Genomic DNA, 54703 nt, shown 5'->3' on the forward strand with positions numbered 1-54703 from the left:
GGTCACGTGTCGCCTCCTCGCGCAATAGACCGACGAACCGCACCGGGGCCCGGGAACGCTGGGGAGCGGGGGCCAGTCGTCGGTGCTGAACGGCACAACGAGTCTGCGCGTCGGGGGTTACTGGCGGGTCGGCGGGGTCGCCGATCGGTGACCATGCCGTAATCTACGTTATGGTTACCGTAGGTTACAGATCTCCGTGCAATGTTGCGGACCGTGGGTAACGGTGCTCCCGGCCGGGTAGCAGGGCTGGTCCGAACGGCCCGATTGCCGCGGTACGACCGGATCGGCGACCACGCCCCCACCCGCTCGGAGGATCACCCGATCGGCGGCGTCACGTGCGGGGCGTGCGACAGGATGAGGCGCTGGTAGTCGTCGAACAGGGCACGCAGGAGGTCCCGGTCGCGGGGGTCGCAGGTCTGCTGGTAGCCGGCCATCAGCGAGATGCCGAACACGGCGAGCCTGCGGGCGTCGTCCGGGTCGGGCACGACGTCGGCCACCACCTGCTCCAGCGCGATCCGGCGCTGCACGTCCACCCGCGCCTGGGCGCGGCCGACCTCGGGGTCGATCTGTGCCCACGCGCGGATCGCGGCCTCGGCGTCGTGCCGCAGGGCCACCGTGAGCTGCTTGACCACGTCGATCCGCTCGACCGGGTCCGCGGTCGCCCGGGCCAGCTCGACGATCCGGTCGGTCTGCTCGGCCTCCCAGTAGCGCAGCAGGCCACGGACGAAGCCCGCCCAGCCGCCGAAGTGGTGGTAGAACGACCCGCTGGTCACGCCGAGCGACCGGCACAACGGACCGATCTTGAGCCCGGCCGCGCCCTCGCGCGCGAGGATCGACATCGCGGCGTCGTAGTACTGCTCGGCAGCGATCTGCCGACCCGCTCTCCTGGCCACCCGCCCGCCCCCTCTCCACGACCCGTGCCGACCCACCAGGGTGCCACGCCGGACGCGTGTCCGATCAGAAGATCCTGCGCAGCAGGCGTTCGGTCCGCCCGTCGTAGGGCGGGTAGACGATGCCGGGATCGGGCCGGGCCGGCTTGCGCAGCACCGCCCGCCGGTGCGAGAAGGTCTCGAACCCGAACCGCCCGTGGTAGGCGCCGGAGCCGCTGCGCCCCACTCCCCCGAAGGGCAGCCGGGGCACCAGCACGTGGAACATCAGGTGGTTGACGACGGTCGCCCCGGCGGGGACCTCGCGGGTGATCCGCTCCGCGGTGCGCGACGAGCCGGTGAACACGTAGGCGGCCAGGGGCTTCGGGCCGGCGTTGACGTGCGCGATCGCGGCGTCGACACCGTCGACGGTCAGCACCGGCAGGATCGGGCCGAAGATCTCCTCGGTCAGCAGCCGGGACCCCGGCCGCGGGTCGAGCACGACCGTCGGCTCCCCGGTGCGGGCCTCCGGGTCGATCGTGCCGCCGGCCACCACGGTGCCCCCGTGGTCGTCGGCGAGCAGGCCCGCGAGCCGCGCCGCCTGCCGGGCGTCGACGATCCGCACACCCCCGCCCGCGCCGCCGCGCATCCGCGCGGTCTCGGCGACGAGCCGCTCGACCAGCTCGTCGCGGACGGCGGAGTCGACGAGCAGGTAGTCCGGGGCGACGCAGGTCTGGCCGGAGTTCATGAGCTTGGTCCAGGCGATCCGGCGCGCGGCGACCTCGACGTCGGCGTCCGCGGCGACGATCACCGGGCTCTTCCCGCCCAGCTCGAGTGTGACCGGGGTCAGGTGCGGCGCCGCGGCGGCCATCACCTTCGCCCCGACCTCCGGGCTACCGGTGAAGAACGCGTGGTCCAGGCCCTGCGCGAGCAGCTCCTGGGTCTCCCCCGGCCCCCCGGTGACGACGGCGACGGCGTCCGGATCGGTGTAGCGCGGCAGCAGCCGGGCGAGCACCTCGGCGGTCGCGGGCGCGTACTCCGACGGCTTCACCACGGCGCAGTTCCCGGCCGCGAACGCGGCGACCAGCGGCGCGAGCGTGAGGTATGCCGGGTAGTTCCACGGCCCGATGACCAGCACGACCCCGAGCGGCTCGTGCACCCAGCGCGCCGACCCCGGTTGCACCGACAGCGGCAGACCGACCCGGTGCGGGCGCATCCAGCGGCGCAGGTGCCTCCGGGCGTGGCGGGACTCCGCGACGGTCGGGGCCAGGTCGGCCATCCATGCCTCGACGCGGGGACGGCCGAGGTCCGCGGCCAGGGCCGCGACGAAGTCGTCCTCGGCCTCGGTGAGCATCCGCTCCAGACCGCCCAGCTGGTGCAGCCGCCAGCTCCGGTCACGGGTCCGGCCACCACGGAACGTGGCGCGCAGCCGGGCCACCTGCTCGGCGACGGACGGCCCGCCGGCGTCCGCTCCCACGGCCCCGGTGGGCCCACCGGTCTCGGTCACGCTCATCGGCGGCTCTCCCACGTCGTCGGGGTCGGGTACTTCCCCAGTAACATAATCTACGTTACGTTCCGGGTACAAGGTCACACACTCACGACGACGTGGAGGAACCGTGCCCGGATTCGCCGACGAGGACGAGCTGTACCGCTACATCGGTGGCATCTTCGAGGCCGCACTGGCCGACCCCGAACTGGAGCCCAAGCTCCGCGGCACCGGACTGGTCCTGCGCCAGCAGTGCACCGATCCCGACTCCGCGCTGATCATCGACCTGCCCGGCGCGAAGGTCTGGAAGGGCTCCGACGCCGGCGCCCCCGAGCCGCAGGCCACGATGACCATGTCCACCGAGACCGCGAACGCCTACTGGCAGGGCACCGTCAACCTGACCTTCGCCATGGCCAAGGGCAAGGTGAAGGTCGACGGCACCGTCACCAAGCTCCTGCAGCTCGCGCCGCTGTCGAAGCGCCTGTTCCCGACCTACGTCGAGCGCCTCAAGGCCGACGGCCGCGAGGACCTCCTGGTCACCACGTGAGCCGCCGGGTACTGGTGACCGGTGCCGCGTCCGGGATCGGCGCCGAGGTCGCACGCCGGTTCGTCGACGCCGGCGACGAGGTCGTCTCGCTGGACCTGAAGGACACCTCCGTCGGCGTCGCGCGGCACGTGCACTGCGACCTGTCCGACGTCGCGTCGATCGACGCCGCCGTCGCCGCCCTGGACGGGGAGTTCGACGCCCTCTGCAACGTGGCCGGGGTCCCCGGCACCGCGCCCGCGGAGCTCGTGCTGCGGGTGAACCTGCTCGGGCTCCGTCACCTCACCGAGTCGGTCGTCGAACGGATCCGCCCCGGTGGCGCGATCGTGAACGTCGCCTCCATCGCCGGCTACGGCTGGGCCGACCGGCTGGCGGCGCTGCGCGAGCTGCTGGCCACCGACACCGTCGACGAGGGGCTCGCCTGGTTCGCCGAGCACCCGCAGGCGGGCAACACCTACAACTTCTCGAAGGAGGCCCTGATCGTCTACACAATGCTCATGGCCCCCGTGTTCGGCGAGAACGGGGTGCGGATGAACGCCGTCTGCCCCGGACCGGTCGAGACGCCCATCCTCGGCGACTTCGAGCAGTCCATGGGCAAGGAGAACCTCGACGCGCTCGCCGCGTTCCTCGGCAGGCACGCGGCCCCCGCCGACATCGCCGGACCGGTGCTGTTCCTGGCCGGCCCGGAGTCCGCCTGGATCAACGGGCACGCGCTCGTCGCCGACGGCGGCATCAGCGGTGCCGTGCTGACGGGCATGATCCCCCCACCCGAGATCTGATCCGGTTCCGACGACGCAACCGCGAGGAGGCAACCCCGTGACCACCACGGAGAAGCGCCCGTACGACCCGCTCGACATCTCCACCCAGGCGTTCTGGGCACAGACCCCGGACGCCCGCGAGGAGCGGTTCGCCGAGCTGCGCCGCGAGCGCCCGCTGTCCTGGCACCCGCCGGCCGAGACCGATCTGCTGCCCGACCCGGACGCCCCCGGGTTCTGGGCGCTGGTCACCCACGCCGACATCCAGGCCGTCAGCCGCGACGCCGAGACCTTCGCGTCCGGCCAGCAGTACGGCGGCGTGATGCTGGAGGACGTGCCCGAGGACATGCTGGAGGCCGCGCACTCCATCCTCGCGATGGACGCACCGCGCCACCACCGCCAGCGCAAGGTCATCAGCTCGGTGTTCACCCCGCGCCGGGTCCGGCAGATCGAGGAGCAGATCGCCGAGCAGGCCCGGCTCATCGTCGACGACCTGCTCGCCGGCGACGGCTCGGCGGACTTCGTGACCGCGGTCGCGGCGCGGCTGCCGATGTGGACGATCTCGCAGATGATCGGCATCCCGCCGGAGAAGCGGCAGGAGGTCGCCGACGCCGCCAACGCCATGGTCGGCTGGAACGACCCGGACTACATCGGCGAGGGCGACCCGATGGCGGTGCTGCTCAACGGGCTGATGACGCTGCACACGGCGTCGTTCGAGCTGTCCGCGCTGCGTCGCGAGTCCCCCGCGGACGACCTGATGACCGCCCTGGTGCAGGCCGAGGTCGACGGCGACGCGCTGACCGACGAGGAGATCGCGGCGTTCTTCGTCCTGCTCTGCGTCGCGGGCAACGACACCACCCGGCAGACCTCCAGCCACGCGATCCTCGCGCTGGACCGCAACCCCGGGCAGAAGCGGCTGCTGACCGAGGAGTTCGACGACCGGATCAAGCCGGCCGTCGAGGAGTTCATCCGCTGGGCCAGCCCCGTGCTGACCTTCCGGCGCACCGCGACCCGGGACACCGAGATCCGCGGGCAGAGGATCGCCGAGGGCGAGCGGGTCGTGATGTTCTACCACTCCGGCAACCGCGACGACGCCGTGTTCGCCGACCCGCACGTCTTCGACATCACCCGCGCCGAGAACCCGCACGTCGGCTTCGGCGGCGGTGGCCCGCACTTCTGCCTGGGCCACCACCTGGCCAAGACCCAGCTGCGGGCGCTGTTCCACCAGCTGCTCACCCGCGTCCCGGACCTGTCGGTCGGCGAGCCGGAGTGGCTGACCGGCAACTTCATCAACGGCATCAAGCGGCTGCCGGTGACCTTCGGGACGGGCACGTGAAGCTCGGTCTGGCACTCGGCTACTGGGGTGCCGGGCCGCCGCCGGGGACCGTGGAGAAGGTCGCCGCCGCCGAGGACCTCGGCTTCGACTCGATGTGGACGGCCGAGGCCTACGGCTCGGACGCGTTCACCCCGCTGTCCTGGCTCGGTTCCCGGACCACGCGGATGCGCCTGGGCACCTCGGTCGTGCAGATGTCCGCGCGCACCCCGACCGCGACGGCGATGGCCGCCATGACCCTGGACCACCTGTCCGGCGGCCGGATGGTGCTGGGCATCGGCGCGTCCGGGCCGCAGGTCGTCGAGGGGTGGTACGGGCAGCCGTACCCGAGGCCGCTGGCCCGCACCCGGGAGTACGTGCGGGTCCTGCGGGACACGATCGCCCGGGAGAAGGTCGGCTCCGACGGGCCGCACTACCCGATCCCGTACCCGGGCGGCACCGGGCTGGGCAAGCCGCTGCGCTCGACGCTGCACCCGTACCGGACCGACCTGCCGATCCTGCTCGCGGCCGAGGGCCCGAGGAACGTGGCACTGGCCGCCGAGATCGCCGACGGCTGGCAGCCGCTGTTCTACGCGCCCCGGCACGACGCGCACTACCGTGAGTCCCTCGACGCCGGGTTCGCCGCCCGCGGCGGGCGCCCGGACGGCTTCGAGGTCGTCTGCATGGTGCAGGTCGTCGTCGACGACGTCGTCGAGGCCGCCGCGGACCGGATCCGCCCGTTCCTCGCGCTCTACATCGGCGGGATGGGCGCCAAGGGCGCGAACTTCCACTACGAGGTCTTCGCCCGCATGGGCTACGACGACGAGTGCGCCCGCATCCAGGAGCTCTACCTGGGCGGGGACAAGGACGCGGCCGCGAAGGCCGTCCCGACCTCGATGGTCGAGCAGGTGGCCCTGATCGGTCCGAAGGCGAAGATCGCCGAGGAGCTGCCGGTGTTCCGCGACTCGCTGGTCACGACGATGGTCGTCGACGGCAGCCCGGAGCAGCTGCGCACCGTGCGCGAGCTCGTCGACGGCTGACCCGCTCCCCCACGCCGACGGCCCCGGTCCCGCTCGTGCGGGCCGGGGCCGTCGGTGCGCGCCGGGGGCGGTCAGTAGCGGATCAGTCCGCGGATGTTGCGTCCGGAACGCATGTCCTCGTAGCCCTCGTTGACCTGGTCGAGGGTGTACTCCTTGGTGATCAGCTCACGGAGCTTGAGGTGGCCGAGGTTGTGCATCTCCAGCAGCCGCGGGATGTCGAACTGGGCCGCGGAGCTGCCGAACAGCGCGCCGCGGATCTGCTTCTCGTAGAGCGTGAGGTCGAGCAGCGACAGCGACGCTGTCTCCTCCTCGGCCCGGGCCAGCGCGGTGACGACGACCCGGCCGCGCTTGCCGACCAGCTGCAGCGCGGGCTGCAGGTCCTCGCCCATCGCGACGCCCGTGCACAGGACCGCCGCCTCGGCCATCTGCCCGCGGGTCACCTCGCTGACGATCTCCCAGGCCTCGTCGATGCTCGCCGCGACGTGCGTGGCGCCCAGCTCGCGGGAGCGCTCCCGCTTGTGCTCGACCGGGTCGACGGCCACGACGTACCGGCAGCCCGCCGCCCGGGCGCCCTGCACCGCGTTCGCGCCGATGCCGCCGATCCCGATGACCACGGCGGTGTCCCCGGCCCGCAGGTCCGCGGTGCGCACCGACGAGCCGAAGCCGGTGGTGACGCCGCAGCCGACCAGCGCGGCCAGGTCCAGCGGGAAGCCCTCGTCGATCTTCACGGCGGACTTCACCGGGACCACGGTGTCCCGGGCGAACGTGCCGAGCAGGCACATCTGGCCCAGGTCCTCGCCACGGGCGTGGAACCGGTAGGTGCCGTCGAGCTGCGGGCCGAGGGTGGCGCCGGCGCCGTCGTTGCAGAGGTTCGGCTGGCCCTTGGAGCAGTACGGGCAGCGCCCGCAGGAGGGCAGGAAGGTCATGACGACCGGGTCGCCGACCTCGAGCTCGGTGACGCCCGGGCCGACCTCGATGACCCGGCCCGCGCCCTCGTGGCCGCCGACCATCGGCAGGACCGCGGGCAGGTCACCGGTGACGAGGTGCTCGTCGGAGTGGCACAGCCCCGATGCGGTCAGCTCGACCATCACCTCCCCGGCGTTCGGGGAGTCGAGCTCGACCTCCTCGATCTCCCACTTGCCACCGGGTTCCCACAGCACCGCTGCCGTCGTACGCATGGCGGTCGATCCTGGCCGTGCGGAGACCTCCGGCACAGCCGTCGCCCGCGCCAGCGCTGGCCCCCGGGTGCCAGGGGAGGTCCTCAGGCGCCGGCGAGCGGCAGGGTGAGCCGGGCGACCAGCCCGCCGCCCTCACGCGGGAGCAGGCTCAGCTCACCGTCCATCGCGGACGCGAGTGCCTCGGCGATCCACAGGCCCAGCCCGGCGGTACCGCGGCGCTCTCCCAGCGCGACGCCCTTGGCCGTCACGACGCCCTCCTGACCCGCGGGCAGCCCGGGCCCGCGGTCGCGGACCTCGGCGGTGAGCACGGCGCCGTCGTGGGCCAGGTGCAGCTCCACGACCTCGTCACCGGAGTGCCGGGCGGCGTTCTCGGCCAGGTTGGTGAGCATCCGGCGCAGCCGCTGCGGGTCGCAGTGGACCGCGGCCCCGGCCGGTTCGACGACCGGGTGCCGCCGGTGCGCGGCGATCCCGGCGGCGTCGAGCACGGCGTCGGCCAGCTCGGCGAGCGCGACGCGGCGGGGCCGGTCGCGCCCGAGCGGGCTGCCGTCGGCGACGGCCAGGTCGGCCAGCCCGTCGAGCATGTCCTGGAGGTGGGCGGCGTGGTCGGCGAGCAGCCGCGACGCCCGCCGGGCGGCGTCCCCGCCCAGCCTGCCCGCGGCGAGGTCGGCCGACAGCGCGGTCAGCGAGGCGACCGGGGTCCGGAACTCGTGCAGCACGACGCGGGCCCCGTCGAGCCGGGCCCGGCTCTGGGACACGATCCGGTCCCGCAGCGCGCGCTCGGACAGGTAACGCTCGTGCTCGCTCTCGGCCCGGGCCCGGGTGGTGGCGATGTCGGCGAGCTGGCGTTCCAGCAGGCGCACGAGCACCCCGGTGAGCACCGCCGTCGCGAACAGGAAACCGGTCCACCACAGTCCCGCGACGACCGCGGCGCCGAGCGTGACCCCCGGGGCGGAGCCGAGCAGCGCCGCCGCGGTGTAGCCGAAGCCGAGACCGAGCGCGACGAGCTGCCCGAGCCGGTGCCCGCCGCGCAGCGCGATCGCGATGACGACCAGCGGCAGCGCGGCCACCATCGGGCTCGCCACCCCGCCGGTGAGTCCGCAGGCGAGCAGGGCGAGCAGACCGTCGATCCCGGTCAGCACGGCCGGCGGGACGGGCAGCCGCCCGCGGAGCACGGAGACGACGCCGAGCGCGGCAGCGTAGACCGCGCTCAGGCCGATCAGGACGGCGGCCACGACCGGCCGGCCCCCGGCGAGGTCCGGCCGGGCCACCAGCAGGCCGACCGCACCGAGCACGACGCAGATCCTCAGGACGACGGCCTGGCGCTCCTCCCGGGTGCGTTCGGGCAGTTCACCGGCGGGCGCGGTCACGGTCGGGGCCTCTCGGGAGCGGGCGGGGTCGGCGGCCACACTAGGCTCACCGACCATGCCGCCGCCCGTGCCGACAGCGCCGCACGTGGTCGTCATCGTCGACGACCACGCCCTGTTCGCACAGGGCCTCGCCCTGCTGCTGGAGTCCCGCGCCGGGGACACCTTCCGGGTCGCGGGCTCGACCACCGCCGGGGAGGACGCCGTCGCGCTGGTCGGGAGGCACCGGGCCGGGATCGCGATCGTCGACCTCGCGCTACCCCCGCTGGGCGGGGTGGAGACGATCCGCCGGGTCAAGGCCGCCTACCCCGGCACGCGGGTGCTGGCGCTGTCGGGCACCGAGGACCTCGACCTCGCCGCCGCCGCGATGCGCGCCGGCGCCGACGGCTACCTGGGCAAGTCCGCCGACCCGGAGGTGCTGGTCGCGCCGCTGCTGTCGATCGCGGCCGGGGTGCGGGTACTGCGTGCGGAGCTGCTCGACGCGCTGCTCGTCGCGGCCGACCGCACCGCCGACGGCCTGCTCGACCGGCTCGGTGAGCGCGACATCGAGCTGTGGACGCTGCTGGCACGGGGCCTGGAGACCGCCGACATCGCCCGCCCGATGCTGGTCAGCGAGCGCACCGCCAAGCGCATGATCGCCTCGCTGCTGCACAAGCTGGGCGCGGCGAACCGGATCGAGGCGGCCGCGCTGGCGGGGCGCTGCGGCCTGCTCGACGAGCACCCGGCCGGTCGCTGAGGTCCGCGCCGGCACGCCGCACGGCCCGGACGGGCCAAGCCTGGCCCGGTGATCGGCTGCGCGCCCCGGACGGCGCGGGACAGACTCGCCGCGACGTGCCGGGCGGCATCCTGCCCGGCCACATCTCGCAAGGAGGCGCTGATGGCCGTGTTCGCCGACGAGGCCGAGGTCTACGAGTACCTGGGCGGGGTGTTCCGGATCGGGATGGCCGACCCGGACCTGGTGGCGAAGCTGCAGCCGTCCGGGGTCGTCCTGCGGATCACGTACACGAACCCGGACGCCGTCCTGACCGTGGACATGCCGAACTCCGAGATCCACACCGGCGCCGGGCAGGGCCCCGACCCGAACATCGAGCTGTTCATGTCCGCCGACACCGGCAACCGGTTCTGGCTGGGCAAGGTCATCCTCCCGGTCGCGATGGCCAAGGGCGACGTCCGCGCCAAGGGCCCGGTCTCGAAGGTCCTCAAGCTGCTGCCGATCGCCAAGCAGCTCTTCGGCCCGTACAAGGCGAAGCTCGAGGCCGAGGGCCGCGAGGACCTGCTGAAGGCCTGACCACGATCGGGTGAAGACCCCCGGCCGTCGGGCCCGCCACGACGGCGCCCGGCGAGACTGGGGGTCGACCCCACCCGACGGAGGCGCCGGCGATGGACAACATCTGGCTGGACGTGCACGCCTGGCAGCCCCTGCGGGGCGTGCTGCACCGGATGACCGAGATCGAGTGCGACGCACCCGACCCGCTGCCCCGAGACTTCGACGAGTGGCACGGCTGGGCCGAGGCCTGCCTGCTGGAGGTCGCGACGCGCGACGGCTGGCAGCACGGCCGCTACGCCTACACGATCCAGGAACGGGACACGACCGACCATCCCGTCCGTGAGATCGGCAAGGACATCTGGGACTACGAGGAGCCGGCTCGCGAGTCGACCGGCTGAGCACCGGCGCCGGGTCGCTACCGTCGCCGGGAACCATTCGCGCGACGGGGAGGTCCACGGTGACACGGGGCAAGGGTCCGCTGGCCGGACTGAAGGTGATCGAGCTGGCCGGGATCGGGCCGGGGCCGCACGCGGCGATGATCCTGGGCGATCTCGGGGCGGACGTCGTGCGCATCGACCGGCCCTCGGGCGGGCTGAAGCTCGGGTCCGACGCGGTGCCCGACCCGACGGCGCGCGGCCGGCGCTCGGTCACCGCGGACCTGAAGGACCCGGCGGGCCGGGAGACCGTGCTGCGGCTGGCCGAGTCCGCCGACGTCCTCCTGGAGGGCTACCGGCCGGGCGTCACCGAGCGCCTCGGCGTCGGCCCCGAGGACTGCCACGCCCGCAACCCGCGCCTGGTCTACGGGCGGATGACCGGCTGGGGCCAGGACGGCCCGATGGCGCCGCGCGCCGGGCACGACCTGAACTACATCTCGCTGACCGGTGCGCTGCACGCGATCGGCCGCGCCGGGGAGCGCCCGGTCCCGCCGCTGAACCTGGTCGGGGACTTCGGCGGCGGGTCGATGCTGCTCGTCGTCGGCGTGCTGGCCGCGATCTGGGAGGCGAAGGCCTCCGGGCAGGGCCAGGTCGTCGACGCCGCCATGGTCGACGGCGTCAGCGTGCTGAACCAGATGTTCTGGGGCTTCCTGGCCCAGGACGCCTGGGTCGACGAGCGCGACTCCAACCTGCTCGACGGGCACGCCCCGTTCTACGACACCTACACCTGCGCCGACGGCGGGCACATGGCCGTCGGGGCGCTGGAGCCGCAGTTCTACGCCCAGCTCGTCGCCGGCCTGGGGCTCACCGAGGACGAGCTCGGCCCGCAGTACGACCGCGGCGGCTGGCCGGCCATGCGGGCCCGGTTCGCCGAGGTGTTCGCCTCCAAGCCCCGCGACGAGTGGGCCGCGGTCTTCGAGGGCACCGACGCCTGCACCACCCCGGTGCTGTCGTTCGCCGAGGCCCGCGAGAACGCGCACCTGACCGCGCGCGGCACCATCGTCACCTCCGACGGCGTGCCCCAGGCCGCCCCGGCACCGCGTTTCTCCCGCACGCTCACCGAGACCGCCGGTCGCGGCACCGGCCCGGAGAGCGTCGAGGACGTCCTGCGCGACTGGGCCTGACCCCGCACACGACGACGCCCCCGGTTCCGCAGGGAACCGGGGGCGTCGTCGGGTCAGCGCTGATCAGACGATCAGTCGGTCTCCTCGTCCGCGACCAGCAGGTTGCGGGTGCGGTTCGGGTCCACCGGGATGCCCGGCCCGGTGGTGGTGGAGACGGTGATCTTCTTGACGTAGCGGCCCTTGGCGGCCGACGGCTTGAGCCGCAGGATCTCGTCATAGGCGGCGCCGTAGTTCTCCACCAGCTTCTCGGTGTCGAACGAGGCCTTGCCGATGACGAGGTGCAGGTTGGCCTGCTTGTCGACCCGGAAGTTGACCTTGCCGCCCTTGATCTCGTTGATGGCCTTCGTGACGTCCGGCGTCACGGTGCCCGTCTTCGGGTTCGGCATCAGGCCACGCGGGCCGAGGATGCGGGCGATGCGGCCGACCTTGGCCATCTGGTCCGGGGTCGCGATGGCGGCGTCGAAGTCGAGCCACCCGCCCTGGATCCGCTCGATGAGGTCCTCGGCGCCCACGGCGTCGGCGCCGGCGGCCTCGGCCTCGGCGGCCTTGTCACCGGTGGCGAACACGATCACCCGGGCGGTCTTGCCGGTACCGTGCGGCAGGTTCACGGTGCCGCGGACCATCTGGTCCGCCTTGCGGGGGTCGACGCCCAGCCGCATCGCGACCTCGACGGTCGCGTCGGTGTTCTTGCTGGACGTCTCCTGGGCCAGCTTCGCCGCCGAGAGCGGCGAGTAGAGGCGGTCCGCGTCGATCTTCGCGGCGGCCTCACGGTAGGCCTTGCTGCGCTGTGCCATCTGTCCTCGTCTCCTTAGAGAGGTCAGGTCGTGGTCGGAGCCGCGCCCGGCTCTCCCACGCGTACGGGTGGTGTGGGGGGCTCGCTCAGCCGTCGACCGTGATGCCCATCGACCGGGCGGTGCCGGCGATGATCTTGGCGGCCTGGTCGAGGTCGTTCGCGTTCAGGTCGTTCATCTTGACCTGGGCGATCTCCCGGACCTGGGCCATGGTCACGCTGGCGACCTTGGTCTTGTGCGGCTCGCCGGAGCCCTTCTCGACACCGGCCGCCTTGAGCAGGAGCCGCGCCGCGGGCGGGGTCTTCAGCTCGAAGGAGAACGACCGGTCCTCGAAGACCGAGATCTCGACCGGCACGATGTTGCCGCGCTGGGCCTCGGTCGCCGCGTTGTAGGCCTTGCAGAACTCCATGATGTTGACGCCGTGCTGGCCCAGTGCGGGGCCGACCGGCGGGGCCGGCGTCGCTGCGCCTGCCTGGATCTGGAGCTTGATGATCGCGGAGAGCTTCCGCTTCTTGGGGGGCATGTCCGTTCCTCAGTGATCGATGTGCACGCCGCGCGGCCCTGCCATGCCGCGGACGTTCCTCACGGGTGCGATCAGATCTTGGAGACCTGGTTGAACCCGAGCTCGACCGGGGTCTCCCGGCCGAAGATCGAGACCAGCACCTTGAGCTTCTGGGCGTCGACGTTGACCTCGGAGATGCTCGCGGGGAGCGTGGCGAACGGGCCGTCCATGACGGTGACCGACTCGCCGACCTCGAAGTCGACCTCGATGGTGGGGGCGCCGCCGGACGAGCCGGAGCCGCCGCCGGACGCGGTCCTGCCGGCCTCGGCCTCCTTCTTGGGGGCCTCGACCTTCGGCAGCAGGAACTTCACGACCTCGTTGATCGTCAGCGGCGACGGCTTGGACGTCGCGCCGACGAAACCGGTGACGCCCGGCGTGTTCCGCACCGCGCCCCAGGACTGGTCGTTGAGCTCCATCCGCACCAGGATGTAGCCGGGCAGCACCTTGCGCTGGACCTTCTTGCGCTGCCCGTTCTTGATCTCGGTGACCTCCTCGGTGGGCACCTCGACCTGGAAGATGTAGTCCTCGACGTCCAGGGTCTGCGCCCGGGTCTCGAGGTTCGACTTCACCTTGTTCTCGTAGCCCGCGTAGGAGTGGACGACGTACCAGTCGCCGGGCGCGCGACGCAGTGCGGCGCGCAGCTCCTCCTCCGGGTCCACGTCCTCGGCCGGCTCCTCCGCGACGGCGTCGGCACCCTCGGTGTCGGCGTCCCCGGAGTCGGCGTCGTCCGCGTCCCCGGCGGTCGGGACCGTCTCGCCCTCGCCGTCCAGCGTCTCCGCCTCGGCGCCGGGGGTGCTGTCGTCGTCGGCCTCGGTGTAGTCGCCGGAGACGGCGTCCTCACCGTGCGCCGCCTCGACGTCGGCGTCCTGGACGGACTGCTCGGGCAGCGTCTCGTCGGCCGCGTTCTCGGCGACGGCGTCGATCGCGGCCTCGTCGGCCGCCTCGTCGTACGCCTTGCTGTCGGAGGTCACGTCCTACTCGCTTCCATTGTTCGGTGTCGGTCGGAGCCGGTCGGCGTTCGTACTCGCGTCAGTTGCCGAACAGCAGGGCGACGCCCTCGGCGAACGCCGAGTCCAGCACGAACACCAGCGCCACCATGATCGACACGAAGATCAGGACCGCGATGGTGTACTTCACCATCTGGCCGCGGTCGGGCCAGATGACCTTGCGGAGCTCGGCGACGACCTCCCGCAGGAACCGGGCGAGCCGGGCGAAGAGCGACGGCTTCTTCTCCTTCGTCGCCGCGGTGGCGCGGGTCGGGGTGGCACGGCCCTTGCCGGGGGTGCTCGCGGAGCCGGAGGCCCGCCGCCCACGACGGTCGGCGGCGTTGCTCGGGCGCTCCCGCCCGGGCCGCTCCGACTCGTGCTCGTCGCTCACGCGTGTCGCCCTCCGCACGTGGCGGGCGTCCGCCCGCCCTCGGTCACGTCCTCCGCTTCGGGAGAACCCTCGTCGCTTCGCCGTCCGTGCCGTCGGCCGCGCCGCCGTGATCTCCGGCGGCCTGCGGCGTCGTGGCAGGGGTGACAGGACTTGAACCTGCAACCTGCGGTTTTGGAGACCGCTGCTCTGCCAATTGAGCTACACCCCTTTGCCCCGATCCGCCACGTGGCGGCGGGGCGGACGCAACGGATCATCCGGTGCGTCCGGCTGGAACGAGTGTACGCACCCGCTTCCGCGGGCCCGTACCCCGGGTCGCCTCACCCCGGGAGGACGACCTCGGCGCGGGCGCGGCCGAGCACCGTCTTCCCCTCGAAGGCCGCCTTGAGATCGACGACGGCGATCCGCTCCCCGCCCTCCTCGCGCACCTCGGCGACGGTGCCGGAGAGCTCGACGGTGGCGCCGGCGTCGTCGTCCGGGACGACGACGGGCCGCGTGAAGCGGGTGCCGTAGCTGCGGATCGCGGCCGGGTCCCCGGTCCACGCGGTCAGCACGCGGCCGGCGAGGGCCATCGAGAGCATCCCGTGCGCGATCACACCGGGCAGCCCGGCGACCGCGGCGACGCGGTCGCTCCAGTGGATCGGGTTGAGGTCGCCGGAGGCACCGGCGTAGCGCACCAGGTCGGCGCGGGTGACCTGCACGGTCAGCGACGGCAGCGCGTCGCCCTTGGCGCAGGCGGCGGCGGTCTGCGGGGTCAGCGGTGCACTCACGCGTCCCCCTCGTCGCCCGCGTCCTCACCGGCGGGGCTGACCAACATCGAGTGCGTGGTCGCCACCGGCTCGCCCGCCGCGTCGGTGACCTCGCAGCGCAGCGTCAGCATGTGGTTGCCGGCCCGGGTGCGCAGCTCGTCGACGTGCAGCACCGTGGTGAGCTCGTCACCGGCGACGACCGGCCTGCGGAACGTGATCCGCTGGTCCCCGTGGACCATGCGGGTGTAGTCCCACCCGAAGGCGGGCTCCCGGAGGAAGCCCTCGATGACCGGCATCGTGAAGCAGGTCGGGAACGTCGGCGGGGCCACCAGGTCCGCGTGGCCCGCGGCACGTGCCGCGTCCACGTCACGGAAGAGCGGATCGCCGTCACCGATGGCGACGGCGAACTCGCGGATCTTCTCGCGACCGACCTGGTACGGCCCGACCGGGTCCGAGCTGTGCCCGACCCAGGACTGGTCGACCACTGTCAGCTCCGGGAGTCGCTACGCACTCAGCGGGTCTCGCGGTGCGCCCGGTGGGTGCCGCAGTTCGGGCAGAACTTCTTGATCTCGAGCCGGTCGGGGTCGTTCCGCCGGTTCTTCTTGGTGATGTAGTTGCGGTGCTTGCACTCCTCGCAGGCCAGAGTGATCTTCGGCCGCACGTCCGTGGCCTTGGCCATCGCGGGTGCCTCCCAGCATGTCTCGTGAATGATGCGCCAACGTGGTGACGATGGCCGGACTTGAACCGGCGACACAGCGATTATGAGCCGCTTGCTCTACCAACTGAGCTACACCGTCATGCAAGAAGCCCCGCCGCATGCGGCGAGGCCCCTTGTAGAGCCCCCTTACGGAATCGAACCGTAGACCTTCTCCTTACCATGGAGACGCTCTGCCGACTGAGCTAAGGGGGCGGCAGCACCGGTGTCACGCGGGCCCGAGGGCCTCGCTCTCACCGACGGGAAGAACTTTACACCGGGGTCCCGGGCCCCCGAACGGGGGGTCCCGGAACCCGGTTCCTGCAGGTCAACCGCTGTTCGTCACCAGCTCGACTTGCGGACACCCGGCAGTGCGCCGTCGTGTGCGAGCTCGCGCAGCCGGACCCGGGACACCCCGAACTTGCGGAGGTGCCCGCGGGGACGCCCGTCGACCGAGTCGCGGTTGCGGACCCGGGTCGCGCTGGCGTCGCGTGGCTGGCGGCGCAGCTCGGCGACCGCGGCGGCCCGCTCCGGCTCCGGCGTCGACGGGCGGGCGATGAGCGCCTTGAGCTCGGCCCGCCGCTCGGCGTAGCGGGCGACGATCTCCTTGCGCCGCTCGTTCTTCGCGATCTGTCCGGTCGTGGCCATCAGACCTTCACCCCGTTCGCCCGGATCTTCGCCACCGCGGCGGAGACGCCGATCCGGTCCACCGTCCTGATCCCCTTCACCGAGAGCGTGAGCCGCACCCAGCGGTTCTCCTCGGCCAGCCAGTAGCGGCGGGTCTGCACGTTGGGGTCCCAGCGCCGGCTGGTGCGCCGGTGGGAGTGCGAGACCGACTTGCCGAAGCCCGGCTCGCGGCCGGTCAGGTCACAGCGCTTCGCCATCGCTCACCGTCCCGCGTGCGGGTAGGGCAGCAGGGCCATCTCCCGCGCGTTGCGGATCGCGGTGGCCACCTGCCGCTGCTGCTGGCCGGTGAGTCCGGTCACCCGGCGGGCGCGGATCTTGCCGCGGTCGGAGATGAACGTGCGCAGCAGCGCGGCGTCCTTCCAGTCCACGTGCTCGATCCCCCGCTGCTTCAACGGGTTGGCCTTGCGTCGCGGCGCGCGCACCGGCTTGGGACGTGCGGGCATCAGCGCTCCTCCTTGAACTCGACGTGCCTGCGCACCTTCGGGTCGTACTTGCGCAGGACCAGGCGGTCCGGGTCGTTGCGGCGGTTCTTGCGGGTCACGTAGGTCGTGCCCGTCCCCGCCGTCGAGCGCAGCTTCACGATCGGCCGGACGTCGGTCGACTTGGCCATCGCGCCCCTCCTCTCAACATGGGAATCGTTTTCGTTTACGCTACACCGGACCGCGACCACGTCCGACTCCGGGAGGAAGACATGACCGAGCTGGTGGTCCTGTGCGGGACCGAGCCCGACGGGGTGGAGCGGACGATCACGCGGATGCGCGAGCTGGACCCGGGTGTCGTCGTGCTCCACCACGACCTGCGTGATCTCGGCCGCGGTGTGGTGCACCGGCGGCTGCGGGACGCGGGCCGCGACGAGCGCACCGTGCTGGAGCTCGCCCACGGCTGTGTGAGCTGCACCATCCGCGAGGACGTGCTGCCGACCCTGGCCGCGCTGGCCGGGACGGTGGACCGGGTGGTGCTGCACCTGGACCCGCGCCTGGAGCCGGAGCCGGTGTGCTGGGCGCTGGGGGCGGTGGTGTTCGAGCCGCCGGGTGGCGGCGAGGCCTGCACCGCGACCGACCTCGTCGACCTGCGCGGCGTGGTGGCCGTGCTCGACCCGGACCACTGGCTGGACGACGCCACCGGGGACGCGACCCTGCCCGAGCGCGGGCTGTCCACGCTGCCCGACGACGAGCGGACCGTCGCCCAGCTCGCCGTCGGGCAGGCCGAGTTCGCCGACGTCCTGGTGCTGACCCGCGCGGTCGGGCCCGGGGGCGCGGACCGGACCGCCGCCGTCCTGGACCGGCTGTGCCCGACCGCACCCCGGCTGCTCGCCGGGCGGGCCGACCACCGGGTCTTCTGCGACGGGCTCGACCCCGCGTCCCGCCGCGGTGTCCCGGGCGGGGTGCACGACCCGCTGCTGCGCGGGACACCCCCGCTGGAGGCCGACAGCGGCGTCCGCACCCTGCTGTTCTCCGCCCGACGCCCGTTCCACCCGGACCGGCTGCACGACGCGATCGACAGCCTGCTCGACGGCGTCGTGCGGGCCCGCGGCCGGGTCTGGCTCGCCACCCGTCCCGACGCGGTGCTGTGGGTGGAGAGCGCGGGCGGCGGCATGCGGATCGGCCACGCCGGCGACTGGCTGGCCGGCGCCGACGAGCAGGCGTGGACCGAGGCCGGCGACCAGCGCCGGGCGCTGGCCGCCCTGGCCTGGCACCCGCGCTGGGGCGACCGCGCCCAGGACATCGTCGCGATCTGCCACGACGCCGACCCCGACGAGATCGACGCCGCCCTGCGCTCCGCGCTGCTCACCGACGCCGAGATCGCCGCGGGCGAGGACGCCTGGGCCGCCCTGCCCGACCCGTTCGGCTGGGCCCACGACGAGCCCTGCGCCGAGTCCGAGCCCGTGGGGCCCGCCGTCCTGGACGACCCCACCGTACGTTCCGACCGAGAAGGAGACCTCTGATGGCCGTTCCCAAGCGACGGACGTCGCGATCGAACACCCGGCACCGCCGGTCGCAGTGGAAGGCGACCACACCCGACCTGGTGCCGCTCACCCTGGAGGGGCGCCGTCACCTGGTGCCGCGCGCCCTCGTCCCGGCCTACCGCCGGGGCCTGCTGCCCCCGCCCGCCGGACGGGGCTGAGGGCACCCCTTACCCGCGGGCCCCGGGCGGCCCGCGGGACGGCGTGATCGCCCGATGCCCCGGCCGGCCCCTCAGCCGCAGTGTCGTCGTCATGCTGATGACGCACATCCCGATGGACCATCTCGTCGCCCTCGCCGAGCAGCGGCAGGCCCGGCTGCGGGAGGAGGCGGACCGGTATCGCACGGAGCGGCTGGCGCGCGGCGCCGCCGGCCCGTCGCCGGTGGGACGGCTGTGGCTGCGGCTGCGGGCCCGGCTCACCGCCCGGCGGCCGGGCCCCCGCGGGACCGCCGTCGCCGGACCGGCACCGCACCGGGCACCCCACCCGGCGGGCCCCCGCGGCGCGGTAGGGGCCGGGCGGGACCCGGCGGCACCGGACGGGCAGGTCCCGGCCGGGCCGCGTGCCTGAGCCGCGCGGACGGTCCGGTGCCGCCGTCGCGTCCCCGGGGGTGTCGGTGGCCCGTGCCACGATGCGCTCCATGACGGCGGGAGCGACCCACGGGGACGGCGCGACCGGCCCGGACTCGGACGAGCTGGTGGGCCGCGCGGACGAGCTCGCCGGTCTGCTCCGCGACCTCGACGCCGCCCGGGCCGGGCGGGCCCGCGCCGTGCTGCTCGCCGGGGAGGCGGGGATCGGCAAGTCCCGGCTCGCCACCGCACTCGGCCGGGCCGCCGCGGGGGCGGGCGCGCAGGTCGTCGTCGGGCGGTGTCTCGACGCGGGCGGCGCCGCACTCCCCTACCTTCCCTTCTCCGAGGTGCTCGACGCGCTGGCCCGGGCGGGCACCGCGCTGCGGCCGGTGCTGCACGGGCTGCTGCCCGGCGCGGCGGAGGCACCCCGTCCCGCGGCGGGCGACGGGGACTCCGGGCGCCTGCAGGTGTTCGACGCGGTGGCCGGTGCCGTGCGCGACGCGGCCGCGACGGCGCCGCTGCTGGTCGTGCTGGAGGACCTGCACTGGGCGGACCGCTCCACCCGCGAGCTGCTCGCGTTCCTGCTCGCCCGGCTGGGCTCGCAGCGGCTGCTGGTGCTGGGCACCTACCGCTCCGACGACCTGCACCGCAGGCACCCGCTGCGTGCGTCGCTGGCCGAGCTCATCCGGCTGCCCGCCGTCCGCCGGGTCGAGCTGGGCCCGCTCACGCCCGACGCCGTACTGGCCCTGGTCCGGGCCCGGGCGGCCACCGGGGCTGTCGACGAGACCACCCTGCGCCGGATCGCCGCCCGCAGCGAGGGGAACGCCTTCTACGCCGAGGAGCTGGTCGCGGCGGGGTCCGACGGCCTGCCGGGCGGCCTGGCCGACGTTTTGCTCACCCGGCTGGACCGGCTCGGCGGACCGGCGCGCGAGGTGCTGCGGGTGGCCTCGCTGGCCGAGCGGAGCATCCCCCACGACCTGCTGCGCGACGCGGCCGAGCTGTCCGCGGCCGACCTGGAGGCGGGGCTGCGGGAGGCGGTGTCGCACCACCTGCTCGTCCCGGACCCGGCGCCCGGCGCGGAGTCCTACGCCTTCCGGCACGCCCTGCTCCGCGAGGCCGTGCACGACGACCTGCTCCCGGGCGAGCGGGTCCGGCTGCACGCCCGGCTCACCGCGCTGCTCGCCCGCCGGGCCGGCGACCCCGGGGTGGCCGCCGCGCTCGCCCGGCACGCGCTGGCCGCCCACGACCTGCCGCAGGCGCTCGCGGCGTCGGTGCGCGCCGCCGAGGAGGCCCACCGTAGGCACGGCCCGGCCGAGATGCTGGCCCACGCCGAGCGGGCCCTGGAGCTGTGGTCCGCCGTCGAGGACCCCGAGCGGCTCACCGGGGTCACCGAGAGCGCGCTGACCCGGGAGGCGGCCTGGGCGGCGAGCGCCTCGGGCGACCAGGAACGGGGCATCGCCCTCGGGGCCCGCGCGGTCCGGGTCGCCGACCTCGGCGAGGATCCGCGGGCCAGGGCCGGGGCGCGGCGGCACTACGCGATGCGGCTGCTCGACAGCGGGTCCCGGGTGGACGCGGCGGTGGCAGCGGCCACCGAGGCCGTCGAGCTGCTGACCGCCGGCCCGCCCGGCACGGAGCTCGCCTGGGCGCACGCCGTGCTCGCGCGGGCACACCTCAACGCCGACCACGCCGAGCCCGCCTGGTCACACGCCCGCGCGTCGCTCGCGGCGGCCCGTGCCGTCCACGACATCGCGCCACCGGCGGAGGGGTCGGCCGCCTACCGCGACCTCAGCGCGGTCTGCGCGGACGCGCTGATCACCCTGGCCTTCTGCGCCCGGATGGAGGGGGACCCGCAGGCGGCCCGGGACCGGCTCGCCGGGGCGTCCTCGCTGGCCGCCGCGTCGGGGAACCGGGTCGTCGAGCTGCGGACGGTGTGGAACCGCGGGGTGTCGTTCATCGAGGACGGCCTGCTCGACGCCGCCGCGGACGAGCTCGCCGAGGGAGCCCGGCGGGCCGCCGCGTACGGCCTGCTCCGGGGCCGGTACGGCCTGGAGTTCCGGATCGCGCAGGTCCGCGTCGACGTCCAGCGCGGGGAGTGGGACGCCGCCGTCCGGACCGCCGCGGACGTCGACCCCACGCTGCCGCTGCGCGTCACCGGGCAGCTGGCGGTGGCGGGGGCGCTGGTCGGCGTGGCCCGCGGCGACCTCGACGGCGCCGAGGAGCTGCTCTCCCTGCTGGCCACCGAGCCACCGGTGCACGACCAGGCCGCGCTGCTGCAGGGCGTCGTCGGGGCCGAGTCGGCGCGCTGGCGGGGCGACCCGGCCCTGGCCGTGGACCGCGTCGCCACCGCGCTCGGGGTGCTGCGGGCGGAGTACCCGCACCACCTCGGCGAGCTGGCGCTGTGCGCACTGGGCGCCGCGGCCCGTGCCGACCTCGCGGAGGCCGCCCGCACCGCGGGCGACCCGGCGGGGGCCGAGGCGCACGCCGGGGCGGCGGCCGGCCTCGCCGACGAGGCCGCGCTCACCGCCGAGCGCGGCCTGCCCCGCGGGACCGCCGTCGGGCCGGAGGGCCGGGCGTGGCTGGCCCGGGCCCGCGCCGAGGCTGCCCGGGCCCACGGCGAGGCGGCACCACAGGTCTGGGACGCCGTCGTGGAGACCTTCGCCGGGTACGGCGACGGCTACCGCGCCGCGGAGGCCCGGTGGCGGCGGGCCGAGGCCCTGCTCGGGCGGGCGCACCGCGGTGGCCCCGGCACCGACGGCGAGGCCGACCGCCGCGCCGCCGCGGAGGACCTGGCCGTCGCCGCGACCGGGGCCGACCGGCTCGGGGCGCGCCCGCTCGCCGGGGCCGTCGCCGCGCTGCGGCTGCGGGCCGGCGACGGCGGTCCCCGGCCCGCACCGCCGTCGGGCGCGGGTGGTTCGCCGCTCACCCCGCGCGAGCACGCGGTGCTGGAGCTGGTCGCGCACGGGCTGACCAACCGGGCCGTCGGCGAGCGGCTGTTCATCTCCGAGAAGACCGTGAGCGTGCACCTGTCCCGGGCGATGGCGAAGCTCGGCGCCTCCGGCCGCGCCGAGGCGGTCGCCCTCGCGCACTCCCGGGGTCTGCTCAGCCCCCGCGACTGAGGGCCGGGGCCCGCCGGTCTGTCCCCTCCGGACCGGACCAGGCCCGTGCGGGCCGTGACGTGTGCCACCCGCCGTGCCTAGGGTCGGTCGTGCCGCACGTCACCGGCAGACCGATGGAGGTCGCATGGTCGTCCACGGGGTCGTCCCGTCGTCCCGGACCGGTAGCGGGGCGGGGGTGACCGCATGATCGTCCGTTCGCCCGCCCCGGACCTGGACGTGCCCGCCCTGCCCGCGTCCGCGACGCTCCGCGGCGCGGCCGACCGGTTCGGCGACGCGACGGTCCTGCACCAGGCCGGGCACGAGGTCACCTTCCACGGACTGCTGGCCCGCGCCTCGGCGTTCGCGCATGCGCTGCACGCCGACGGGGTCGGCCGCGGCGACGTCGTCGCGCTGCACCTGCCGAACTGCCCGCAGTACGCGATCGGCTACTGGGGGACGCTGCTGGCCGGGGCGACCGTCACCCCGGCGAACCCACTGCTCGCCCCGGACGACCTGGGCGCGCAGCTCGCGGACGCGGGGGCGGCCGTCGTCGTCAGCTGGGAGGCGGCGCTGCCCGCGGTGCTCGCCGCGCGGCCGGCGACGTCGCTGAAGCGCGTGCTCGTCACCGGTGCCCACGGCGACCCGGAGCAGCTGCCCCCGGAGGTGACCGGGTTCTCCGCGCACCTCGACGGCAGGCCGGCCACCCCGCCGGGCACCGACCTGGAGGTGGACCCGGACCGCGACCTCGCCCACCTGGCCTACACCGGCGGTACCACCGGCCGGTCCAAGGGTGTGCGGGTCACCCACCGGCACGTGCTCACCAACGCGCTGCAGGCCGCCTGCTGGGGCACCGGCGCCCGGCCGGACGTGACCGCCACCGTGCACGGGCCCGGCGTCGTCCTGGCCGACCCCGGTCCGGCGTCGGAGTTCCCGACCCCGATCGGCACCGGGCGGGCGATCGGCATCGCCCCCTGGTTCCACGCCATGGGCACGATCGGCGGGCTCAACGTCCCGCTGCTCACCGGGACGACGACGATCGTGCACGCCCGCTTCGACCCGCGCGCCTACCTGGCCGACGCCACCCGGTTCGCCGTCACCTCGCTGTCCGGCGCGCCACCGGTGTACGCGGCGCTGCTCGCCCACCGCGAGGCCGCCGGGGACCTGTCCTCGGTGCGGTCGCTGACCTCGGGCGCGGCACCGCTGCCGGTCGAGATCATCCGGGCGCTGCGCGACTGGTTCGGCGAGGACCTGGTCATCTCCGAGGGCTACGGCCTGACCGAGGTCACGATGGCCGCCACCCTCGGTCCCGCCGCCCGGTCCGCGGACCGGCGCCCGGGCACCGTCGGGCTGCCGATCGCGGGCACCGAGATCCGCATCTCCGGACCGGACGGCGAGGAGCTCGACGCCGGCGCCGAGGGCGAGGTGTGGATCCGCGGGCCGCAGGTCACCGGCGGCTACCACCGGCGCCCGGCCGAGACCGCGGCCGCCTTCGACGGCGACGGGTGGCTGCACACCGGCGACGTCGGCGTCCTCGACGGCGACGGCTACCTGCGCATCGTGGACCGGCTCAAGGACATGCTGCTCCACAAGGGCTACAACGTGTACCCGCGCGACCTGGAGGAGCGGCTGCTGGCGCTGCCGGGCGTGACCGGTGCGGCCGTCGTCGGGCGCCCGGTGGGGGTCGACGGCGAGCACCCGGTCGCGTTCCTGACCACCGTGCCCGGCGCCGACGGGGCCGCGGTCCGCGCCGCCGTCGGCGGGCTGAACGAGCGCCTGCTGCCCTACCAGCGGCTGCGGGAGGTGCACCTCGTCGGGGCGATCCCGGTCTCGGCGGCGGGGAAGGTGCTCAAGCGGGACCTCCGCGAGCAGCTGCCGGCCCTGTCCCCGGACGTGGCGAAGGAGTGACGATCAACCACTCTGTGTGAGGGAACGGGCGCTGCACGGGTGGACGAGTACGTCCGATGGGTGGAGTAGTCACTCCTACGGTTGGCGTAGGGGATGACCGGATAACAGGCTGGTCGTACGACACGACAGACGGGTGGAAGCAGGAGCCGGCGGCGCGCACCGGATCCCGAAGAACCCCGTATCGACTCCCCCGAGATCGTGGTGATCGTCATGTCCGCGCCCGCCGTCCACATCCCCAGCCCGCGCCGCCCCCTGGGCGCCGTCCCCGCCTCCCCGTCGGTCCCCGCACCGCGGGCCGGTGGGACCGGTCGTGCGGACCGGGTCGAGGGGCGGCACCGCCGTCGCGAGGACCACGTCGACCTGCCGGCGCCTCGCCGGGAGCGTCCGCGGTCGACCTCGCCGCTGGCGCCGGGCATCCCCGCACCGCGACCGGCGTCGCCCGGGTCGTCGGCGTCGCGTCCGGGCCCGGCGGCGCAGCACCGCACCGTCCCCGCACCGCGTCCGGCCGGCGGCTCCGTCCCGGAGCCCCGCCGCACCGGCACCCCGGCCCGGCCGCTCGGCGGCACCCCGGCGCGGGGCCCCGTCGCCCCGGAACGGGACGGCGCCGGACGCACCGGCGGGCCGTCGGCCGTCGCACGCACCCTGGACGTCCTGGGCTGGGTCGGAAGCATCACCACGATCGCGGCGATGCTGGTCCTGTCCGCCGCGCTGGCCGGGCTCGCCGACGGCACCCCGCCGAGCGGTGCGGCCGCCGAGGTGGCCGTGACGACCCTGCGCTGAGCGGGGTCAGGCCGCGTCGGAGCGCGCCGCCCGGTCCGGCGGCACCGCCTTCATGACGTGGTCGACCAGGTCCAGGACCATGCGGTTCCCGCCGAGGCGGTACCCGAAGTCCTCCCAGCCGAGCAGCTCACGCGAGATCAGCTCGCCGACCGGGCCGGGGTAGATCCGGGTCGCACGGAACGCGGCCGCGCGGATCCGCATCTTCTCGTGGTGATCCATGGGTTGCGGGTCGCTCATACCCTCACCTCCACGTCAGGGGGACTGGACGTGGCGCGTCCTCCACACTGAGTGGCTCGCCTGCGTTCCATCGTGACACCCCCACGCCGCAGGACCAGGCGACGTGCGCAGGATCTCAGGCGCCGTGTCACCGGGGTGTTCCCCGCCGGTCACGCCGGCGTTGCGGGGTCGATCACACGACCGCCCGGGCCCCGGTGGATACCGTGCCCGCATGGCCGACCGCACCCGGGACCTGCTCTGGTCCGACGTCGACACCCTGTACGGGGCGATCCTCGCCCACCCGTTCGTCACCGGGCTGACCGACGGCTCGTTGCCGCACGAGACGTTCCGGCACTACATCGTCCAGGACGCGCACTACCTGCGCGGCTACGCCACCGCGCTCGCCGTGTGCGCGGCGAAGGCCCCGACCGACGACGACACCCTCATGTTCGCCGAGCACGCCGCCGGCGCGATCGCCGCCGAGCGGGAGCTGCACGCCGACCTGCTCGGCGCGCTCGGCCTCACCTCGGAGCAGGCCCGCGAGCTGCCGGTCGCCCCGGCCACCCGCGCCTACGTCAGCTACCTGCTGGCGGCCGCGTACGGCGGGTCCTACGCCGAGGGCGTCGCCGCGGTGCTGCCCTGCTACTGGATCTACGGCCGGGTCGGCGAGCACCTGGTCGGCGCAGGCTCCCCCGACCCGGTCTACCAGCGCTGGATCGACATGTACGCGGGCGAGGAGTACCACGCCGTCGTCGAGGCCGTGCTGGACGCGACCGACCGGGTCGGCGCCGCCGCGTCGACGGCCGAGCTCGCCCGCATGCGCGAGCACTTCACGACGACCTCGCGCTACGAGTGGATGTTCTGGGACGGCGCGTACCGCCGGGAGACCTGGCCGGTCTGAGCCCGGCCGGGTCGCCTCAGCGGTTGTCGAGCCGGTCCGGGATCACCAGGTGCAGGAAGAACGACACGATCCCGACGACGATCGCGCCCCAGAACGCCGCCCAGAACCCGTCGACGGTGAACGGCAGGTTCAGCACCGAGGACAGCCAGCCCGTCAGCAGGAACATGAGCGCGTTCACCACGAGCGCGAACAGGCCCAGCGTGAGGATGTAGAGCGGGCAGCCCAGCGTCGCCACGATCGGCTTGACCACGGCGTTGACCAGGCCGAACACCAGGGCCACGCCGATCAGCGTGAGGATCGAGGTGGAGGTGCCGGCGGCCTCCAGCCGGATGCCGCCGACCAGCACCGTCGCCACCCACAACGAGGCGGCGACGACGAGCGTGCGGATGGTGAAGGTGAGCACGGGGCTCGGTGGGGTCATCGGTCGGTCACCGCCTGCTGGACCAGCGTCTGGAGCTGGGATCGGATCGGGTAGGTGCTGGAGGGGACGAGCTGGGTCATGAAGACGACCACCAGGTCGTCGACGGGGTCCACCCAGAACGCGGTGGAGGCCAGCCCGCCCCAGGCGAAGGTGCCCTCGTTGGCGAAGCCCTTCGTCGCCGCCCCGTCGACGACGACGGAGAAGCCGAGCCCGAAGCCGACACCGGCGAACGCCGACTCGGAGAAGATGGGCCGCCCGACGGTGTCGAGGTCGGCGCCGCCGGGCAGGTGGTTGCGGGTGGCCCGGGCCAGGGTGCGCGGGCCGAGGATGCGGGCGCCGTCGAGCTCGCCGCCGCGGGCGAGCATCCGGGCGAACCGCAGGTAGTCGCCGGTGGTGGACAGCAGTCCGCCGCCGCCGGAGAGGAAGGTGGGCTCGCGGGTCGCGGACCGGGCGAGCGCCTTGTTCTCGACCAGGCCGCCGCCGGGGCGGGCGTTGTAGAGCGTCGCGAGCCTGCCGGCCTGCGCGGACCCCTCCGGCACCCAGAACGCGGTGTCGGTCATCCCGAGCGGGCCGGTGATCTCCTCGCGGAGGAACTCGTCGAGCCGGCGCCCGGACGCGACCTCGACGACCCGGCCGAGCACGTCGGTGGCCACCGAGTAGTTCCACTCCGTGCCCGGCTGGAACAGCAGCGGGAACGACGCGAAGTGCTCGCTCGCGGCCGCGAGGTCCATCCCGGACGGGGCGCCGAACTCGAAGCCCTTGGAGCGGTACATCTCGTCGACGGGGTGGGCGTGGTGGAAGCCGTAGGTCAGACCCGCGGTGTGGGTCAGCAGGTGGTGCACCCGCATCGGCTCGACGGCCGCGTCGGTCCCCGGGTTGAGCGCCGAGCCACCGCGGTAGACGCGCTGCTCGGCGAACGCCGGGATGTAGCGCGACACCGGGTCGGTGAGCTCCAGGGCGCCCCGCTCGGCGAGCATCAGGACCGCGACCGAGGTGATCGGCTTGGTCATCGAGTAGATGCGCCAGAGCGTGTCGTCGGTCACCGGGGCGGCGGAGTCGAGGTCGCGGACGCCGAGGTGGGTCAGGTGCGCGAGCCGGTCGTGCCGGGCGACGGCGATCGTCGCGCCGGCGAGGCGGCCGTCGTCGACGTAGCGGCGGAAGTGGCTGTCGATCCGGGCCAGCCGGGCGGGGTCGAGGCCGACCTCCGCCGGGTCCGCCTCGAGCGTGCCGAAGGTCGGGGAGGTCACGATCACGACCCTACCCGCGGGCCGCGTCCACAGTTCTGACGATCCTGCGGCCCCGCGCGTCACCCCGCGGACGCCCGCTCGTACTACCGGGAGTGCCCTGCGGGGCGCGCGGACGCCGGCGGGGGCCGGTGCCCGCCCACGCGTCGTGGCCGGTCCGAACGGGGAGCCCGGGCGGGCCACGGCGCGGCCGGGCCGGAGCGACGCGGACCCGAGCGGCTCAGACCGGCACGATCTCGTAGCGGGCCAGGCGCTCGCCGCGCAGCGCGGTCGCCCGCAGCGCCGCCGCCAGTGCCCGCGACGCCCGCGGCAGCCGGGCCGCGACCTCGGCGGGTGGGGACGCGGCGTCGCAGGAGGCGGCCAGGCGCAGCCCCCACGGCTCCAGCTCGCGCGGGTCCTCGCAGGTCCAGTCGACGTCCAGCTCGCGCAGCGGGCCCGCGGCGAGCCGCCCGGCCGCGCCCCGGGACAGCAGGTCGGTGACGAGCTCGGCGCCCGGGAGCATCCGCGCGGCGGTGAACACGATCCGCTGCACGCCCTGCTCGGGCAGCAGCGTCAGCACCCGGTCGGAGACGACCAGGTGCGGGCCCGGCAGGTCGCGAGCCAGCTCCAGCCAGTCCTCGTCGAGCGCGGACCCGGCCACCAGGTGCGCCGGGCCCGCCAGCAGCTCGCGGCGCAGCTCGGCCACCCCGGGCAGCTCGACGTCGACCCAGTGCGCCGGGCCGTCGTCGCCGAGCCGTCCCGCGCGGTCACCCAGCCCCGGTCCCAGCTCGACGACGGTCCCGCCCGGGTGCCGTCGTGCGAACCCGCGCACCCACTCGTCGAGGACGGCGACCCGCAGCAGCGTGGAGAGCGTGTCGGCCCGCCCGGGCGCCGAGCCCAGGTCGAGGTCGTCCGCGACGACGGCGGCGGCGTGGTCCCCGACCACCGGATGGCGGCGACGGGCGTCGCGGGCCCTGGCGTGTGCCGCGGGCAGTGACGTCGCCTCGAGCGCCTGCAACCGCGGGCGGCGTCGTTGCGTCACGGTGTCCTTCCCCCCTCCAGCGGGCCTCCGCGAGGGCGTCGGCGCTGGTCGCGCGAACGTACTAGTTGGCAGGCGAGGCACCCGACCCGGGAGGCGCCGGGCGGTGGACGGCCCGCGGTCGGTGGCTCGTGAGCGGTCCCCGGACACCGGGTCGCCGCCGCCGCCGGGCCGCGGACCTCCATGATGGGGGCGTGCCCCCCGCCCTCCTCACCTCCGCCGCGCACGGCGACGCCGAGGTCCTGCGCCTGCTCGAGCGCCGCCGCGACACCGGGCGCCGCCCCGGCCTGCACGCCGACGGGGCACGGATCGCGCTGGTCGTCGGCGGGGGCGGGATGCGCGGCTCCTACGCGGCCGGGATGGTGCACGCGCTGTCCGACCTCGGGCTCGCCGCCGGCGTCGACGAGGTGTGGGGCAGCTCGGCCGGGGCGTTCGTCGGGACGGCGCTGGTCATGGGGCACGGAGCCGAGGTGTCCCGGGTGTTCGAACGGGACATGGCCTGCCGCGAGTTCATCGACCCGCGCCGGTTCGGCACCCGTCGCCCGATGGTGTCGCTGGACCACCTGTTCGACCGGATCCTGGTCGACTCCCTCCCCACCGACTGGTCGCGGCTGGTGGACCCGCCGGTCCCGCTGAACGTCGTGGTCACCGGTGCGGTCGACCTGCGTCCGCGGGTGCTGACCGCGCTGCCCGACGGGGCCACGTGGAGGGCCGCAATGCGGGCGACGGCGGCGATCCCGCTGCTGGCGGGCCCCCCGGTACGGGTCGGCTCGGGCGAGGACGCCGAGGACTTCATCGACGGCTCGGTCGGCGACCCGCTCCCGGTCGCACGGGCCCTGCGCGACGGCGCCACGCACGTCCTGGCCCTGCTCACGCGCACCGCCGACGACCTCACCGGCACCCCGCCGGACGCCCGCACCCCGCTGTGGGCCCGCTCGCTGGACCGGCTCGCACCGGGCCTGGGCCGGATGGCGCAGGACGCCGCCCGGCACGGCGAGTGCCTGCCGCTGCTCGCCGACGCCGCGCACCCGGACCGGGCCGGGGCGCACCTGCTGACGCTGAGTCCGCACTCCCCCGCCGGCGTCCACGGCCTGTCCACCGACCCCGGGCGGGTCGCCGCCGCGGCCCGGATCGGCTACGAGACGGTGCTGTCCGCGACGGCCCCGGCCGCCGCGGCCTGAGCCCCTCCCACCCGTGCGCCGATGACTTCGGCGCGGCCGGGCGGTCGGAACCGGTGTGGGCACCGTGCCCCGTACCGGACCCGGGGGGTGGCCCATGCGCGACGACGCGCCGTCGCGGGTGCGGACCCGCACCGTCGTGCTCGCCCCCGGCGAGGTCCGCCCGCACGTCGAGGACGAGTGGCGGGGCGCCGTCGTCGTGGTCGACGCCGGGCAGATCGAGCTGTGCTGCGCCGCGGGCGGGAGCCGGACCTTCGGTACCGGGTCGGTGCTGTGGTTCACCGGGCTGAACCTGGTCCGGGTCCGCAACCCCGGCCGGGACGAGGCGGTGTTCCGCGGCATCACCCGCGAGCCGCCCTGACCCCGGTCCTCCTCGGCCCCCCGTGTCGACGCGGCCCGCCGTGTCGACACGGCCCGCCGTGTCGAGCGCCCGCTGCGTCGGGTCGGCCCGCCGTGTCGCGCGCCTACTGCGTCGGGTCAGCCCGCCGCGTCGAGCGCCCGCTGCCAGATCCCGTTGCGCGTGGCGACGAGGCCGAGCTCGCGCGGGTCGGTCACGCACACCCCGCGGGGGCGGTGGGCGTCCCACAGCTGCGCGTCGTCGAAGACGGCCCCGCAGCCCCCGAACCGGCGGCAGCAGTGCGCCCGGTCCGGTCCCACCCACTCGGTACCGCAACAGGACATCCGCATGATCCGCACGGCGGGCAGGCTACGGGGCACCCCCGACAGTTCCGGTGGGCGGCGGGAGCGGGTCGGTGGCGAGGAGGTCGTACCAGACGCCGTCGTCGACGATCTCGTTCTCCGTGCCGTGCACGCCGTCGGCCCGCGGGCGGCCCCACAGCCGGAACCCGGCGCGCTCGGCGACGCGGCGGCTGGCGGTGTTGTCCGCCGCGGCGCCGAGCTGCAGCCGGTGCCGGCCCATCCCGCCGTCGGCGACCGGGGTGAACGCGTGCCGCACGACCCGGCGGACCGCGGCGGACACCGCGCCGCGGCCGCGGGCGTCGGGGTGGGCGCGGTAGCCGACCTCACCGCCGGTCGGGGTGTAGGCCCGGTCGGTGCCGAACACCGAGACGGTGCCGAGGTAGCGGTCGTCGTCCGGGTCGGCGATCACCCAGCCGACACCGGAGCCCAGGGAGCGTTCCAGCGGGTGGTCGCGCAGCCAGCGTCGGGCGTCGTCGTCGGTGTAGGGCACCGGGAGGGTCGCGCTCCACCAGCGGGCGAGGGGGTCGTTGCACGCCTCGACGTGCCGGGTGAGGTCGGCCCCGGTGGGCGGGCGGAGCCGGACGCCGTCGCCGTCGAGCACCGGGTGCGGCCACCACGTCGTCGCCGGGGCCCGCTCGGCGACGGGTGTGCCGGGCAGCAGCACGGCGGTCCAGGCGTCGACGAGGTCGTCGCCGGCCCGCAGCGCCCGGGTGCGGACACCCTCGAAGCGGAACCCGCAGGCGTGTGCCACGCGCCAGGACGCGACGTGCCCGGCACGGCAGTCCCAGTGCAGCGCGGCGAACCCGGCGACGTCGAAGCCCCAGTCGGCGGCCAGCCGCAGCGCACGGCTCGCGAGCCCCCGTCCGCGCGCCCACGGCGCGAGCAGGTAGCCGACCGACGGCAGCGGGTCGCGACGCAGGTCGATCGAGCCCGCGTAGCGCGGGCGGCCGTCGCACGCGGCCTCCACCGCCCACACGTACTGACGGCCCGCGGCCCACCGGCGACGGGCGAGGTCGACCCACTCCCGGGCCCGGTCCTCCCCGGCGGTCGGGTCGAGCGACGTCCAGCGGTGCACGTCGGGGTCGCGGTACACCTCGAGCATCCCGGGGACGTCGGATCCGGTGTGCGCGCGCAGGGTCACGACCCCGTCGGTGAGTACGGGAGGGACGGTCACGTCGACACCGTCACCGGCCACGCCCGGTCGGGGCAACCGGGTTCTCCTACGATCGGACCTGTCCGCAGGGGGCGGACGAGGGGGAGGTGTCATGGCCGCGCTCACGGAGCGACTGGTCGACCGCAGGCTGGGCTTCGGTGCCGACGAGCCGTACGTGCGCGAGCGTGACCTGCGGGTCCCGCTCTCCGACGGTGTCGTCCTGCTCGCCGACCTCTATCGGGCCCCCGGCCCGCTCCGGCCGCGTCCGACGGTGCTGATGCGCACCCCCTACGGCCGCGACGGCCTCGGGTCGATCATCGGTTCGCTGCTGGCGCGCCGCGGGTTCCAGGTGCTGGTGCAGTCCACCCGGGGCACCTTCGGCTCGGGCGGGCAGTTCCGCCCGTTCCTGCACGAGAGCTCCGACGGTCTGGACACGCTCGCCTGGGTGCGCGGGCAGACCTGGTGCGACGGCCGCGTCTCGATGGTCGGCCCCAGCTACGTCGGGCACACCCAGTGGGCGGTCGCCCCCTACGCCGACCCGGGTCTGTGCTCGATGAACGCCGACATCACCGCGTCGGAGTTCACCAGCACCTTCTACCCGGGCGGCGCGCCCGGCCTGCTCAACCTCGCGACCTGGGTGAACCAGATCGGCCGCCAGGAGCGCATCGGCGCGGTCACCGGCTTCCTCGCGACGCCGGTGTTCAGCCGTCGCAAGCGCCGCGCGGTGACCTCCCAGCCGCTGCAGGCCGCGGACGTCGCGCTGACCGGGGCGCCGGTGGTGTTCTGGCGGGACTTCGTCGAGCACGCCGAGCAGCCGCGCGAGTTCTGGGCGCCCGCCGAGCACGACGGTTTCGACGCCGCCGCGATGCCGCCGGTCTGCATGGTGACCGGCTGGTGGGACCTGTTCCTGGACCGTCAGCTGGTGGACTTCACCGCGCTGCAGCGGGGCGGGGCGACGGCGCGGATCACGATCGGCCCGTGGACCCACGGCGACCGCGGCTCACTGTCGACCATCGCCCACGAGATGGTCCACTGGCTGGGCGTGCACCTGCACGGCGGCGAGCACGACGAGCGCGCGCCGGTCCGGGTGTACGTGCAGCACGCCGACCGCTGGACCGACCTGCCGTGCTGGCCGCCGCCGGAGGCCCGCCCGACCGAGTGGTACCTCGACGCCGACGGCGGGCTGGGCCCGGACCGGCCGGCCGGGACACCCCCGCCGTCACGGTTCGTCTACGACCCCGCCGACCCGACACCGACGGTCGGGGGCCCGATGCTCCAGCCGCCGTCCAAGCAGCTGGACAACCGCGCCGTCGAGGCCCGCGACGACGTGTGCGTCTGGACCGGCCCGCCGCTGGAGTCCGACCTGGACCTGCTCGGTCCGGTGTCGGCCGTGGTCTACGTGCGGACCGGGACGGGGATCGGCGACGTGTTCGTACGCCTGTGCGACGTCGGCCCCGACGGGACCTCGATGAACATCACCGACGCGATGCACCGGCTGGTGCCCGACCGCGAGGCCACCGCCCCGGACGGCACGACGGTCGTCCGGATGACGCTGAGCCCGACCGGGTACCGCGTGCGGGCCGGGCACCGGCTCCGGGTGCAGGTCGCCGGCGCGGCGTTCCCGCGCTTCGCCCGCAACCCGGGAACCGGTGAACGGACGGCGACCGCGGTCGGCGGGGAACGGATCTCCTACGAGATCCTGCACGATTCCGAGCACCCCTCGCACGTGGTCCTGCCGCACCACCCCTGAATTCCGGGTCCACCATTCGCCTTTCCGGTCGTCCCCGGAAATGCGGATATCCCCCGCTCCGGTCGGAAGAGCGGGGGATCTCCGGAAGTGCAGGGTCACGGATGACGGGAAGACGGTCCCGTCATCGTGCCCGGTGGTGCAGGTGCACTCAGTCCTGGATGTTGGTCTGGCTGTCGCCCTGCGAGCAGTCGCTGAAGCTCGGGGCGTCCTCACCGTTGGTGGCCTGGCCACCCAGGATGCCGAGGACGCTGGCGGCGACGTCGGCGCTGTTCAGCGAGCAGCTGAGCACGTTGGCGTTGTTGAGGGCGTTGACGTCGCCGACGTTGACCAGACCGGTCTGGTCGCCGCTGACGCGGTCCTTCTCCAGGTTGTTGATCTGGTCGGCGTTGATGCGGTCGCCGCCGTGGCCGTGCCCGTGGCCCTTGTCCCAGCCGCCGTCACCCGCGAAGGCGAGCGGGGAGATGGCGAGCAGACCAGCGGTGACGCCGGCGGTCAGGATTCCAGCCTTCTTCAGCACAGTTATTTCTCCGTCGTGTACGGGGTCCGATGTCGGACCGGCGTGTTCGGCGTGGGTTCGGGAGCCCCGCCGATGCACAGAACGCTATCCGGTCCATCCCCGATCCGACGAACTTTCTACCACTATCGGACGACGGGCATTACTGCCCGCGAGGTTATTGCTCTCTTCCGGCAGCCGGGAATCCGCGTGAACGTCGCTTCCGGACGCTGTTCGCGACGGATCGTCACCACAGTGGACCCGAACGGACGCGTACCTTTTTCCCGGAACACGCTCCGTGATGCACCCTCCGCACGGCCGTGTCACCGCGTCACCCTGTCGTATTGACCCGGGGGAACTCCCGGCACCGGGATCGCACCCCCCGGCGGACGGATCCGCCCCGGAAGAGTGGGCCGGAACCGGCTCGTCCGCGGCGTGCCGCCGTCGACGTCCGCCGCCGACGACACGCACCGCCGGGATCGCCACGGCCTCCGACGTCCCCGCCGCCGCGGAACTGCTCTGCGCGGCGCTCCTCGACCACCCGTTCACCCGTCACACGATCGATGCGGTCGAGCACCCGCGACGCCCGGGCGCCGGCCAGGAGCTGCTGCTGCGCGAGGTCGGTGTCCCGCACGGGCCGGGCCGGGTGGACCGCGACGGACTCCGGGCCCTCGCTCGCGTCGGACGTGCGGCTCCGCACCCGCCCCGGTTCCCGGGTCACCGCCGAGGTCGACCGGCCGCGCGGCGGGCCCCCGGACCTGGTCGATGCTGCGGCCAGCCACGACGAGTGGCCCCTGAGAACGGCCCGGGAACGGCCGTCCGGGATCGCCGTCGCGCCGGGCACCCTGGAGGGAGCCCGACCGCGCCCGGAGGAGAGGACCCGCCGTGTACGTCCCCGCCCACTTCGCCCCCACCGACGAGGACGTCCGCCGGCTCCTCGCCCGCCCCGGTGCCGCGGACCTGGTCACAGCCGGCCCGGAGGGACTCGACGCGACGCTGCTGCCGTTCGTCCACGACCCCGACCGCGGCGCGCTGCTCGGTCACCTCGCCCGGAACAACGAGCACTGGACCCGCGTCGACGGCCGGCAGGGGCTCGTCATCGTCCGCGGGCCGGACTCCTACGTCAGCCCGACCTGGTACGCGTCGAAGGCCGAGCACGGCCGGGTCGTGCCCACCTGGAACTACGTGACCGCCCACGTCCGCGGCACCGTGGTCGTCCACGACGACGTCGACTGGCTCGACGCCGTCGTGCGTCGCCTGACCGATCTGTACGAGGCCGGCCGGCCCGCGCCCTGGAGCGTCGACGACGCCCCGGAGGCGTTCGTGCGGGGGCAGCTGCGCGCGATCGTGGGCGTCGAGCTGCGGATCGAGAGCATCGAGGCGAAGCTCAAGCTGAGCCAGAACCGGCCGGCCGCCGACGTCGACGGCGTGGTGGGCGGGCTCGAGGCCGCCGGGGACCACGCGGGCGCCCGGGCGGTGGCGGCACACCGCCGGTGACGGACGCCGGACCGGACACCGCCGGTCGGGCGGGCACTCCGTGACCACTCGTCCTGGCTGCCACCACGACGTGGACACCCCTCGGGCGAGGGGTGCGGCCGGATCCCGCACCCGGACGTCGTCCTGGCGATGGATCGTGTACCTCACGAACACGATCAGGGCCGATATCCCGAGATGGACGTCAGGGCTTCTCGTCTCGGAGACTGCCCGGGGGTGGCCGCTCCGGGTCACCGCGCCGGCCAGGGTCTGCGCCGCCCGCCCGCAGAGTCCCGATCGAACGGGGATGCGGCCGGCGTTCGGCGGCCGGGTCGAGTCGTGAGGGATGTCGATGAGCGACGGCACGTCGAGCAGGTTCCACGTCAGGGCGCAGACCCAACCCGTCGTCGACCAGGGCGACGCCGGGAACGAGTCGTGGATGAGCGCCGGCGGTGACCCGCGCGATCGGGGACGGCTGATCGAACTCGTGTCGGAGCAGCTCGTCGGGTCCGAGCGCCTGATGGTCGGACTGGCCTGGCTGAGCCCCGGCGAGGTGCACCTGCTCCACCATCACCCGCACGCTGACGAGTGGTACTACGTCATCCGGGGGTCGGCGCAGTTCACCATCGGCGACGAGGTCATCCGTGGTGAGCCGGGTTCGGCTCTGTGGATCCCCACGGGGGTACCGCACCGGATCCACAACGACCGTCCGCGGGAGACGCTCGAGTTCCTGTGGGGCTTCGACCGCCCGCGTCTGGACTCGGTCGGGATCGTCTGGGACGAGTAGCCCGCGGGACGTGATCGCGCGGTGGCTCGACGGGCACGCAGCGGATCGCATGTGGACACCGATGCCGGACATCCGGCTCGCTCGGCGGCTGGGGCCGGGTGACCTGCGGCGCACGTACGGACCTCCCGCCCGCGTCCGCGTATCGTCCGTGAGCTGCACCGGCGGGGGCCTCTCCCCCACATGCCCGGCCTGCTGGTGATCTCCGAGCAGTGTCGGGTCTGGGCGGAGCCCCGTGGGTTCACCGGACCAGCATGCCTGCGTCGACCGGTAGCGCGACGCCGGTGATGTAGCGGGCCTCACCGGAAGCCAAGAACGCGACCGCAGCGGTGATGTCCTCGGGTTGCACGAGGCCGACTTCGAGGAGGTTGGCGACGTCGTCGACCGGCTTGGGCTGCTCAGGCGGGGTGTCGCCGCCGCCGAAGAGTGCCTCGACCGCGGGGTTGAGGACCATGCGGGTTGCGACGCCGGAGGGGTTGACGCAGTTGACGCGGATCCCGTGGGGTGCGAGCCAGGTCGCAAAGGTGCGCATGAGCCCGACCACGCCGTGCTTGCTCGCCACATAGCCGTCGCTGCCGCCCTGGCCGTCGCCACCACGCCCGGTCAGCCCGAACGCGGAGCTCGTGAGCACGATCGCCCCGCCGTGGCGCTGCTCGATCATGCGCGGTGCAGTGGCCTGGACGGTGTTCCAGACCCCGGTGAGATTGACGTCGAGCTGGTCACGGAACTCCGCCGGGCCGTCGGCGCCCGTCATGAGCCCGATACCGGCGTTGGCGAGCACGACATCGGGAGCCGCATCCAGGTCGGCACACGCACGGTCGACAGCCGCGGCCAGGGCTTCTGCGTCCCTCACGTCGACCGGGATCCCGACCGCCCGTCGGCCGAGCTCGCGGACCCGGTCCGTGGTCTCGGCCAGGTCGGAGTGGGTCGCGAGGTCGTAGGCGACGGTCGCGATGTCCTCGCAGATGTCCAGGGCGATGACGTCGGCGCCCTCGGCGGCCAGGGCCAGTGCGTGGCTACGTCCCTGGCCGCGGGCCGCACCGGTGATCAGTGCGGTCCGGCCGTGGAAGCGTCCGGTGGTCCTCGGCCGGGGAATGCTCATACGACGGTCGACTGTCGGGGGACCGCGAACTCATCGGGCTGAGCGATCAGAGGTGCCGCGCTGCAGGGGCCGGGCAGGCGACCGATCACCTCGCTCCGCCGGCGCGCCCCGAAGATCACCGGGGCGGTGAACCCTCGGGTCGTGATCAACCACCGGCAGGCCCGTGCGCTCCTCGACGCTGTCCGTGGCCAGGGGTCCGGGCCTCCACTCGTCGCGTTCCTCGGTGTCGTGTACTACACCGCCCTGCGTCCGGGTGAGGCCGTCGAGCTGCGCGAGGAGGCCCTGTCCCTGCCCGAACGCGGGTGGGGTGAGCTGTACCTGAACGCCTCCGCCCGTCGGCCGGCCGGGCATGGAGTGAGTCCGGCACCCGCCGGGAGCCGCGCCGGCTCAAGCACCGGGGCACGAAGGAGGTCCGGGTGGTCCGTCCCCGCCGGCACTGACCGCGGAAAAGGCCGCGTCACCACTCGCACGGCGCCCCTACGACCTCCGGCACGCCGCGGTGTCCACCTGGCTCAACGGCCGTGTCCCCGCCCCGCAGGTCGCGTCCTGGGCCGGACACAGCGTGGACGTTCTGCTGCGGGTCCATGCCAGGTGCATCGCCGGTCAGGACGACGCGGTCCACCGTCGCGTCGAGGACGCGCTCCGCGACCAGGATCAGTCCGTGCATAGTCCGTGAACACCCGTCACGAGCCGTCCGGAGCCGGACACACCCGGACTACGAAAGAGACCCCCGGTTCCAGCATTTCCGCTGGTCGGGGGTCTCTTTCACCTGCTGTGGCTGGTCCAGGATTCGAACCTGGGAAGGCTACGCCGACGGATTTACAGTCCGCTCCCTTTGGCCGCTCGGGCAACCAGCCGGGGTGCACGTCGCTCTCGCTGAGTGCGTGAACGAGGATACGACACGACCGACGGCCCCCGACGAGGGGGCCCCGACCGACCCCGAGGGAGTGACCGATGGCCGACCCGTCGTTCGACGTCGTGAGCAAGGTGGAGCGCCAGGAGGTGGACAACGCCCTGAACCAGGCCGCCAAGGAGCTGTCGCAGCGCTTCGACTTCCGCGGCACCAACACGACGCTCGCATGGGCCGGCGAGGAGGCCGTGACCTTCGAGTCCGACACCGAGGAGCGGCTGCTCGCCGGGATCGAGGTGTTCAAGGAGAAGCTGATCAAGCGCTCGATCAGCCTGAAGGCCCTCGAGGTGGACGAGCCCCAGCTGTCGGGCAAGGCCTATAAGGCTGGCGGCAAGATCCTGCAGGGCATCGCGCAGGACAAGGCCAAGGAGATCAGCAAGGCCATCCGCGACGAGAAGCTCAAGGGCGTCCAGGCCCAGATCCAGGGCGACCAGCTGCGCGTCTCGGGCAAGAAGAAGGACGACCTGCAGGCCGTCATCGCGCTGCTCAAGTCCAAGGACTTCGGCATCGCGCTGCAGTTCACCAACTACCGGTAGCCGGGCCGGCCCCGGCACGGCCGGACACCTCCCGCCCGCCACGCCACACGCCCACGATCGACAGGCTGTCGCCGATCGTGGCGGTCGGGTCGCGGGCGGGCGGGCGGGCGGGCCGGCTCCCGGCCGGACGCACATCCCTCGATGCGTCCCGCCGCGGCCTCCCGGGCACACCGGCCCCGGACGGTGACGCGGTCGGACACGGTCCCGGTGCGTGATCCGCGACGCCCGATGTGTCCCGCTGTCACCGGGGGCCGTTCACAGCCCCGAGGCGAGACCCAGGATCACCGTCCCGTGCGTGAGGGTCGCGGCCAGCACGCCGTGCCCGTGCCGCACCCACGCGCACACCAGTCCCTCCGCGGCGGTGAACACGAGGAGCGGCCATCCGAGGTCGGTCACGGTCGTGGCGAGAACGACGTGCCCCACCGCGAAGAGCAGGCCCGACGCGACGACGGCGCGCACCGCGCCGAACGCCGGCGGCCCCACGAGGTGTCCCTGCAGGAGTCCGCGGAAGAGGACCTCCTCCAGGAGGTTGCCCCCGAACGCGAGCACGGCGAGCGCCGGCAGCAGCCCGACCGCCACCGCGCCTCCACGCTGCTCGACGGGGATCGTCCACAGCACGGCGGTCAGCGGCACCAGCAGGACCGCGGCGCCACCGAGCGCGGCGAGCAGCGACCGCGGCCCGAGCCGGCCCCACACGACCAGCCCGCGCAGGTCGCGGGGGCCGTACGCGACGGCGAGCGACGCCGCGACCCCCACCGTCCCCATGCCGAGCAGCACCACCGGGTCCGGGGACAGCCGCAGCCACAGCAGGCCGTGGGGCGCCGGGCCGATCGACCACAGGCCGAGCGGTGTCATCGCGTCCCGGACCAGCACGAACCCGGTCACGAGCAGGACGATCCGCAGCAGCGGGGACGACCGTCCGACCAGGACGAAGGTCGCCCCGACCACGATCAGGCCGGGCAGCAGCCGCAGCGGGTAGTCCACGAGGAAGGTGCTGGTCACCGCTCCAGCGTTCGTGCTGCGATGGGCCGCGACAACTCGCGTTCGCGGGCGGCGCACAGGGGGCGGGGCGTGCGGAGGACACCAGGTCAGGAGCGGTCGCGGGCGACCGTGGAGTTCGTCCTGACCGCCGCTGCTCAGGTTTTCGCGCGGGAGGGGCTCGCCGCGACGACCAACCGCATCGCGGCGCGGGCCGGCGTCGCCGTCGGGTCGCTGTACCAGTACTTCCCGGACAAGCAGGCCCTGCTCGACGAGCTGGTCGCCCGGCACGTCCGGGAGGCCCGGTCCACTCTGGACGCGGTCTGCGCCGAGCTGCGGGCGGACCCGCCGGAGCCGCGCACCGCGCTGCTGTGCATCGCCGACACCGCGGTGGCCCTGCACGCCGACCACCCGCGTCTGCACGCGCTGTTCGCCGCGTTCGCGACCCGCACCCCGCACGGCGTCGCGGTCGTCGAGGCGCTGCGGGAGGACTGCGTCCGGGAGGTCGCGTTCCACCTGTCACGGCGGCCCGGCACGACGGACCCGGACGGACTCGCGCGCACCCTGGTGCACGCCGTCGACGGTCTGCTGCACCACGCCCCGGCCGTGGCCGGGGTGCAGCGGGAACGGGTGCGGGCGCTCGCGCGGCTCGTCGACCCCTAGACCGCGGGCCGCAGGTGCGCCCACGGCCGCGCCCGCTCCAGCTGCGCCGCCAGGGCGAGCAGCAGCGGCTCGGACCCCGGCCGCCCGACGAACTGCACGCCCAGCGGCAGCCCGGACGCCGTCCGGTACAGCGGCACCGACGACGCGGGCCGCCCGGTCAGGTTCGCCAGCTGGGTGTAGGGCACCGGGGCGAAGTTGGCGTCGACCAGGCTCTCGACCAGGCCGAGCCGTCCGAACAGGCCGGACGCGCCGGCCCGCAGCAGCGCCTGCGCGCCGATCCGGGCCGGGGCGGGCAGTGCCAGCTCCCCGATCGGCCACGGCGGCCGGGCCAGGGTCGGGGTGAGGAGCAGGTCGTAGCGCTCGTGGAACGCGGCCAGCGCGCGGGTGTGGTCCTGGCGGCGGGCGAGCGCGGCGAGGTAGTCCGGCGCGGGGGTGGCGCGGCCGATCGCGGCCATCACCCGGGTCTCGGTCTCGAAGGCGTCGTCACCGCAGCCGGTCAGCGCCCGCGCCGACGCCACCTGCGCCGAGATCGTGGAGAACCAGGTGGTGAGGAAGTCGGTGGCCAGCGCCCGGCCGTCGAGGGCGGGGGCGGACTCCTCCACGACGTGACCGAGCGAGGTCAGCAGCTCGGCGGCGTCGGTGGCCGCGGCGACCGCTTCGGGGTCCACGTCGGTGCCCAGCGGCGAGGCGGTGGCCAGCCCGATCCGCAGCGGCGCCGGGTCGTCCCGGACGGCGTCGACGTACGGGCGCTCCGGCGGACGTACGACGTAGGGGCCCTCCGGTTCCGGACCGGCCGTCACGTCGAGCAGGGCCGCGGAGTCCCGCACGGTCCGCGACAGCACACCCTGCACCGCCGCGCCGTGGAAGCCCTCGGCGACGTCCGGCCCGGACGGCGTCACGCCGCGGCCGGGCTTGAGCCCGAACAGCCCGCAGGCGGCGGCCGGGATGCGGATGGAGCCGCCGCCGTCGCTCGCGCCGGCCGCGGGGACGATCCCGGCGGCGACGGCCGCGGCGGACCCGCCGGAGCTGCCGCCGGGAGTGCGGCCGGGGTCCCACGGATTGCGGGTCGGGCCGCCGAGCGCGGGTTCGGTGACGGCGCGGGCACCGAACTCGGGCGTGGCGGTCCGTCCGAACACGACGAGACCGGCCTCGGTCCAGCGCCGGACCACCGTCGAGGTCTCGGGGCGCGGGTGGTCGGCGAGCGGACGGGAGCCGGACGCCGTCGGGACCCCGGCGATGTGCTGGGCGAGGTCCTTCACCAGGAACGGGACGCCCGCGAACGGCCCGGTCAGCGGGCCACGTGCGCGGGAGCGGGCGGCGTCGTCGAGGCGCAGCCGGATGGCGTTGAGGCCCGGCTCGACGGCGTCGGCGCGGGCGACGGCGGCCTCCAGCAGGTCGGCCGCGCTCACCTCACCCGCGGCGACGAGTGCGGCCAGCCCGACGGCGTCGTGGCTGCGGTAGTCGTCCCAGGAGATCCCCACGGCGGGGATACAAGCAGATCGGTCAGGGAGTGGACACCGGGGCGGGCGCGGGCTCCGGCGACGCGTCCGACGTGCCGGTGACCCCGGCGACGACACCGAGGGCCAGGACGACCGCGGCCGCCGCGCCCAGGACGGCGGGCAGTACCGGTCGGGTGCGGGCCGGGAAGTCGGGCAGCCGGAAGCCACCGGAGGTCCGGGCACCGCCGCCCTCGGGCAGCGGCGCCGCGCGGAACGGCTCGGGGAGCCGCTGAACGGCCGGGGCCTGTGCTGCGGGTCCCGACGGGAATCGCGCGGGCGGGCGCTGCACCGCCGGGGGCCGGCCCGCCACGGGCTGCCGGGGCGCCGTCGGTCGGGACGGGTGTCGCGGGGCCGACGCGGCGTACTGCCCGGGGACGTAGACGTCCGGGGCCTGCCGGGACCCGACGTCGACCGGCCGCTCCCGACCGGGACCGGCCGCGTCGCGGGGACGCGGGACGACGGGCAGCGCGGTGGTGGGCGCGTCGTCGGAGGACCCGCCGCCGGGCGCCGTGTCCGGCGCGGCCGCACGAGGGGCACGGGGCTCCGGCTCGGTGTCCGGGGTGGGCGCGACCGGTGTGTCCGTGTCGGCGTCCGGGGCGGAGGGGGCCGGGACGTCCGCATCGGCGGCGGTCGGCGCGACCGGTGCGTCGGCGTCCGAGGACGACCGGGCCGCCGGCAGCGCGACCTGCTCCCCCGGGCCGGTCCCGGTGACCACGTCGTCCCCCGGGCGCGCCGGTGACGGCACCTCGACCGGGCCGCCCCGGAGCGGCACCGACGGCGTCCCACCGGTGTCGGTGAGCGCGTGGCGGGGCTTCTGGGACGGGGTCTCGCTCATGGGTCCTCTTCCGCAGGGGGAGCTCTGCTCTGGGAGTTCCATCGCTCGCGGCACCCCGAACCGTTACGGAACAGCGACCCGGGGACACGCAACCACCCCCCGGAACGGTCCGCTCAGCGGCGGGCCATCTGCTGGAGCCGCGCGATCCGGTCCTCGATCGGCGGGTGGGTGGAGAACCACCTCGCCATCTTCTCGCCGGGCCGGAACGGGTTGGCGATCATCAGGTGCGACTGCGCGGTGAGCCGCGGGTCCGGGGGCAGCGGAGCGGCCGCGGTGCCGTACTTGAGCTTGTGCAGCGCCGAGGCCAGGCCCAGCGGGTCACCGGTGAGCTCGGCGCCCGACGCGTCGGCCTGGTACTCACGGGACCGGCTGACGGCCATCTGCACGACGCCGGCCGCGATCGGCCCCAGCATCGCGACCAGGATGATCGCGATCGGGTTCGGGCGGTCCTCGTCGCCGCCGCCGAAGATCGAGGCGAACATCGCGAAGTTCGCGAGGAACGACACCGCCGAGGCGAGCGCACCGGCGATCGAGGAGATCAGGATGTCGCGGTTGTAGACGTGGCTGAGCTCGTGGCCGATGACGGCGCGCAGCTCGCGCTCGTCGAGCAGGTGCAGCAGACCGGTGGTCACGCAGACCGCGGCGTGCCGCGGGTTGCGGCCCGTGGCGAACGCGTTCGGCGCGTCGGTCGGGCTGATGTGCAGCGACGGCATGGGCTGGCGGGCCCGCTGGCTCAGCTCGCGGACGATCCGGAACAGCTGCGGGTACTCGGCCTCGGTGATCGGCTGGGCGTGCATGGACCGCAGCGCCGTCTTCGCCGAGTTGAAGTAGGCCCACCCGTTCACCGCGAACGCGATGACGAGCGCGATGACCAGTCCGCCGCGCCCGCCCAGGACCCCGCCGATCGCGAGGATCAGGGCGCTCATCGCGCCGAGGAGGACGGCCGTCTTCAGACCGTTCATGTGGCTGTGCACGCCGGGGTCGCCTTTCCGTGCGGTCCTGCGGGGGTCACCCGGGTCAACGGACGAACCGGGCGCCGCGTTCCCGGGTGTGACCCGCCCCGGCCGCGGCTCAGCGCGCGTGCCGCTCCCGGAAGCGGGTGCCCTCGGGGGCGTGGCGGCGGAAGTGGTCGAGCGTGACGCCGAGGAAGAGCGCCGTCGCCGACACCGCGACGGTGCCGTCCGGGGCGTCGAGCCTGCCCGTGCCGCGGACCCACAGCTTGCGCCCGTCGACCGACTCGATCACCGCGTCGAGGTGCAGCGTCGTGCCGAGCGGCACCGGCGCCCGGTAGCGGGTGGTCAGCTCCGCGGTCACGTAGTGGCCGTCGAGGTGGTGCTGGAGCGCGCCGAACAGCTCGTCCATCGCCGCGGCCAGCACCCCGCCGTGCACCAGCCCGGGCGCGCCCTCGTGCGCGTCGGCGACGACGACCGCCCCCGTCACCCGGGCCCGCCCGTCGGAGTCGGGGCCGGGATCGGCGAAGCGCATCCGCAGCCCGCCGGGGCCATCGCCGCAGGCGAAGCAGCCGGCGTGGTGGCGGGGCAGCTCGGCCCGCCCGGTCACCTGTGCACCCGTCACGTGCGGGAGGCTAACCCGGCGTGGAAGAGTCGGGCCCATGAGCGACGGCGATGTCACGACAGAGGTCCGCACCGAGGTCACCGACGGTGTCGCGGTGCTCACCGTGTCCAACCCGGCACGACGCAACGCGCTGAACCTGGACCTCTCGCAGAAGCTCGTCGCCGCCGTCGAGGCCGCGAACGCCGACGACTCGGTCGGTGCGATCGTCGTCACCGGGCAGGCACCCGCCTTCTGCGCGGGCGGTGACCTCGCGGAGCTGCAGGAGGCCGACCCGGCCACGCTCAAGCGCGTCTACTCCGGATTCCTCGCCATCGCCTCGTCCCCGCTGCCGACCCTGGCCGCGGTCAACGGCGCCGCCGTCGGCGCCGGGATCAACCTGGCCCTGGCCTGCGACGTCCGGCTGGCCGGCCCGACCGCGAGGTTCGACGTCCGCTTCATGCAGCTGGGCCTGCACCCCGGCGGCGGCTACACGTGGATGGCCCAGCGCGCCCTCGGCGCCCAGGGCACCGCGGCGATGACCCTGTTCGGCGACGTCCTCGACGCCCGCGAGGCCGAGCGCGTCGGCCTGGCCTGGCGCGCCTACGACAGCGACGAGGACCTGATGGCAGGCGCCCACGAGCTCGCGGGCCGGGCGGCCGCCGCACCGCGGGACCTGATCGTCACCACCAAGGCGACGATGCGGATCACCTCCCGGCTCACCGCGCACGCCGACGCGACCGACGTCGAGGTCCGCGCGCAGGCCGAGACGGTGCACTCCGAGGCGTTCGCGGAGCGCGTCGCGGCGCTGCAGAAGAAGATCAGCAAGAAGTGACACGCGACACGAACGTAATCCGGGTTATGTGACGTGCCCCCGGGTCTCCGGACAGGGGGCCGAACCGGGAGTTAACCTCGATGTATCGAGGGACAATTCGACGCCGAACTGGGGACCATCAGCCCATGACGACCAGCGACACTCCCGTCGAGGCACGCGACTCCGAGGTCGTGCAGCGCGACCGGGTGGTCATCCGGTTCGCCGGCGACTCCGGTGACGGCATGCAGCTGACGGGTGACCGTTTCACCTCCGAGACCGCGAACTTCGGCAACGACCTGTCGACGCTGCCGAACTTCCCCGCGGAGATCCGGGCGCCTGCCGGGACCCTGCCGGGGGTGTCGTCGTTCCAGCTGCACTTCGCGAACTACGACATCCTGACCCCCGGTGACCGTCCGGACGTGCTGGTCGCGATGAACCCGGCGGCGCTGAAGGCCAACATCGGCGACCTGCCCCAGGGCGGGGTGCTGATCGTCAACACCGACGAGTTCACGAAGCGGAACCTGACCAAGGTCGGCTACGCGGCGAACCCGCTGGAGGACGGCTCGCTCGAGCCCTACGCGGTGCACGGGGTCGCGATGGCGACCCTGACCCGCGGGGCGCTGGAGGAGACGGGGCTGTCGAAGAAGGACGCCGAGCGGGCGAAGAACATGTTCGCCCTGGGTCTGCTGTCCTGGATGTACCACCGCCCCTCGGAGTCGACCGAGCGGTTCCTGCGGGAGAAGTTCGCGAAGAAGCCCGACATCGCCGAGGCCAACATCCTGGCGTTCCGCGCGGGGCACGCCTACGGGGAGACGACCGAGGCGTTCGCGGTGACCTACGAGGTCGCGCCGGCCCGCCTGGCGCCGGGGACCTACCGGCAGATCACCGGGAACGTCGCCCTGGCCTACGGGCTCATCGCCGCGGGGCGGACGACGAGCCTGCCGGTGTTCCTGGGGACCTACCCGATCACCCCGGCCTCGGACATCCTCCACGAGCTGTCCAAGCACAAGGCCTTCGGCGTGACCACGTTCCAGGCCGAGGACGAGATCTCCGGTGTCGGCGCCGCCCTCGGCGCAGCCTTCGGCGGGGCACTCGGCGTGACCACCACGTCGGGGCCGGGGATCGCGCTCAAGGCCGAGACCGTCGGCCTGGCCGTCGCCCTGGAACTGCCGCTGCTGGTCATCGACGTGCAGCGGGGTGGGCCCTCGACGGGGTTGCCGACCAAGACCGAGCAGGCCGATCTGCTCCAGGCCCTGCACGGGCGCAACGGGGAGGCGCCGCTGCCGGTGATCGCCCCCTGCACGCCGGGGGACTGCTTCATCGCCGCGGTCGAGGCCGCCGCGATCGCGGTGAAGTACCGCACCCCGGTCATGCTGCTGTCGGACGGGGCCCTGGCCAACGGTTCCGAGCCGTGGAAGATCCCCGACGTCGAGTCGTTGCCGACGGTGGACCCGGGGTTCGCGACCGAACCCAACGCCCCCGACGGGTCCGGGGAGTTCTGGCCGTACCTGCGTGACCCCGAGACCCTGGCCCGGCCGTGGGCGATCCCGGGCACCGCCGGGCTGGAGCACCGGGTCGGTGGGCTGGAGAAGGCCGACGGGCGCGGCTCGATCTCCTACGACCCCGACAACCACGACCGCATGGTCCGGCTGCGCCAGGCCAAGATCGACGGCATCGACGTCCCCGACCTCGTGGTCGACGACCCCGACGGCGACGCGGACTTCCTCGTCATCGGCTGGGGCTCGACCTACGGCCCGATCAACGCCGCGGCGCGGCGCGTGCGCAAGCTGGGCCACTCGGTCGCCACGGTGCACCTGCGCAACCTCAACCCGATGCCGGCCAACCTCGGCGAGATCCTGGGCGGCTACCGCACGGTGCTCTGCCCCGAGATGAACCTCGGTCAGCTCGCCATGCTGCTGCGCGCCGAGCACCTGGTCGACGTCAAGAGCTACACCAAGGTCGCCGGGCTCCCGTTCGGCGCCGAGGAGCTCCAGGACGTGTTCCTGGACTACCTCACCGGCAAGCACCCGGAGTCGGCGTCCGACATCGCCAACGAGACCACTGGAGCGCAGGCATGACCGCCACCGACCTGGGCCTGCCGTCCATCGGCGGCCTCGACGGCGTCCCGACCACGGACGCGAAGCAGACCGCGAAGGACTACACCTCCGACCAGGAGGTCCGCTGGTGCCCCGGCTGCGGCGACTACGCCGTCCTCGCCGCCGTCCGCCAGTTCCTCCCCACCCTGGGGATCAAGCGCGAGAACACCGTCTTCGTCTCCGGCATCGGCTGCAGCTCGCGGTTCCCGTACTACCTCAACACCTACGGGATGCACTCCATCCACGGCCGCGCCCCGACCATCGCGACCGGTCTCGCGACCAGCCGCGAGGACCTCAGCGTCTGGGTCGTGACCGGCGACGGCGACGCGCTCTCCATCGGCGGCAACCACCTGATCCACGCGCTGCGCCGGAACGTCAACATCAAGATCCTGCTGTTCAACAACCGGATCTACGGGCTGACCAAGGGCCAGTACTCCCCGACCTCCGAGGTCGGGAAGGTCACCAAGTCCACCCCGATGGGATCGCTGGACCACCCGTTCAACCCGATCTCGCTGGCCCTCGGGGCCGAGGCGAGCTTCGTCGGACGGGCCCTGGACTCCGACCGCAAGAGCCTCACCGCCGTGCTCCAGGCCGCCGCCGAGCACCGCGGCTCCGCCCTGGTCGAGATCTTCCAGGACTGCCCCATCTTCAACGACGGCAGCTTCGACGTGCTCCGCAAGGGCGACACCGACAACCGGCTCATCCCCGTCGTCCACGGTGAGCCGATCGTCTTCGGCGCCGAGGGCTCGCACGCCGTCGTGCAGGACGGGTTCAAGCTCAAGGTCGTCGAGACCGCCTCGGTGGACGCCTCGCAGATCGTCGTGCACGACGCCGCCGACCACGAGCTGGCCTTCGCCCTGTCCCGGCTCTCGGACCAGGACCTCACCCACACCGTCACCGGGATCTTCCGCAACACCGACCGCACCACCTACGACGACGCCGCCCGCGCCCAGGTGCAGGCGGCGCGCGACGCCAAGCCCGACGCGGACCTGCAGGCCCTGCTCAACGGCCGCGACACCTGGACCATCGTCTAGGTCCCGGCCCGTGACACACCGCGGCCCCGGTACTCCTCGGAGTACCGGGGCCGTCGTGTGTCCGGAGGCGGTGGGTCTCAGCGGGCCCCGGGGCGTTCGTGCCAGGCGATGAACCCGGCCGCCCGTGCGGCGCCCTCCGCGGTGAAGTACAGGTCCGCGCGGGTGCGGACGTAGTACGGCGACTCGGGCGGATGGAACCGCCGCGAACCGCTGTGCACCTTCACCCGGTGCGTCTCGGGCGGGTCGCCGCCGTCGGTGGGGGCGAGCACCGAGTCCGGGTACGGGCCGGGCCGCACACCCGGGGGCAGCGGCGCGGACGCCGCGGACGGGCCGATGATCATGGAGTCGAGCGCCGCCAGCGCCGAGCCGCCGGCGCCCTGTCGCGGCCGCGACGGGATCGGCAGCGGTGCGGGCGGGCCGTCGTCGGCCGGCGCGGGGCCCGGCTCGGGCAACGGGGCCGGTTCGACGTCGTCGCGCAGGGCGTGGCGGCCGGCCGGCTCGTCGTCCTCGGCCGATCCCTCCGGCGACGCCGGGTCGCTCTCGGGGCGCGGGAGAGGAACCGCGGGGGCCGTGGCGGCGTCCGCGGTCGTCGCGGCGTCCGCGGTCGTGGCGGCGCTGCCCGGCTCGCCCGGGACCGGGACGGAGCCGGCCGCGCCGTCATCCGCCGGACCGTCGTGGACCGCACCGTCCGGGGCTGCGCCGTCGCGCGACTCACCGTCCGGGGCTGCGCCGTCGTGGGACCCACCGTCCGGGGACAGGGCAGCGACGCCGTCGGTCGTGGGTCTGTCGTCGCCACCCGGGCCGGTCCCGCCCGTCGTGACGCCGTCCCCGTCGGCTCCGTCTCCGGCGGCACCGCGATCCGACACATCGGGACCGGACGGGTCCGGGGCCGTCGCCGTGGCTCCGGGCGCGACGTCCGGCGGCCGGGTCCCGGGCGCCGGGTCGTCCTCCGTCCCGCCGGACAGCCCGTGCCCGGCCGGCGCATCGCTGGTCCCGGTGGGCCCGCCCGCCGTCGCCCCGGGGCCGGACCACTCCTCCGCACCGTCCGCCGAGGAGGGCGACGGTGCGACGTCCGGCGACGGCGTGTGCGCCCCGGCCGCCGCGGCGGACGGGTCGACCACCCCCGCGGTGTCGAACAGCCCCACGGTCCCCGGGTCGCGCCCCGGGCCCGGCCCGTCGGGCACCTCCGCCGTGTCGGGCGTCCCCGTGGCCTCCGGACCGTCCTCGACGGTCCCCCCGCGGCGACGGGACACCAGTACCCCTGCCACCACCAGGACCACGAGCACCACCGGCAGTACCCACATCCAGCCCATGCCGGACCTCCGTCCGCCCGGGACCGTCCCGGACCGCTGTCGCCGTGCTTGGTATCACGGATCGTGCCCGCCCCGCCGTCGTCTCGCGCGGGAGCACACCCGTACCGGATCATCGTGCCCGTGACCGACCACCCGAAGCGACCATGACCACCGCTCGTTCCCCCGAACGAACCACACCCGAACGGAGCGAGCGGAACCCCGCCGGGCTCACCGCGGGCGTCGGCGCGTACGTCCTGTGGGGCCTGTTCCCGGCGTTCTGGCCGCTGCTGGACCCCGCGGCGCCGCTGGAGGTGCTCGCCCACCGCGTGCTGTGGACCGCGGTGCTGATGTCGCTGGTGCTGACCGTGCTGCGCGGCTGGGGCGACGTGCGCCGGCTCGGTGTGCGGGGATGGCTCGCGACGGCCGCCGCCGCGGTCTTCATCGCGGTGAACTGGGGTCTGTTCATCTGGGGCGTGTCGGTGGGGCTGGTCGTCGAGTCCGCGCTCGGCTACTACATGACCCCGCTGGTCGGGGTGCTGTTCGGCGTCCTCGTCCTGCGGGAGCGGCCGCGGCCCGCGCAGTGGGTGGCGCTGGGTCTGGCGGCGACGGCCGTCGTCGTCATCGCCGTCGGGAACGGCACGGTGCCGTGGCTGTCGATGGCGCTGGCCTGCTCGTTCGGGATCTACGGAGTGTTCAAGGCGACCGCGCCGCTGCCCGCCGCGGCCGGGCTGACCGCGGAGGGCCTCGTTCTCGTCGTGCCGGCCGCGGTGTTCCTGGTCGTCGTGGAACTCTCCGGCGGCGGCACGTTCACCGGGCACGGCCCGTGGCACCTGCTGCTGATGCTGTCCGCGGGCCCGGCGACGGCGCTCCCGCTGCTGCTCTACGGCTCCGCGGCGCGCCGGCTGCCGCTCACGACCCTCGGGGTGCTGCTCTACATCAACCCCACGCTGCAGTTCCTGTGGGGCGTGCTGGTGGTCGGGCAGACGATGGCCCCGGCCCGCTGGGCCGGGTTCGCCCTCGTCTGGCTGGCGCTGGTGGTCTTCACCGTCGACCTGCTGCGACGGCGACGCCCACCGGCCCCTCAGCCCACCCGCTCCACCGTGTAGTCGGTCAGCGTCCGCAGCGCCTCGATCGCCGGGCACGGCGGCAGCACCGCCAGCTCGGCGCGGGCCCGGTCCGCGTACCCGGCGACGGTCTCGCGGGCCTTGACCAGCGCGTCACCGGAGCGGAGCAGCTCCAGCGCCTCGGCCACCTCGTCGTCGTCGCTGATCGGGGCGGCCAGCAGCTGACGCAGCCTGCGCGCGTCGGCGGAGTCGTCGCCGTCGCGCAGGGCGTAGAGCATCGGCAGGGTGTGCACGCCCTCGCGCAGGTCGGTGCCGGGCGTCTTGCCCGAGTCGTCCGACGGCGACGCGATGTCGATGATGTCGTCGGAGATCTGGAACGCCGCTCCGATGACCTCGCCGAAGGTCCGCAGCGCCTCGACGTGCTCGGCGGGTGCGCCGGAGAACATGCCGCCGTAGCGGCCCGAGGTCGCGATGAGCGACCCGGTCTTCTCCGCGACGACCCGCAGGTAGTGCTGCACCGGGTCGTCGGACGCCTTGGGGCCGCGGGTCTCGCGCATCTGACCGGTCACGAGCAGCGCGAACGTCTCGGCGATGATCCGCACCGCGTCCGGCCCCAGGTCGGCGACCAGCCGCGACGCGTGCGCGAACAGGAAGTCCCCGGTCAGGATCGCGATCGAGTTGTCCCAGCGCGAGTTCGCGGACTCCGCGCCCCGCCGCATGGACGCCTCGTCCATCACGTCGTCGTGGTACAGCGTCGCCAGGTGGATCAGCTCCACCACGGCGGCCGCCGTGATCACCTCGTCGCGTTCGGGATGCGGCCCCACCTGCGCCGCGAGCAGCGTGAACAGCGGACGGAACCGCTTGCCCCCCGCGTCGATCAGGTGCAACGAGGTCTCGGTGACGAACTCGTAGTCGCTGTGCACCTCGCGGTGCAGCAGGTCCTCGACCCGCTTGAGCCCGTCAGCGGTGGCCTCGGCCAGGACCGGATCGGCCATCCGGATCCCGGCCACACTCTGTGTCTCCACCCCCACAGCCTACGAACGTCAGCCCGAGAACGCGCCGCTGGCGGCCCATTCGAGGACGGGTGTGGGAAGAATCCCGAGAACGAGGGTCGCCAGCGTGCCCAGGGTGATGGCCACGGTGGTGAACGCCCCGGGCACGACGACGGCCGGACCGTCCTCGGCGGGCTCGGAGAAGTACATGAGCACCACGATGCGCAGGTAGAAGAACGCGGCCACCGCGGACGCGACCAGCGCGATCACCACCAGCGGCACCATGCCGTCCGCCGACGCCGCCGAGAACACCGCGAACTTGGCGGTGAACCCGCTGGTCAGCGGGATGCCGGCGAGCGCGAGCAGCAGGAACGTCATGATCCCGGCGACGAGCGGCGACCGCTTCGCCAGGCCCGCCCAGGCCGCCAGGTCCGAGGCCTCGCCGTCACCGGTGCGGACCAGCGAGATGATCCCGAAGACCGCGATCGTCGTGAAGCCGTAGGCCAGCAGGTAGAACATGAGCCCGGACGTGCCCTGCGGGGTCAGCGCCATCGCGCCGAGCAGGATGAACCCGGCGTGCGCGATCGAGGAGTAGGCGATCATGCGCTTCACGTCGGTCTGGGTGAGCCCCAGCACCGCGCCGACGACCATCGAGACGACCGCGACCACCCACAGCACGCCGCGCCACTCCCAGACGGTGCTGCCGAAGCCGACGTAGAGCACCCGGGCGATCGCGCCGAACGCGGCGACCTTCGTGCAGGCCGCCATGAACGCCGTGACCGGCGTCGGGGCGCCCTGGTAGACGTCCGGGGTCCAGGTGTGGAACGGGGCGACCGAGCCCTTGAACAGCAGCCCCACCAGCAGCAGCGCCAGGCCCGCGAACAGCAGCGTGTCCGACGCCAGGGTGCCCGCGGCGGCCTGGGAGATGGCCGAGAGCCGCACCGAGCCCGCGTAGCCGTAGAGCAGCGCGATGCCGTAGAGGAAGAACGCCGAGCCGAACGCGCCGAGCAGGAAGTACTTGACCGCGGACTCCTGCGACAGCAGCCGGCGGCGCCGCGCCAGCCCGCACATCAGGTACAGCGGCAGCGACAGGACCTCGAGCGCGATGAACATCGTCAGCAGGTCGTTCGCCGCGACGAACGCCATCATGCCGCCGAGCGCGAACAGCACGAACGGGAACGGCTCGGTCTGCATCGTCGGTGTCTCGTCGGGCGCCCCGTAGGAGCGGTCGACGTGCTCGCCGCCGGCCGGGGTGGCCGGGCCGCCGCCGGCTCGGACCGCGGCCCGCTCGGCGGCCGAGGCGACGAACACCCCGCCCGGCTCCACCGACCGGTCCGCGATCAGCAGCAGGCTGGGGATCGCGAGGACGATCAGGGTGCCCCACAGGAACAGCGACGGCGCGTCCACCGACAGCGCGGTGCCGAAGGTCAGCACCGCCGCCGGGGACCCGAGCGCGTACCCGGCCAGCGCGACGAGCGCCGCGACCAGGGTCAGCCCGGTCAGCACGACCTGGACGGGCCAGCGCTGGTGCCGCGGGAGGAACGCCTCCAGCAGCACCGACACGCAGGCACCCGCGAACACGATCCACAGCGGCGCGGTGGCCGCCCAGTCGACCGCGGGCATCTCGATCGGAGCCACCTGGGCGGGGAGAACCAACGAGCTCATCGAGCGATCCCTCCAGCGACGACCGGGTCGGGCAGGCCGAGCTCGGTCATCGTCGCCGTCACCGACGGGTTGATCAGGTCGAGCACCGGGCCCGGGTAGAAGCCGAGCACCACGATCGCGACGATCAGCGGCACGAGCACGCCGATCTCACGACCCGTGAGGTCGGGGAAGCCGGTGCCCTTGCGCTGCGCGGCGACCGCCGGGTCGATCATCGACCCCGGGCCGCCCGCGCCGCCGCGCTCCAGCGCCGCCATGACCGCGGTGCCGCGCACCGGGCCCTGCATCGTGCGCTGGTAGAACCACAGCACGTAGAGCGCGGCGAAGATGATGCCGATCGTCGCGATCACGGTGAACACCGGCCGGTTCGGGAACGAGCCGACCAGCACCAGGAACTCCGAGACGAACGAGTTCGTGCCGGGCAGCGCCAGCGAGCTCATCCCGGCCAGCAGCAGGCAGCCCGCCATCACCGGGGCGAGCTTCGCGACGCCGCCGTAGTCGGCGATCAGGCGCGAGCCGCCGCGGCTGATCAGCACGCCGACCATGACGAACAGCATGCCGGTCGAGAGACCGTGGTTGACCATGTAGAGCGTCGCGCCGGCGAAGGCCTGCGAGGAGAACGCGAACACCCCGAGCGCGATGAAGCCGAAGTGCGCCACCGAGGTGTAGGCGACGAACCGGCCCATGTCGGTCTGGGCGACCGCGAGCAGTGCGGCGTAGACGATCCCGGCGACGGCGAGCACCAGCACCAGTGGCGCCAGGGTCTGCGACGCCTGCGGGAACAGCGGCAGCAGGTAGCGCAGGAAGCCGTAGGTACCGACCTTGTCCAGCACGCCGACCAGCAGCACCGCGCCGACGATCGGGGCCTCGGCACCGGCGTCGGGCAGCCAGGTGTGGAACGGCACGAGCGGCGCCTTGATCGCGAACGCGACGAAGAAGCCGAGGAACAGCCAGATCTGGGTCGACTCCGGCACGCTCGACGCCATCGCCTGCAGGTCGGCCCAGGTGAACGTGCCCTGGCCCAGCTGCTGCTCGCTGACCACGAACAGCCCGATCAGCGACGCCAGCATGATGAGGCCGCCGAGCAGCGAGTACAGGAAGAACTTGACCGCCGCGTACTGCCGGCGCGGCCCGCCGAAGCGGCCGATCAGGAAGTACATCGGGACCAGCATGGCCTCGAAGAACACGTAGAACAGGAAGACGTCGGTGGCGGCGAAGACGCCGACCAGCGTCGCCTGGGTCGCCAGCAGCAGCGCGAAGTACCCGGCGGCCGAGCGGCCCTCGGGCAGCTTCTCCGCCCACGCGAACAGCATCAGACCGGGCACCAGGAACGCGGTGAGCCCGATCAGCGCCAGCGCGATGCCGTCGACGCCGAACGCGATGTGGGTACCGAACGCGGGGATCCAGGACATCGAGAACTCGAGCTGGAACCGGGCGCCGGCCTGCGCCGCGGGGATGGAGTAGAGCGCCCACGCGACGACGACGAGCACCAGCTCCAGCAGCGCCGTCGCCATCGCGACCGCCTTCGCGAGCCCGGTGTTGGCGCGCAGCGGGTACATGACCAGCGCGCCGACGACCGGCACCAGCAGCAGGACGATCAGGAACGGGTTGCCCCCGGAGCCGGGGACGATGGGAGCCGTGTCCAGGGGGGTCATGAGACGAACCTCACCGCCAGCATCGCGGCGACGACGATGACCGCCCCGCCGAGCATCGAGAGTGCGTAGGACCGGACGAAGCCGGTCTGGAGCCGGCGCAGGCGGCTGGAACCGCCGCCGAACGCCGACGCGGTGCCGTTGACGGCCCCGTCGA

59 protein-coding genes and 4 tRNA genes (1 of these 63 cut by a window edge) are annotated in these 54703 nt (G+C 74.1%); 26 read left to right on the top strand and 37 right to left on the bottom strand.

Annotated elements, in window-relative coordinates; translation table 11 throughout:
- Window positions 1-314: 314 nt before the first annotated feature.
- The gene (locus tag ND486_RS23825) at window positions 315-893 is read right to left on the bottom strand and encodes a TetR/AcrR family transcriptional regulator (protein WP_161152751.1); all 579 of its coding nucleotides are present in this window, start codon (window positions 891-893) and stop codon (window positions 315-317) included.
- Between the two features lie 64 nt (window positions 894-957).
- Window positions 958-2379, bottom strand: a complete 1422-nt coding sequence (locus ND486_RS23830; protein ID WP_251786692.1) for an aldehyde dehydrogenase family protein — start codon at window positions 2377-2379, stop codon at window positions 958-960.
- 103 nt (window positions 2380-2482) lie between these two features.
- Between ND486_RS23830 and ND486_RS23835 the strand changes: the two genes are divergently transcribed.
- From ND486_RS23835 to ND486_RS23850, 4 genes are read left to right on the top strand one after another with little or no spacing between them, the layout of a single operon-like run.
- Entirely contained in the window at window positions 2483-2899 is a 417-nt protein-coding gene (locus tag ND486_RS23835; RefSeq protein WP_062397883.1) for an SCP2 sterol-binding domain-containing protein, read from the top strand.
- A complete protein-coding gene (locus tag ND486_RS23840) occupies window positions 2896-3675 on the top strand; it encodes a coniferyl-alcohol dehydrogenase (RefSeq protein ID WP_251786693.1) in 780 nt (259 codons plus the stop codon). Before ND486_RS23835 ends, ND486_RS23840 begins: the two co-directional genes overlap by 4 nt.
- A 37-nt stretch (window positions 3676-3712) precedes the next feature.
- Complete coding sequence (locus ND486_RS29910; RefSeq protein ID WP_251786694.1) at window positions 3713-4987, top strand: cytochrome P450; 1275 nt, start codon at window positions 3713-3715, stop codon at window positions 4985-4987.
- Entirely contained in the window at window positions 4984-6003 is a 1020-nt protein-coding gene (locus tag ND486_RS23850; RefSeq protein ID WP_251786695.1) for an LLM class F420-dependent oxidoreductase, read from the top strand. The genes ND486_RS29910 and ND486_RS23850 overlap by 4 nt, the downstream gene beginning before the upstream one ends.
- Window positions 6004-6074: 71 nt before the next feature.
- Here ND486_RS23850 and ND486_RS23855 read toward each other — a convergent pair whose 3' ends face one another.
- Both ND486_RS23855 and ND486_RS23860 read right to left on the bottom strand, forming a co-directional pair.
- Window positions 6075-7181 (bottom strand): NDMA-dependent alcohol dehydrogenase, encoded by a 1107-nt coding sequence (locus ND486_RS23855; protein ID WP_251786696.1) that lies wholly within the window; start codon window positions 7179-7181, stop codon window positions 6075-6077.
- Window positions 7182-7264: 83 nt separating this feature from the next.
- On the bottom strand, window positions 7265-8548 hold the full coding sequence (locus ND486_RS23860) for a HAMP domain-containing sensor histidine kinase (protein ID WP_251786697.1): 1284 nt from the start codon (window positions 8546-8548) through the stop codon (window positions 7265-7267).
- Window positions 8549-8603: 55 nt separating this feature from the next.
- Between ND486_RS23860 and ND486_RS23865 the strand changes: the two genes are divergently transcribed.
- The 4 genes from ND486_RS23865 to ND486_RS23880 all read left to right on the top strand — a co-directional run bounded on the left by ND486_RS23865 (window position 8604) and on the right by ND486_RS23880 (window position 11370).
- Window positions 8604-9281 (top strand): response regulator transcription factor, encoded by a 678-nt coding sequence (locus ND486_RS23865; RefSeq protein ID WP_251786698.1) that lies wholly within the window; start codon window positions 8604-8606, stop codon window positions 9279-9281.
- Window positions 9282-9422: 141 nt separating this feature from the next.
- A complete protein-coding gene (locus ND486_RS23870) occupies window positions 9423-9833 on the top strand; it encodes a sterol carrier protein (protein ID WP_062397890.1) in 411 nt (136 codons plus the stop codon).
- A gap of 92 nt (window positions 9834-9925) precedes the next feature.
- Window positions 9926-10210 carry a hypothetical protein gene (locus tag ND486_RS23875; protein WP_208818995.1) on the top strand — a complete coding sequence of 95 codons (285 nt, stop codon included), beginning with the start codon at window positions 9926-9928 and terminating at the stop codon, window positions 10208-10210.
- A gap of 59 nt (window positions 10211-10269) precedes the next feature.
- On the top strand, window positions 10270-11370 hold the full coding sequence (locus ND486_RS23880) for a CaiB/BaiF CoA-transferase family protein (RefSeq protein ID WP_251786699.1): 1101 nt from the start codon (window positions 10270-10272) through the stop codon (window positions 11368-11370).
- A 71-nt stretch (window positions 11371-11441) separates the two neighbouring features.
- Here the strand turns inward: ND486_RS23880 and rplA are convergent, their stop codons facing one another.
- From rplA to rpmG (ND486_RS23950), 14 genes are all read right to left on the bottom strand, one after another.
- Complete coding sequence (gene rplA / locus ND486_RS23885) at window positions 11442-12164, bottom strand: 50S ribosomal protein L1 (RefSeq protein WP_149665504.1); 723 nt, start codon at window positions 12162-12164, stop codon at window positions 11442-11444.
- 85 nt (window positions 12165-12249) lie between these two features.
- Window positions 12250-12684 (bottom strand): 50S ribosomal protein L11, encoded by a 435-nt coding sequence (gene rplK, locus ND486_RS23890; protein WP_073576496.1) that lies wholly within the window; start codon window positions 12682-12684, stop codon window positions 12250-12252.
- Window positions 12685-12755: 71 nt separating this feature from the next.
- Window positions 12756-13694, bottom strand: a complete 939-nt coding sequence (nusG, locus tag ND486_RS23895; protein ID WP_226367648.1) for a transcription termination/antitermination protein NusG — start codon at window positions 13692-13694, stop codon at window positions 12756-12758.
- Between the two features lie 58 nt (window positions 13695-13752).
- Complete coding sequence (gene secE / locus ND486_RS23900) at window positions 13753-14100, bottom strand: preprotein translocase subunit SecE (RefSeq protein ID WP_062397901.1); 348 nt, start codon at window positions 14098-14100, stop codon at window positions 13753-13755.
- Window positions 14101-14232: 132 nt separating this feature from the next.
- Window positions 14233-14308, bottom strand: a tRNA-Trp gene (locus tag ND486_RS23905).
- Window positions 14309-14417: 109 nt separating this feature from the next.
- Entirely contained in the window at window positions 14418-14867 is a 450-nt protein-coding gene (locus tag ND486_RS23910; RefSeq protein ID WP_139282878.1) for a MaoC family dehydratase, read from the bottom strand.
- Window positions 14864-15331 (bottom strand): MaoC family dehydratase N-terminal domain-containing protein, encoded by a 468-nt coding sequence (locus ND486_RS23915; protein WP_251786700.1) that lies wholly within the window; start codon window positions 15329-15331, stop codon window positions 14864-14866. The genes ND486_RS23910 and ND486_RS23915 overlap by 4 nt, the downstream gene beginning before the upstream one ends.
- A 26-nt stretch (window positions 15332-15357) precedes the next feature.
- Entirely contained in the window at window positions 15358-15525 is a 168-nt protein-coding gene (gene rpmG / locus ND486_RS23920; RefSeq protein WP_020623293.1) for a 50S ribosomal protein L33, read from the bottom strand.
- Window positions 15526-15567: 42 nt separating this feature from the next.
- Window positions 15568-15643, bottom strand: a tRNA-Met gene (locus tag ND486_RS23925).
- 40 nt (window positions 15644-15683) lie between these two features.
- Window positions 15684-15756, bottom strand: a tRNA-Thr gene (locus tag ND486_RS23930).
- Window positions 15757-15882: 126 nt separating this feature from the next.
- Entirely contained in the window at window positions 15883-16188 is a 306-nt protein-coding gene (gene rpsN, locus ND486_RS23935) for a 30S ribosomal protein S14 (RefSeq protein WP_073576499.1), read from the bottom strand.
- Entirely contained in the window at window positions 16188-16424 is a 237-nt protein-coding gene (gene rpmB / locus ND486_RS23940) for a 50S ribosomal protein L28 (RefSeq protein ID WP_179761792.1), read from the bottom strand. The genes rpsN and rpmB overlap by 1 nt, the downstream gene beginning before the upstream one ends.
- A gap of 3 nt (window positions 16425-16427) precedes the next feature.
- Window positions 16428-16670, bottom strand: coding sequence for a 30S ribosomal protein S18 (gene rpsR, locus ND486_RS23945; protein WP_179761791.1), 243 nt, complete (start codon window positions 16668-16670; stop codon window positions 16428-16430).
- A complete protein-coding gene (gene rpmG, locus ND486_RS23950; RefSeq protein WP_020623297.1) occupies window positions 16670-16837 on the bottom strand; it encodes a 50S ribosomal protein L33 in 168 nt (55 codons plus the stop codon). The genes rpsR and rpmG (ND486_RS23950) overlap by 1 nt, the downstream gene beginning before the upstream one ends.
- Window positions 16838-16918: 81 nt before the next feature.
- Between rpmG (ND486_RS23950) and mrf the strand changes: the two genes are divergently transcribed.
- The 6 genes from mrf (at window position 16919) to ND486_RS23985 (ending at window position 24536) form a co-directional block, all read left to right on the top strand.
- Window positions 16919-18172 carry a ribosome hibernation factor-recruiting GTPase MRF gene (gene mrf, locus ND486_RS23955; protein ID WP_251786701.1) on the top strand — a complete coding sequence of 418 codons (1254 nt, stop codon included), beginning with the start codon at window positions 16919-16921 and terminating at the stop codon, window positions 18170-18172.
- Entirely contained in the window at window positions 18172-18351 is a 180-nt protein-coding gene (gene rpmF, locus ND486_RS23960; protein WP_073576503.1) for a 50S ribosomal protein L32, read from the top strand. Before mrf ends, rpmF begins: the two co-directional genes overlap by 1 nt.
- A gap of 91 nt (window positions 18352-18442) precedes the next feature.
- On the top strand, window positions 18443-18757 hold the full coding sequence (locus ND486_RS23965) for a hypothetical protein (RefSeq protein WP_251786702.1): 315 nt from the start codon (window positions 18443-18445) through the stop codon (window positions 18755-18757).
- Between the two features lie 70 nt (window positions 18758-18827).
- The gene (locus ND486_RS29350; RefSeq protein ID WP_285899222.1) at window positions 18828-21872 is read left to right on the top strand and encodes a LuxR family transcriptional regulator; all 3045 of its coding nucleotides are present in this window, start codon (window positions 18828-18830) and stop codon (window positions 21870-21872) included.
- Window positions 21873-22055: 183 nt separating this feature from the next.
- A complete protein-coding gene (locus tag ND486_RS23980) occupies window positions 22056-23756 on the top strand; it encodes a class I adenylate-forming enzyme family protein (protein WP_251786703.1) in 1701 nt (566 codons plus the stop codon).
- Between the two features lie 210 nt (window positions 23757-23966).
- A complete protein-coding gene (locus ND486_RS23985; RefSeq protein WP_251786704.1) occupies window positions 23967-24536 on the top strand; it encodes a hypothetical protein in 570 nt (189 codons plus the stop codon).
- A gap of 6 nt (window positions 24537-24542) precedes the next feature.
- Here the strand turns inward: ND486_RS23985 and ND486_RS23990 are convergent, their stop codons facing one another.
- Complete coding sequence (locus ND486_RS23990) at window positions 24543-24773, bottom strand: hypothetical protein (protein WP_224401401.1); 231 nt, start codon at window positions 24771-24773, stop codon at window positions 24543-24545.
- Between the two features lie 211 nt (window positions 24774-24984).
- Here ND486_RS23990 and tenA point away from each other — a divergent pair, with 211 nt between their 5' ends.
- Window positions 24985-25653, top strand: coding sequence for a thiaminase II (gene tenA / locus ND486_RS23995; RefSeq protein WP_208818986.1), 669 nt, complete (start codon window positions 24985-24987; stop codon window positions 25651-25653).
- Window positions 25654-25669: 16 nt separating this feature from the next.
- Here the strand turns inward: tenA and ND486_RS24000 are convergent, their stop codons facing one another.
- The 3 genes from ND486_RS24000 to ND486_RS24010 form a co-directional block, all read right to left on the bottom strand.
- Complete coding sequence (locus ND486_RS24000) at window positions 25670-26074, bottom strand: phage holin family protein (protein ID WP_224401400.1); 405 nt, start codon at window positions 26072-26074, stop codon at window positions 25670-25672.
- Window positions 26071-27321 carry a serine hydrolase domain-containing protein gene (locus ND486_RS24005; RefSeq protein ID WP_226353868.1) on the bottom strand — a complete coding sequence of 417 codons (1251 nt, stop codon included), beginning with the start codon at window positions 27319-27321 and terminating at the stop codon, window positions 26071-26073. Before ND486_RS24005 ends, ND486_RS24000 begins: the two co-directional genes overlap by 4 nt.
- 217 nt (window positions 27322-27538) lie before the next feature.
- Window positions 27539-28339 carry a hypothetical protein gene (locus ND486_RS24010; RefSeq protein ID WP_251786705.1) on the bottom strand — a complete coding sequence of 267 codons (801 nt, stop codon included), beginning with the start codon at window positions 28337-28339 and terminating at the stop codon, window positions 27539-27541.
- A 191-nt stretch (window positions 28340-28530) separates the two neighbouring features.
- Between ND486_RS24010 and ND486_RS24015 the strand changes: the two genes are divergently transcribed.
- Window positions 28531-29517: a patatin-like phospholipase family protein gene (locus ND486_RS24015; RefSeq protein WP_251786706.1), complete on the top strand. Its 987-nt coding sequence runs from the start codon at window positions 28531-28533 to the stop codon at window positions 29515-29517.
- 94 nt (window positions 29518-29611) lie between these two features.
- Window positions 29612-29875 carry a hypothetical protein gene (locus ND486_RS24020; protein WP_208818983.1) on the top strand — a complete coding sequence of 88 codons (264 nt, stop codon included), beginning with the start codon at window positions 29612-29614 and terminating at the stop codon, window positions 29873-29875.
- A gap of 116 nt (window positions 29876-29991) precedes the next feature.
- Here the strand turns inward: ND486_RS24020 and ND486_RS24025 are convergent, their stop codons facing one another.
- Together ND486_RS24025 and ND486_RS24030 are read right to left on the bottom strand one after the other, a co-directional pair.
- Entirely contained in the window at window positions 29992-30201 is a 210-nt protein-coding gene (locus tag ND486_RS24025; protein WP_251786790.1) for a hypothetical protein, read from the bottom strand.
- Between the two features lie 19 nt (window positions 30202-30220).
- Entirely contained in the window at window positions 30221-31387 is a 1167-nt protein-coding gene (locus tag ND486_RS24030) for a GNAT family N-acetyltransferase (protein ID WP_251786707.1), read from the bottom strand.
- A gap of 91 nt (window positions 31388-31478) precedes the next feature.
- Here ND486_RS24030 and ND486_RS24035 point away from each other — a divergent pair, with 91 nt between their 5' ends.
- Window positions 31479-33116 carry a CocE/NonD family hydrolase gene (locus ND486_RS24035; RefSeq protein WP_251786708.1) on the top strand — a complete coding sequence of 546 codons (1638 nt, stop codon included), beginning with the start codon at window positions 31479-31481 and terminating at the stop codon, window positions 33114-33116.
- 148 nt (window positions 33117-33264) lie between these two features.
- Here the strand turns inward: ND486_RS24035 and ND486_RS24040 are convergent, their stop codons facing one another.
- Window positions 33265-33633, bottom strand: coding sequence for a hypothetical protein (locus ND486_RS24040; RefSeq protein WP_251786709.1), 369 nt, complete (start codon window positions 33631-33633; stop codon window positions 33265-33267).
- 861 nt (window positions 33634-34494) lie between these two features.
- Here ND486_RS24040 and ND486_RS24045 point away from each other — a divergent pair.
- On the top strand, window positions 34495-35106 hold the full coding sequence (locus tag ND486_RS24045; RefSeq protein WP_251786710.1) for an FMN-binding negative transcriptional regulator: 612 nt from the start codon (window positions 34495-34497) through the stop codon (window positions 35104-35106).
- Between the two features lie 328 nt (window positions 35107-35434).
- Window positions 35435-35869, top strand: coding sequence for a cupin domain-containing protein (locus ND486_RS24050; protein WP_251786711.1), 435 nt, complete (start codon window positions 35435-35437; stop codon window positions 35867-35869).
- 238 nt (window positions 35870-36107) lie between these two features.
- Here the strand turns inward: ND486_RS24050 and ND486_RS24055 are convergent, their stop codons facing one another.
- Entirely contained in the window at window positions 36108-36968 is an 861-nt protein-coding gene (locus tag ND486_RS24055) for a mycofactocin-coupled SDR family oxidoreductase (RefSeq protein WP_251786712.1), read from the bottom strand.
- Window positions 36969-37743: 775 nt separating this feature from the next.
- Window positions 37744-37825 (bottom strand) — tRNA-Tyr (locus tag ND486_RS24060).
- A 97-nt stretch (window positions 37826-37922) separates the two neighbouring features.
- On the opposite strand from ND486_RS24060, the gene ND486_RS24065 reads away from it, so the two are divergent.
- Window positions 37923-38414 carry a YajQ family cyclic di-GMP-binding protein gene (locus ND486_RS24065; RefSeq protein ID WP_251786713.1) on the top strand — a complete coding sequence of 164 codons (492 nt, stop codon included), beginning with the start codon at window positions 37923-37925 and terminating at the stop codon, window positions 38412-38414.
- Between the two features lie 255 nt (window positions 38415-38669).
- Here ND486_RS24065 and ND486_RS24070 read toward each other — a convergent pair whose 3' ends face one another.
- Complete coding sequence (locus ND486_RS24070) at window positions 38670-39416, bottom strand: CPBP family intramembrane glutamic endopeptidase (protein WP_251786714.1); 747 nt, start codon at window positions 39414-39416, stop codon at window positions 38670-38672.
- Between the two features lie 108 nt (window positions 39417-39524).
- Between ND486_RS24070 and ND486_RS24075 the strand changes: the two genes are divergently transcribed.
- Entirely contained in the window at window positions 39525-40055 is a 531-nt protein-coding gene (locus tag ND486_RS24075) for a TetR/AcrR family transcriptional regulator (RefSeq protein WP_251786715.1), read from the top strand.
- Here ND486_RS24075 and ND486_RS24080 read toward each other — a convergent pair.
- The 4 genes from ND486_RS24080 to ND486_RS24095 form a co-directional block, all read right to left on the bottom strand.
- Complete coding sequence (locus tag ND486_RS24080) at window positions 40052-41530, bottom strand: amidase (protein WP_251786791.1); 1479 nt, start codon at window positions 41528-41530, stop codon at window positions 40052-40054. The two genes, ND486_RS24075 and ND486_RS24080, sit on opposite strands and share 4 nt — an antisense overlap.
- A gap of 28 nt (window positions 41531-41558) precedes the next feature.
- Window positions 41559-42389, bottom strand: a complete 831-nt coding sequence (locus tag ND486_RS24085; protein WP_251786716.1) for a hypothetical protein — start codon at window positions 42387-42389, stop codon at window positions 41559-41561.
- Between the two features lie 113 nt (window positions 42390-42502).
- Window positions 42503-43363 carry a zinc metalloprotease HtpX gene (gene htpX, locus ND486_RS24090; RefSeq protein WP_073576528.1) on the bottom strand — a complete coding sequence of 287 codons (861 nt, stop codon included), beginning with the start codon at window positions 43361-43363 and terminating at the stop codon, window positions 42503-42505.
- A gap of 97 nt (window positions 43364-43460) precedes the next feature.
- A complete protein-coding gene (locus ND486_RS24095; RefSeq protein WP_251786717.1) occupies window positions 43461-43964 on the bottom strand; it encodes a PaaI family thioesterase in 504 nt (167 codons plus the stop codon).
- Window positions 43965-44001: 37 nt separating this feature from the next.
- Between ND486_RS24095 and ND486_RS24100 the strand changes: the two genes are divergently transcribed.
- The 3 genes from ND486_RS24100 to ND486_RS24110 all read left to right on the top strand — a co-directional run bounded on the left by ND486_RS24100 (window position 44002) and on the right by ND486_RS24110 (window position 47884).
- A complete protein-coding gene (locus ND486_RS24100) occupies window positions 44002-44775 on the top strand; it encodes an enoyl-CoA hydratase (RefSeq protein WP_251786718.1) in 774 nt (257 codons plus the stop codon).
- A 125-nt stretch (window positions 44776-44900) separates the two neighbouring features.
- On the top strand, window positions 44901-46832 hold the full coding sequence (locus ND486_RS24105; RefSeq protein WP_062397963.1) for a 2-oxoacid:acceptor oxidoreductase subunit alpha: 1932 nt from the start codon (window positions 44901-44903) through the stop codon (window positions 46830-46832).
- Window positions 46829-47884, top strand: a complete 1056-nt coding sequence (locus ND486_RS24110) for a 2-oxoacid:ferredoxin oxidoreductase subunit beta (protein WP_251786719.1) — start codon at window positions 46829-46831, stop codon at window positions 47882-47884. The genes ND486_RS24105 and ND486_RS24110 overlap by 4 nt, the downstream gene beginning before the upstream one ends.
- A gap of 77 nt (window positions 47885-47961) precedes the next feature.
- Here ND486_RS24110 and ND486_RS24115 read toward each other — a convergent pair whose 3' ends face one another.
- Complete coding sequence (locus ND486_RS24115) at window positions 47962-49197, bottom strand: hypothetical protein (RefSeq protein WP_251786720.1); 1236 nt, start codon at window positions 49195-49197, stop codon at window positions 47962-47964.
- Between the two features lie 143 nt (window positions 49198-49340).
- Between ND486_RS24115 and rarD the strand changes: the two genes are divergently transcribed.
- The gene (gene rarD / locus ND486_RS24120) at window positions 49341-50282 is read left to right on the top strand and encodes an EamA family transporter RarD (protein ID WP_251786721.1); all 942 of its coding nucleotides are present in this window, start codon (window positions 49341-49343) and stop codon (window positions 50280-50282) included.
- On the opposite strand, the gene ND486_RS24125 is transcribed toward rarD, so the two are convergent.
- The 4 genes in view from ND486_RS24125 to nuoL are tightly spaced (at most 48 nt apart) and all read right to left on the bottom strand, a layout consistent with a single transcriptional unit that may run on beyond the window.
- Window positions 50258-51235, bottom strand: coding sequence for a polyprenyl synthetase family protein (locus ND486_RS24125; RefSeq protein WP_062403804.1), 978 nt, complete (start codon window positions 51233-51235; stop codon window positions 50258-50260). The two genes, rarD and ND486_RS24125, sit on opposite strands and share 25 nt — an antisense overlap.
- 48 nt (window positions 51236-51283) lie before the next feature.
- Window positions 51284-52897, bottom strand: coding sequence for an NADH-quinone oxidoreductase subunit NuoN (gene nuoN, locus ND486_RS24130; protein ID WP_251786722.1), 1614 nt, complete (start codon window positions 52895-52897; stop codon window positions 51284-51286).
- Window positions 52894-54549 carry an NADH-quinone oxidoreductase subunit M gene (locus tag ND486_RS24135; protein WP_208818969.1) on the bottom strand — a complete coding sequence of 552 codons (1656 nt, stop codon included), beginning with the start codon at window positions 54547-54549 and terminating at the stop codon, window positions 52894-52896. The genes nuoN and ND486_RS24135 overlap by 4 nt, the downstream gene beginning before the upstream one ends.
- Window positions 54546-54703, bottom strand: the end of a protein-coding gene (nuoL, locus tag ND486_RS24140) for an NADH-quinone oxidoreductase subunit L (protein ID WP_218622898.1). Its footprint extends 1795 nt past the window's final position; the window shows 158 of its 1953 coding nt (coding positions 1796-1953); the start codon falls outside the window, past its right edge; it ends in the stop codon at window positions 54546-54548. The genes ND486_RS24135 and nuoL overlap by 4 nt, the downstream gene beginning before the upstream one ends.

Source organism: Pseudonocardia sp. DR1-2 (genome assembly GCF_023717215.1).
Classification (GTDB): Bacteria; Actinomycetota; Actinomycetes; order Mycobacteriales; family Pseudonocardiaceae; genus Pseudonocardia; species Pseudonocardia alni.

Bases quoted from the DNA above. Each gene is read 5' to 3' on its own strand.
- ND486_RS23830 (WP_251786692.1), bottom strand. From the start codon at position 2,379: ATGAGCGTGACCGAGACCGGTGGGCCCACCGGGGCCGTGGGAGCGGAC.
- ND486_RS23855 (WP_251786696.1), bottom strand. From the start codon at position 7,181: ATGCGTACGACGGCAGCGGTGCTGTGGGAACCCGGTGGCAAGTGGGAG.
- ND486_RS23865 (WP_251786698.1), top strand. From the start codon at position 8,604: ATGCCGCCGCCCGTGCCGACAGCGCCGCACGTGGTCGTCATCGTCGAC.
- ND486_RS23870 (WP_062397890.1), top strand. From the start codon at position 9,423: ATGGCCGTGTTCGCCGACGAGGCCGAGGTCTACGAGTACCTGGGCGGG.
- ND486_RS23875 (WP_208818995.1), top strand. From the start codon at position 9,926: ATGGACAACATCTGGCTGGACGTGCACGCCTGGCAGCCCCTGCGGGGC.
- rplA (WP_149665504.1), bottom strand. From the start codon at position 12,164: ATGGCACAGCGCAGCAAGGCCTACCGTGAGGCCGCCGCGAAGATCGAC.
- rplK (WP_073576496.1), bottom strand. From the start codon at position 12,684: ATGCCCCCCAAGAAGCGGAAGCTCTCCGCGATCATCAAGCTCCAGATC.
- rpmG (WP_020623293.1), bottom strand. From the start codon at position 15,525: ATGGCCAAGGCCACGGACGTGCGGCCGAAGATCACTCTGGCCTGCGAG.
- rpsN (WP_073576499.1), bottom strand. From the start codon at position 16,188: ATGGCCACGACCGGACAGATCGCGAAGAACGAGCGGCGCAAGGAGATC.
- rpmB (WP_179761792.1), bottom strand. From the start codon at position 16,424: ATGGCGAAGCGCTGTGACCTGACCGGCCGCGAGCCGGGCTTCGGCAAG.
- rpsR (WP_179761791.1), bottom strand. From the start codon at position 16,670: ATGCCCGCACGTCCCAAGCCGGTGCGCGCGCCGCGACGCAAGGCCAAC.
- rpmG (WP_020623297.1), bottom strand. From the start codon at position 16,837: ATGGCCAAGTCGACCGACGTCCGGCCGATCGTGAAGCTGCGCTCGACG.
- mrf (WP_251786701.1), top strand. From the start codon at position 16,919: ATGACCGAGCTGGTGGTCCTGTGCGGGACCGAGCCCGACGGGGTGGAG.
- rpmF (WP_073576503.1), top strand. From the start codon at position 18,172: ATGGCCGTTCCCAAGCGACGGACGTCGCGATCGAACACCCGGCACCGC.
- ND486_RS23965 (WP_251786702.1), top strand. From the start codon at position 18,443: ATGCTGATGACGCACATCCCGATGGACCATCTCGTCGCCCTCGCCGAG.
- ND486_RS29350 (WP_285899222.1), top strand. From the start codon at position 18,828: ATGACGGCGGGAGCGACCCACGGGGACGGCGCGACCGGCCCGGACTCG.
- ND486_RS23980 (WP_251786703.1), top strand. From the start codon at position 22,056: ATGATCGTCCGTTCGCCCGCCCCGGACCTGGACGTGCCCGCCCTGCCC.
- ND486_RS23985 (WP_251786704.1), top strand. From the start codon at position 23,967: ATGTCCGCGCCCGCCGTCCACATCCCCAGCCCGCGCCGCCCCCTGGGC.
- ND486_RS23990 (WP_224401401.1), bottom strand. From the start codon at position 24,773: ATGAGCGACCCGCAACCCATGGATCACCACGAGAAGATGCGGATCCGC.
- tenA (WP_208818986.1), top strand. From the start codon at position 24,985: ATGGCCGACCGCACCCGGGACCTGCTCTGGTCCGACGTCGACACCCTG.
- ND486_RS24000 (WP_224401400.1), bottom strand. From the start codon at position 26,074: ATGACCCCACCGAGCCCCGTGCTCACCTTCACCATCCGCACGCTCGTC.
- ND486_RS24020 (WP_208818983.1), top strand. From the start codon at position 29,612: ATGCGCGACGACGCGCCGTCGCGGGTGCGGACCCGCACCGTCGTGCTC.
- ND486_RS24025 (WP_251786790.1), bottom strand. From the start codon at position 30,201: ATGCGGATGTCCTGTTGCGGTACCGAGTGGGTGGGACCGGACCGGGCG.
- ND486_RS24035 (WP_251786708.1), top strand. From the start codon at position 31,479: ATGGCCGCGCTCACGGAGCGACTGGTCGACCGCAGGCTGGGCTTCGGT.
- ND486_RS24050 (WP_251786711.1), top strand. From the start codon at position 35,435: ATGAGCGACGGCACGTCGAGCAGGTTCCACGTCAGGGCGCAGACCCAA.
- ND486_RS24055 (WP_251786712.1), bottom strand. From the start codon at position 36,968: ATGAGCATTCCCCGGCCGAGGACCACCGGACGCTTCCACGGCCGGACC.
- ND486_RS24065 (WP_251786713.1), top strand. From the start codon at position 37,923: ATGGCCGACCCGTCGTTCGACGTCGTGAGCAAGGTGGAGCGCCAGGAG.
- ND486_RS24085 (WP_251786716.1), bottom strand. From the start codon at position 42,389: ATGAGCGAGACCCCGTCCCAGAAGCCCCGCCACGCGCTCACCGACACC.
- ND486_RS24100 (WP_251786718.1), top strand. From the start codon at position 44,002: ATGAGCGACGGCGATGTCACGACAGAGGTCCGCACCGAGGTCACCGAC.
- ND486_RS24105 (WP_062397963.1), top strand. From the start codon at position 44,901: ATGACGACCAGCGACACTCCCGTCGAGGCACGCGACTCCGAGGTCGTG.
- ND486_RS24110 (WP_251786719.1), top strand. From the start codon at position 46,829: ATGACCGCCACCGACCTGGGCCTGCCGTCCATCGGCGGCCTCGACGGC.
- ND486_RS24115 (WP_251786720.1), bottom strand. From the start codon at position 49,197: ATGGGCTGGATGTGGGTACTGCCGGTGGTGCTCGTGGTCCTGGTGGTG.
- rarD (WP_251786721.1), top strand. From the start codon at position 49,341: ATGACCACCGCTCGTTCCCCCGAACGAACCACACCCGAACGGAGCGAG.
- ND486_RS24125 (WP_062403804.1), bottom strand. From the start codon at position 51,235: ATGGCCGATCCGGTCCTGGCCGAGGCCACCGCTGACGGGCTCAAGCGG.
- nuoN (WP_251786722.1), bottom strand. From the start codon at position 52,897: ATGAGCTCGTTGGTTCTCCCCGCCCAGGTGGCTCCGATCGAGATGCCC.
- ND486_RS24135 (WP_208818969.1), bottom strand. From the start codon at position 54,549: ATGACCCCCCTGGACACGGCTCCCATCGTCCCCGGCTCCGGGGGCAAC.